The following is a 52,149-nucleotide window of genomic DNA, read 5'->3' as shown; positions in this document are numbered from 1 at the left end:
GGCCGGTACGGAGAACGCGCGGTGCCGGCCCGGCTCGCCGCAGACGGCGCAGGCGGCGAGCGCCGGCGCCCAGCCGGCGAACGCCATGCCGCGCAGCAGGTACGCGTCGAGCACCAGCGTGGTGGCGTGCTCGCCGCGGGCGAGCGACTTCATCGCGCCGAGGGTGAGCTGGAACAGCCGCAGCGACGGTTCACGCTCGACCGGGGTGAGCCGCTCGGCGGTCTCGGCGATCGCGCTGGCCGCGGTGTAGCGGGGGTAGTCGCCGAGGAACCGCTTGCCGTACAGCTCGATCGCCTCGACCTGGCTGACGGTGTGCAGCGAGCTGCCCTGGTTGCCCTTGGGGTCACCGGCGAGCTGGAGGTCGACGTGCCCGAACGGTTCCAGCCGTGCGCCGAACCGGCTCGTGGTGCGCCGCACGCCCCGGGCCACCGCGCGCAACCGGCCGTGCCGGCGGGTGAACAGCGTGATGATGCGGTCGGACTCGCCCAGCTTCTGCACACGCAGCACCACCGCGTCGTCGCGGTAGAGCTGTCGGCGGTACCCGGCCATCAGGCCATTCTCCCTCCGGGTGCGATCTCAGGGTCGGCTCGGGGTGCACCGGCGGGCGATCCCCGATGTGCCGGGTGCCGGGCCGGACCTAGTGTGCTGGCCATGGCTTCGCTCCGCACCGCGGTGGCCGCGACCGCTGCCGCCACGCTCATCGTTCTCTCCGGGTGTGACACCCTCTCGTTCCGCCGGCTCGACTACGACCACACCGAGCGGACCAGGATCACGAAGATCACCGTGGACGACGACGGCGCCGGCGACGTCGTGGTGCGGGCCAACGGCCCCGCCGACCAGGTACGCGTCAAGCGCATGGTCCGCTACCAGGGCGACGAGCCGACCAGCCGGTACGAGATCAAGGGCGACGAACTCGTCCTGCCCACGGACTGCGGGCACCGGTGCAGCATCTCCTGGGAGGTGACCGCACCGCCCGGCGTGGTGATCCGCGGCGGCACCGGCTCGGGCAACGTCGACCTCACCGACGTGGGCACCGTCGAGTTCACGCTCAGCTCCGGCGACCTGACCATCAGGGGCGCCACCGGCGAGGTCCGCGCGTCCACCACGTCGGGCAACATCCGGGTCGTCGAGGCGGCCGCTCCGGTGCGGCTGCGGGCCCGCTCCGGCGACATCGAGGCCCGCCGGCTCGCCTCCGCCGTCGACGTGGAGACCACCTCCGGCAACATCGTCGTCGAGCTGGACCAGCCGGCTCCGGCCCGGGCGCACGCCACGAGCGGCGACGTCGACCTCGCCGTACCGGCCGGCCGCTACCGGGTCCGCGCCACCGCGACGTCCGGCGACACCGACGTACGCGTCACCGACGACCCGACCGCGTCGGTGACGCTCGAAGCGTCCGCCACCAGCGGCAACGTCACTGTCAGCACGCGCTGAGCGGGCCGCGCCCGGTGGTCGCTCAGTCGCCGCCGGGCGCGTCCCGCCGGGACGCCGGAACGCCGTCCCCCCGGCCGGAGTCCTCGGCCGGGCGGCGCGGGCCCGGCACCCGGGCGCCGACGCTCACCAGCGCGTCCTCCGCCCCGGCCGGGGCCGGGCTGGCCGGGGCGGCCGCCGCCCGGTCGGCCACGGTCCGCCGCGGCTTGCCGGGGACCAGTTCGGGGGTACGCCGGGCGGCCACGTCCTCGACCCAGCCGACCATGAGCGTCACCACGCCGACGAGCGCGAAGACCAGCCCCACCCGCAGCCACAGGCCCACCGGGTCGCGCGGCGACCAGCCGACCAGGCCGACGAGCGGGGTGAGGAGCACCACGAACGGCATGTGCCAGAGGTAGATGGTCAGCGCGCGCCGGTTCACCACGGTCACCGCCCGGCCGAGCGCCGGCACGCGGTCGACCCAGGTCACCCCGGCCGGCGCCCGGCCGATCGCCACCAGGATGAACGCGGCCGACCAGAGCGCGTTGCCCAGCGGGATGTCGTTGATGTCGAATCCGCGCGGCCCCGGGTGGGTGACGATCCACGCCAGCCCGGCGGCGCCGACCACGGCGGCCACCGGCAGCAGCACCCGGTTGCGCATCCGGCGCAGCATCCCGTCGTGGTGGGCGAAGCCGAGCAGCCAGGCGCCGAAGTAGAGGCCGAACTCCCGCAGCACCGTCGGCGGGTTCGCCAGGACGCCCACCTCGATCGCGACGAGCAGCAGGTACGGGGCGGCGAGCGTGGGCAGCGGCGCCCGGCGGAACAGCCAGAGCACGAACGGTGAGGCGAGGACGAACCACAGGTAGTCCCGTAGGTACCAGATCGGGCTGAGCGCCAGCCCGCCCCAGTAGTTGGCCGGCGGGTCACTGATCGGGAACAGCCAGAGCAGCACCTTCGGGCTGAACGTCAGCCCGGTGAGCAGCATGGCCGGCACGAAGACCGCGGCGACCACCCACAGCGACGGCAGGAGGCGGCGCAGCCGGCGCCCGACCGCGCGTACCCCGCTGCGGTCCAGTGACGCCGCCATCAGCGACCCGGCCAGGGCGAACATCACCGACATCGCCGGGAACACCAGCGTGAGCGTGGCGTAGCCGGTGACGTGGTAGGTGACGACGCGCAGGATGGCCAGGAAGCGGAGCAGGTCCAGGTAGCGGTTTCGCATCAGCTCGCGGCGGGGTCCGGGGGCAGAGACAATGGTCCCTACCCTGCTCCCGGACACTGTGAAACAGCCGAGAACGCCTATGGAAAGTGAGATGCCCCATAGGTCTGGCTGGTCCTGATCATCCGCTGCCGGGCCTGCCCCGGCCGCCCGTCAGAAGCCGAGCTTGCGCAACTGCTTCGGGTCGCGCTGCCAGTCCTTCGCCACGCGGACGTGCAGGTCGAGATAGACCCGGGTGCCCAGCAGCTCCTCGATCTGCCGCCGGGCGGTGGTGCCCACGTGCTTGAGGCGGCTGCCCCGGTGGCCGATGACGATGGCCTTCTGGCTCGAGCGCTCCACGTACACGTCGGCGTAGATCTTGGTGAGGTTGCCCTCCGGGATCATCTCCTCGACCACCACCGCGATGGAGTGCGGCAGCTCGTCGCGTACGCCCTCCAGCGCCGCCTCGCGGACCAGCTCCGCCACGAGCACCTGCTCCGGGTCGTCGGTGAGCATGTCGTCCGGGTAGAGCTGCGGCGACTCGGGCAGGTAGCCGGTCATCACGTCGACGAGCGTGTCCACCTGGTGGCCGGAGACCGCGCTGACCGGCACCACGTCGGCGAACTCGCCCAGCTCGCTGACCGCGAGCAACTGCTCGGCGAGCCGCTTCTTGTCGACCAGGTCGGTCTTGGTGACCACCGCCAGCACCGTGGCCTTGAGGCTGGCCAGCTCACCGGTGATGAACCGGTCGCCCCGGCCGACCGGCTCGTTCGCCGGCACGCACAGCCCGATCACGTCGACCTCGCTCCAGGTCTCCCGGACCAGGTCGTTGAGGCGCTCGCCGAGCAGCGTCCGGGGCCGGTGCAGACCCGGGGTGTCGACAAGCACGAGTTGCGAGTCCGGCCGGTGCAGCACCGCCCGGATGATGTGCCGGGTGGTCTGCGGCTTGTTCGAGGTGATCGCGATCTTCGTGCCGACGATCGCGTTGGTGAGCGTCGACTTGCCGGCGTTCGGCCGACCGACGAAACAGGCGAAACCGGCGCGGTAGGGACGCGCCTCGGGCGTTGTCACTCGACCACCGTGCCGAGGACGGTGCCGTCCGGCGCGGCCACGTGCACCGGCGCGTCGGCGGACAGGTCACGCACCGCGGCGTGCCCGGCCCCGTCCAGCGTCGACGCCTCGGTCACCACCACCGCGGCCTCCAGCCGGCTCGCGCCCGCCGCCACCGCCGAGGCCACCGCGAGCTGAAGGGCGGTCAGGGTCAGCGACGGCAGCGCCACGCTCGCCGCCGCGTACGTCCGGCCGTCCTGGTCGCGGACCGCGGCGCCCTCCACGGCCGCCACCCGGCTCCGCGCTCCCCGGGCCAGGATCACGAGCTTGGCGTCCTCCGCGCTCAGCTCGGCCGGATCGGCGGGGGTGGGCAGGGCGGCCGGTACGGCGGGTGACTCAGGCATCGGCGGGTTGCCTCTCCTCGGAACGGTTGTTGTCGCCACGCGAATCGGGCGGCTCGCTGCGGTTGGTGCCCTCCGGCGCGTCACCCCGGTCGACCCGGCTCACCAGAACCGTGTCGATCCGGTTGCGCCGGCCGGTAGTGCCCTCGGCCACCAGCCGCAGGCCGGCCACCTCGGCCTCGGCGCCCGGGATGGGCACCCGGCCGAGCGCCTGGGCGAGCAGGCCACCGACCGTCTCCACCTCGTCGGTGGGCAGCTCGGTGTCGAACAGCTCGCCCAGATTCTCCACCGGCAGCCGCGCGGTCACCCGGACGGCCCCGTCGGGCAGGTGCTCGACCGGCGGGCGCTCGACATCGTACTCGTCGGTGATCTCCCCGACGATCTCCTCCAGGATGTCCTCGATGGTGACCAGCCCGCCGGTGCCGCCGTACTCGTCGACCACGATGACCAGGTGGTTGCGGGCCGCCTGCATCTCCGACAGCAGGTCGTCCACGGGCTTGGACTCCGGCACGAACGTGGCCGGGCGCATCAGCTCGGCCACCGGCATCTGCCGGGCGGCCTGGTCGCCCTGCACCCGGCGGATCAGGTCCTTGAGGTAGAGCACACCGAGCACGTCGTCGACGTTCTCGCCGATCACCGGGATGCGGGAGAACCCGGAGCGCAGGAACAACGCCAGCGCCTGCGCGAGCGTCTTGCGTTCCTCGATCCACACCATCTCGGTACGCGGCACCATCACCTCGCGGGCGATGGTGTCGCCGAGCGCGAAGACCGAGTGGATCATCTGACGCTCGCCGTGCTCCACCACACCGCGCTGCTCGGCCAGGTCAACCAGTTCCCGCAGCTCCACCTGGGTCGCGAAGGGCCCCTCGCGGAAGCCCTTGCCGGGAGTGACCGCGTTGCCGATCAGGATCAGCAGCGACGCCAGCGGGTTGAGCGCGCGGCCCAGCCAGCGCACCAGCGGCGCGACCGCGCGGCCGACCGCGTACGCGTGCTGACGGCCGATCGTCCGCGGGCCGACACCGACCACCACGAAGCTCACCACCGTCATCGCGCCCGCGGTCACCAGCGCCGCCCGCCAGCCCGCGCCGAACGTGTCGACGGCCACCAGCGCGACGAGCGTGGTGGCGGTCAGCTCGGCCAGCAGGCGCAGCATGAGCAGCAGGTTCAGATGGCGGACCACGTCACCGGCGACCGCCTGGAGCGCACGCCCGCCGCGGGCACCGTCGCGGGTCAGCTCCGCGGCACGGGCCGGCGAGACCGCTGCGAGCGCCGCCTCGGTCATCGCGATCAGGCCGGCGAGCACCACCAGCCCGGCAGCGAAGACCAGGAGTTGAAGATCAGGCAGACCGGCGGGGGTGCGGACCGCCGCCAAGGTGTCCATCACCGCGACCGGGTCGACCGCCAGCTGGCCAGCAGCCGGGCCTGGAGACCGAACATCTCCCGCTCCTCCTCGGGCTCGGCGTGGTCGTAGCCCAGCAGGTGCAGCACGCCGTGCACGGTGAGCAGGTGCAGCTCGTCGGCGGCCGAGTGCCCGGCCACGGCGGCCTGCTTGGCCGCCACCTCCGGGCAGAGCACGATGTCGCCGAGCAGGGCGGGCTCACCGCCGGCCGGGTTGCTCTCCCCCGGGCCGTGGTCGACGCTGCCCTCGTCCATGGGGAAGGCGAGCACGTCGGTCGGGCCGTCGCCACCCATCCAGCGGTGGTTCAGCTCCGACATGTATTCGATGTCGACGAGCAGCACGGACAGCTCGGCGAGGGGGTTGACCCCCATCTCGTCGAGGGCGTGCCGCGCGACGGCGAGCACGGCGTCGGTGTCGACGTCGACACCCGACTCGTTGGCGATCTCGATGGACAACTGTCTTCCTCTGATGATGTGACGGCTTCCGCCGGTGGGTCAGCGGCGCCGGCCGGCCCGGCCGCCCTGGGCGGTGCGCCCGGGTACGGCGTGCACGCTCTGCGCCTGCTGGTTCTCCCGCTCGGCGTCCCAGCGGGCGTACGCGTCGACGATGTCGCCCACCAGCTTGTGGCGCACCACGTCGGAGCTGGAGAGCTGGGCGAAGTGCACGTCCTCGACGTTGTTCAGGATCTCCCGGACCACCCGCAGGCCGCTGGTCGTCCCGCCGGGAAGGTCCACCTGGGTGACGTCACCGGTGACGACGATCTTGGAGCCGAAGCCGAGCCGGGTGAGGAACATCTTCATCTGCTCGGGCGTGGTGTTCTGCGCCTCGTCCAGGATGATGAACGCGTCGTTCAACGTCCTTCCGCGCATGTATGCCAGCGGCGCGACCTCGATCGTGCCGGCGGCCATCAGCTTCGGGATGGTCTCCGGGTCGAGCATGTCGTGCAGCGCGTCGTAGAGCGGGCGCAGGTAGGGGTCGATCTTCTCGTTCAGGGTGCCGGGCAGGAAGCCCAGCCGCTCCCCCGCCTCGACCGCCGGCCGGGTCAGGATGATCCGGTTGACCTGCTTGGCCTGGAGCGCCTGCACGGCCTTCGCCATCGCCAGGTACGTCTTGCCGGTACCCGCCGGGCCGATGCCGAAGACGATGGTGTGGGCGTCGATCGCGTCGACGTACTTCTTCTGCCCCAGCGTCTTGGGACGGATGGTGCGACCGCGCCGGGAGAGGATGTTGAGCGTCAGGACCTCGGCGGGCCGCTCGGCGCCGCCCTGCTCGAGCATGCCGACGGTACGCCGTACCGCGTCTGTGGTCAGGGTCTCGCCTTTCTCGATCAGTTCGAGCAGCTCACTGAAGAGACGCTCGGCGAGGGCGTTGTCGGCGGGGGCGCCGGTGATGGTGATCTCGTTGCCGCGGACGTGGACGTCGCTGTCGATCGAGCGCTCGACGAGCCGCAGGATCTCGTCGCCCGCGCCGAGCAGGTTCACCATGATCTTCTGGTCGGGGACCGTGATCCTGGTCTGCACACGCGGCGTGCCGGGAGGTGGGGTGCCGGTCATAGGTCGGGCCCGTCGGGCCCTGCGCCACCTGCTCTCCGCTTCTCGGGCGCCGGGCCCTGCTGGCGCGGCGTTCGGTTACCTCCATCGTATCGGGTCGGCACCGTACGCACCGCGCCCATTTCCGGTGCCCGGCGGTCAGGCGCCGGCGCGGAAGTCGTACCCGTCGAAGGTCTCCTGGGTGCGGGTGAAACGGTAGGTCGCCCAGTGCATCCGGACCACCACGCCGCGTTCGTCGCGGGTCAGTCGCAGCAGCTCCCCCACCTCCCGGCCGGAGACCGTGCGGAACACGTCCGGCCGGTCCGGCAGCGGCGCGAACACCGCGGGCGGCTTCCCGGCCGGGTCGTCCGCGCCACGCGCCCGCAGCGTCCCGTCGTGCCAGGAGAAGACGTACTCGAAGCCCTCGCCCCACCAGCGGCCCAGCACGCGGCGCAGGTGGTCCGGGGCGGGCGGGCCGGGACGCCACGGCTCGATCTCCGCCGGATCGTGCTCGGCGGCGGCGGCCAGCAGCCGGTGGGACAGGTCGAACACCTCGACGCCGGTACCGGACGAGCCGAGCACCGCGGCGCCCATCGCCCCGGCGGTGCCCTGCCCGCCGCGCCGCCCGTACACGGCGGCGAGGAATCCGGGCATCGCGCCGTCGTGGCCCACGTGTGTCACCCGCTCCGGCTGCGGGATCAGGATCAGCCCCAGCCCGAAGCCGGCCGACCAGACCGACTCGTCGGTGGGGGTGAGCGGCCAGCGCATCTCCTCGACAGTCGTCGCGGCGAGCACCGCGCCGTCCGGGTCCACCGCCGCCGGGTCGGCCAGGAACGCGGCCCAGCGGGCCATGTCCGACGCGGTGCTCCAGAGCTGCGCGGCGGGGGCCACCGCGCCGAAGTCGGCGGGTGGTTCCGGGTGGGCCTCGTCGGAGTACGCGTCGACCAGGAACCCGGTCGCGGCCCGCTCGGTCGGGTACGGGCCGGTGGCGGTCAGCCCGAGGGGGGTGAGCACCCGGTCGGCCAGCACCTCGGCCCAGGTGCCGCCGCGCAGCCGGGCGACCGCCTCGCCGAGCAGCGCCAGGCCGAGGTTGGAGTAGTGGAAGCGCCGGCCGGTGGGTAGTACCCGCTCCACCCGGGCCAGGTCGGCCAGCATCTCGTCGACGGCCGGGGCGCGCAGGCTGTCCCACACGTCGCCGTGCGGCTCGCGCTGCAGGCCGGCGGTGTGCGACAGCAGCCGGCGTACCGTCGCGTCGCCGTGCGCGGGCAGGTCGAGGTGCCGCCCGATCGGGTCGTCCAGGTCGAGCAGGCCGTCGTCGCGGCACTGCATGACGAGCGCCGCGGTGAAGGTCTTGGTGACCGAGCCGATCCGGAACACCGTCTCCGGCCCCAGCGGGGTGTCGTTGCCGGTGTCGCCCACGGTGCAGGTCCAGAGCGGCCGGTCGGCCCGGTGCAGGGCGGCCGACACCGCCGGGATCCGCCCGGTGGCCTGCGCCTGGCGCACCATCCGGCCGAGCCGGTCGGACACGTCGGTCATCGGCAGAGCATCGGGCCGAGCGGCGCGCCACCGAGCAGGTGGGCGTGCACGTGGAAGACCTCCTGGCCGCCGTACGGGCCGGTGTTGAACATCAGCCGGAACCCGTCCACGGTCAGGCCCTCCTCCTCGGCGACCACGGCGGCGGTCTGGAGCACCTCGCCGGCCAGTTCGGGCGCGCCCTGGGCCAGCGTGGCCACGTCCGCGTAGTGCTCCTTGGGGATCACCAGCACGTGCGTGGGCGCCTTCGGGTCGATGTCCCGGAAGGCCAGGGTGGTGGCGGTCTCGCGGACGATGGTGGCCGGAATCTCCCCGGCGACGATCCGGCAGAAGAGGCAGTCCATCGCAGCAGTGTAAGGACGTCGCCGCGAGCGTGGCGGGGGCACCGCCGGGCGGACCGGCAGGATGCGGCAGGATGGCCGCCATGTCGGGACGGGCGGTGCTGGTGACGGGGGCCTCGCGGGGCATCGGGCGGGCGGTGGCGCGGGCGTTCGCCGCCGGTGGAGACCGGGTGGCGATCCACCACCGGGACTCGGCCGAGCTGGCGGAGCGGCTGCGCGCCGAACTGCCCGGCGACGGGCACGTGGTGGTCCGCGCCGACCTGGCCGACCCCGACGCGGTACGCGCCATGGTGGACGAGGCGGCCCAGCGGCTCGGCGGCCTCGACGTACTCGTGAACAACGCCGGGGTGTTCGGGCCGGCCGATCCCCCGCACCCGGTCTTCGAGAGCAGCTACGAGCAGTGGCGGGCGCGGTGGCGGGAGGTGCTCGACACCAACCTGGTCGGCGCCGCGAACGCCGCCTGGTGCGCCGCGCAGCACATGCGTGAGCGCGGGGGCCGGATCGTCAACGTCTCGTCCCGGGGCGCGTTCCGGGGCGAGCCGGCCAACCCGGCGTACGGGGCCAGCAAGGCCGGGATGAACGCGATGGCCCAGTCGCTGGCGGTGGCCCTGGCGCCGTACGGCATCGCTGTGGCCTGCGTGGCACCCGGCTTCGTCGAGACCGACATGACGAACGAGCACCTGAAGAGCGAGCGGGGCGAGGCGGTACGCGCCCAGTCCCCGTTCCACCGGGTGGCCCGGCCGGAGGAGATCGCCGCGGCGGTGCACTGGCTGGCCAGCCCCGAGGCCGAGTGGGCGGCAGGCACCATCATCGACCTGAACGGCGCCTCCTACCTCCGCTCCTGACCCCCGCCCCTGACCCCGGCGATCTTGCACTCTCGGCCCGGGCAAAACGCCGCAAAAGGGGCGCCGCGCGGGCCGAAACTGCAAGATCAGCGCGCACCAAAGAGGGGGGCGCGCGGGTTTACCAGTGGGTCAGGCGGGTGGCCAGGACTGTCAGGGCTGCCACGCCTGCCGTCGAGGTGCGCAGGACTGACGGGCCCAGGCGGACCGTGCGGGCGCCCGCCTCGGCGAACGCGGCCAGCTCGTGGTCGGCGATGCCGCCCTCCGGGCCGACCACCAGCACGATCTCCCCGGCGGCCGGAAGGTCGACTGTGGTCAGCCGGTCCTGCGCGCCCTCGTGCAGCACGAACGCGCCGGCCGCACCGGCGATCCGGCGGGCCACCGAGGCGGTGGACTCGTCCGGCGCGCCGGCCACCACCGGCAACCACGGGCGGCGGGCCTGCTTGGCCGCCTCGCGGGCGGTCGCGACCCACTTCTGCCGGGCCCGTTCGCCCCGCTCGCCGCGCCACTGCGCCACCGAGCGGGACGCCGCCCAGGGCACGATCTCGTCCACCCCGACCTCGGTCATCGCCTGCACGGCGAGTTCGCCCCGGTCGCCCTTGGCGATGCCCTGCACCACGACGAGCCGGGGCACCGGCGCGTCCGCGTACCCCCGGCTCGTGACCCGCAGGTCGAGCGTGCCGCGGCCGACGGCGGTGACCACAGCGGCGGCGGTGCCGCCCCGGCCGTCGGCGAGCACCAGTTCCTCGCCGACGCGCAGCCGCTGCACGGTGGCCGCGTGGTGGCCCTCCGGGCCGTCCAGCGTCAGCGTGTCACCGGTGGGCAGCGCCTCGACCAGGAACAGCGGCGCGGACACCTCAGGCGTGCCCGTTGAAGGCGTCGCGCATCCGGGAGAAGAAGCCGCCCTGCTTGGTCAGCTCGGCGACCTCCTCGCCGCGGGTCTTGGCGAAGTCGCGCAGCATCCGCTCCTGGTCGGCGTCGAGCTTGGTCGGGGTACGCACGTCCAGGTGCACGTAGAGGTCACCCCGGCCGGTGCCGCGCAGGTGCGGTACGCCCCGGGCGCGCAGCCGCAGCGTGCTGCCGGGCTGGGTGCCGGGCTTGACGTCGACCGTCTCCTCGCTGTCCAGCGTCTTGATGGTCAGCCGGGTGCCGAGCGCGGCGGCGGTCATCGGCACCGTGACCCGGCAGTGCAGGTCGTCGCCCTTGCGGGAGTAGACGTCGTGCGGCCGCTCGTGGATCTCGACGTAGAGGTCACCGGCGGTGCCGCCACCCGGGCCGACCTCGCCCTGCTGGGCCAGGCGGATCCGCATGCCGTCCTCGACCCCGGCGGGGATCTTGACGGTCAGCGAGCGGCGGGTGCGTACCCGGCCGTCACCCGCGCAGGTGGGGCAGGGGTGCGGGATGGTGGTGCCGTAGCCCTGGCAGACGGTGCACGGCCGGGCGGAGACCACCTGACCGAGGAAGGTCCGCTGCACCGACTGCACCTCGCCCCGGCCGCCGCACGCCTCGCAGGTGGCCAGGTGGGTGCCGGCGGCGGTGCCGGCGCCGGAGCAGGTGGTGCAGAGCACCGCGGTGTCGACGGTGATCGGCGCCTCGACGCCGAACGCGGTCTCGTTGAGGTCCAGCTCCAGGCGCAGGATCGCGTCCGCGCCGGGGCGGGTACGCGGACGCGGCCCCCGGCTGCCGCCCGCGGCGCCGCCGAAGAACGCGTCCATGATGTCCTGGAAGCCGACGAACGGACCGGCGCCGCCGGGCCCGCCCGGGCCGCCCATGCCACCGCCGCCCGGGGCGAGCGGGTCGCCGCCCAGGTCGACGATCTGCCGCTTCCGGTCGTCCGAGAGGACCTCGTACGCGGCGTTGATGTCCTTGAACTTCTCCTGGGCCTCCGGGTCCGGATTGACGTCCGGGTGGAACTGCCGCGCCAGCTTGCGGTAGGCGCGCTTGATCTCGTCGTCGGAGGCGTCCCGGCTCACGCCGAGAATGCCGTAGTAGTCCCTGGCCACTGCGTTAGGTGTCCTCATGTTCGTCTCGCGTCGCTCCGGTCGTCGGCCGGAACCGGCCGTCGGCCCTGACTGGTCAGTTCTGGGCCAGCAGTTCGCCCACGTAGCGTGCCACGGCCCTCACCATGGCGATATTGCCGGGGTAGTCCATCCGGGTCGGCCCGAGCACGCCGAGCCCGCCGACGATCGTGCTGCCCGGTCCGTAGCCGGTGCTGACCACCGAGGCGGCCCGCAGGTTGTCGAATTCGTTCTCGTCGCCGATGAGCACCCGGGTGGTGCTCGGCTCGGTCTCGCCGATCAGCTTGAGCAGTACGACTTCTTCTTCGAGCGCCTCCAGGATGGGCCGCAGCGAACCCTGGAAGTCGAGCAGGCCACCCCGGGTGAGGTTGGCCTGCCCGGCCAGCGCGAGGCGCTCCTCGTGCCGTTCCACGAGGGTCTCCAGCAGCACTGTGGAGAGCGTCGTCATGGCCGGGCGCAGATGCGGCGCGGACTCCTCGACGAGCGCCTGCACCAGCGGCGGCGTCTCGGCGAGCTGGCAGCCGACGAGTTTCTCGTTCACCAGCCGGCGCAGGTCGGTCACGTCGTCGGCGGGCACCGGGGCGGGCAGTTCGACCAGCCGCTGCTCGACCCGGCCGGTGTCGGCGATCATGACGACCATCAGCCGGGTGGTGGAGATCGGCACCAGCTCCAGGTGACGCACCTTGGACCGGGCCAGGCTCGGGTACTGCACCACCGCCACCTGACGGGTGAGCTGGGCGAGCAGCCGGACCGTGCGGTGCACCACGTCGTCCAGGTCGACGGCGCCGACCAGGAAGCGCTCGATCGCCCGGCGCTCGGCCGGGCTGAGCGGCTTGACCCGGGACAGCCGGTCGACGAAGAGGCGGTAGCCGCGGTCGGTGGGCACCCGGCCGGCGCTGGTGTGCGGCTGCCGGATGTAGCCCTCCTCCTCCAGCACCGCCATGTCGTTGCGCACGGTGGCGGGCGAGACGCCGAGCTGGTGCCGCTCGACCAGGGCCTTGCTGCCGACCGGTTCCTGCGTGGCGACGTAGTCCTCGACGATCGCGCGCAGCACGGCGAGTTTGCGGTCGTCGAGACCCATTCCCCACCTCCTGACGCACCTCGGCCGGGCCGGCACGCGGCATCCGCCGGGCGGCTGGCACTCGACTGTAGCGAGTGCCAGTCTACGTCGGCACCCCCGCCGACGCGATGATCGCCTGACGGACCTGCGGTGCGGCCCACCACACAGCGCCGCCCACCAGGGCCGAACAGCCGGTCATCGTCGGTCTGTGTCGCTCTGGTGCGAGTTGACCGGTGCCCCTACCGTGGCGACCATGACAGAACCTCCTCGCCCTCCAGGGGCAGGGGACTCCGGCCCCCAGCCCGACCCGTCGGCGCCCTACGGCTCGTCGCCGGGCAGCGAACCGCCCACCGCTCCACTGTCCGGGGCGCCGGGCGCCGGCGGCTATCCCCCGCCCGGTGACTATCCGCCCCCGGGCGGCTACCCGCCCCCGGGCGGCGGCTACCCCCCGCCGGGTGGTTACCCCCCGCCGGGCGGCATGCCCGGCTACCCCGCCGGTGGCGGGTACGGCCCGGCCTCCTACGCCAACAACGACGAGAAGACGTGGGCCCTGGTGGCGCACTTCGGCGGCGCCGCCGGTGTCATCGTCGGTGGCGGTCTGCTCGGCTGGGTCGCCCCGCTCATCGCGATGATGACCCGCGGTCAGCAGTCCCCGACGGTCCGCGCCCACGCGGTCGCGGCGCTGAACTTCCAGATCACCTGGACCATCGCCAGCGTCCTCGCCTGGGTCGTCACGGTCATCACCTGCGGGATCCTGTTCTTCGTCCCGATGCTGGTCTGGCTGGTGCCGCTGATCTTCGGGATCATCGGCGGGATCAAGGCCAACGAGGGTGTGCTCTACCGCTACCCGATGACCTACAACTTCATCAAGTGACACCGCCGGCCGGCCGAGGGGGCGGCCGGCCGGTGCCGGTCACGGCAGCAGGTCGCGTACCACCGCGTCGGCCAGCAGCCGTCCGCGCAGCGTCAGCACCACAAGCCCTCGCGCGTACGCCCCGGCGTCGAGCAGCCCGGCGTCCCTGGCCCGCTCGGCGCCCGCCCGGCCGGGCTCGTCCAGCACGTCCAGCGGCAGACCGGAGGCGAGCCGCACCCGCAGCATCACGTCCTCCATGTGCTGCTCCTCGGGGCTGAGCCGCTCCCGGGCCAGCGCCGGCGAGGCACCCTCGGCCAGCCGCGCCGCGTACGCGCTGGGGTGCTTGACGTTCCACCACCGCACGCCGCCGACGTGGCTGTGCGCCCCCGGGCCCAGGCCCCACCAGTCGGCGCCGGTCCAGTAGAGCAGGTTGTGCCGGCACCGGGCCGCCGCCGAGCGGGCCCAGTTCGACACCTCGTACCAGGAGAACCCGGCCTCGCCGAGCGCGGCCTCCGCGGCCAGGTAGCGGTCCGCCGCCACGTCGTCGGAGGGGTACGGCAGCTCGCCACGCCGCATCCGCGCGGCCAGCCGGGTGCCGTCCTCCACGATCAGGGCGTACGCGCTGACGTGATCCACGCCCGTGTCGACCACCTGGGCCAGCGAGGCGGCGAAGTCGTCGGCCGTCTCGCCCGGGGTGCCGTAGATCAGGTCCAGGTTCACGTGCTCGAACCCGGCGTCGCGCGCCTCCAGCGCGGCGGCGGTGGCCCGGCCCGCGCTGTGCCGCCGGTCCAGCACCGCGAGCACGCCCGGCGCGGCGGACTGCATGCCGAGCGAGATCCGGGTGTAGCCGGCCGCCCGCAGCGTCTTGAGCGACTCCGGGCTCACCGACTCGGGGTTGGCCTCGGTGGTCACCTCGGCGTCGGCGGCCAGCCCCCAGACCCGGTCGATGCCGTCGAGGATCCGGGCCAGGTCGTCGGCGGGCAGCAGGGTGGGCGTGCCGCCGCCGACGAAGACGGTGTCGACCCGGGGCGGCGGCGAGTCGCCCAGCACCCGGGCGGCCAGCGCCAGTTCGGCAAGCACCGAGTCGGCGTACGTCTCCCGGCTCGCCCCGCCGCCCAACTCCGAGGCGGTGTACGTGTTGAAGTCGCAGTAACCGCACCGGCTGGCGCAGAACGGCACGTGGACGTACACGCCGAAGCCGCGGGCGCCGACGGCGCGACGGGCGGTGGCGGGCAGCGATCCGTCGCGCGGGACGGGTTCGCCTTCTGGAAGGACGCCGGGCATGGCCACTAGTGTGCCCGGCATGACCTCTCCGGACGCTCTCGTGCGAGTCGCCACGGCCCGTGGGGTGACCACCCTCACCCTGGACAGCCCGCACAACCGCAACGCGCTCTCCACGCCCCTGATGACCCAGCTGCTGGCCGGGCTGGCCGACGCGGTCGCCGACGACGCGGTACGCGCGATCGTGCTCGACCACACCGGCCCGGTCTTCTGCTCCGGCGCCGACCTGAAGGAGACCGCCGCCGCGTACGCCAGCGGCACGGTGCCCGCCGGGATGCTCGGCGACGTGCTGGTGGCGGTGCGGGAGTGCCCGAAGCCGGTGGTGGCGAAGGTCGCCGGGCCGGCCCGGGCCGGTGGGCTGGGCCTGATCGCCGCCGCCGACCTGGCGGTCTGCGCGCAGGAGGCGACGTTCGCGTTCACCGAGGTGCGGATCGGCGTGATCCCGGCGGTGATCTCGGCGACCGTGCTGCCGCGCCTGGGCCAGCGGGCCGCCGCCGAGCTGTACCTGACCGGCGACACGTTCGACGGCCGCCGCGCCGCCGAGATCGGCCTGGTCACCGCCGCGGTGCCGGCCGACGAGCTGGACGCCGCCGTCGGGCGCTACTGCGAGTCGCTGGTGAAGGGCGCGCCGGGGGCGCTGGCCGGGGCGAAGGAGCTGCTGCGCCGGCCCGCCGGGACCGACCTGCGGGCCGAGATCGCCGAGTTGGCCGCGCTGTCGACCGGGTACTTCCTCTCCGACGAGGGACGCGAGGGCGTCATGGCGTTCCGGGAGAAGCGTCCCGCCGCCTGGGTGCCCGCCGGAGACTGAGGTGCGCGGCGGGCCCCGCTGGAGCCATTGCGGCCGAGGTGGGGCCCGCCGGTCGGCCGAGACGCGCCGGTGCGGGTGGGACGTACGCTTGTCGGACTGTCGGGACAGGGGGTGCGGGTGCGGACGCGAGCGGCGATCGTGGCATCTGGGGTGGCGGTGTGCGTGCTGGCACTGCTCGCGGTCTATGTCGTGACCAAACAGTTCGGCGAGCACCTGCGGCTCCCCCTGTCCAGCCGGACCTGCACCGTGAAGGCGGACGGCGAGGTGGTGCTCGGCGCCGACCAGATGGCGAACGCGGCCACCATCGCGGCCATCGGGATGCAGCGCCGGATGCCCGAGCGGGCGGTGGTGGTGGCGCTGGCGACCGCGTACCAGGAGTCGCACCTGCGCAACATCGCCCACGGCGACCGCGACTCGCTCGGCCTGTTCCAGCAGCGCCCGAGCCAGGGCTGGGGCACCCCGGAGCAGGTCCAGGACCCGCGGTACGCGGCGAACAAGTTCTACGCCGCGCTGAAGAAGGTCAAGGGCTGGGAGCGGATGCGGGTCACCGACGCCGCCCAGCGGGTGCAGCGGTCGGCGTTCCCCGAGGCGTACGAGAAGTGGGCCGACGAGTCGGAGGTCCTCACCCGGGCGCTGCTCGGCCACGCGACCGGCGCGGTGGCCTGCACCGTCTCCTCGCCGCCGACGATGCGCGGCCCGGCCGCCGCCAGCGCCGTGCTGGAGAGCCTGTCGCTGGACTGGGGTCTGCCCCGGCTGCCCACGGCGACCGACCTGACCGCGCTCACCGTGCCGGCCGGCGACGACCGCAACGGCTGGCGGTACGCGCACTGGCTGGTCTCGCACGCCGACGACCACGGCGTGAAGAAGGTCCGTTTCGGCAACCTGGAGTGGACCGCCGAGCAGGGCTCCTGGGCCCGGGTGAAGGGCGACCCGGCCACCGAGGTGCGGGCCGAGGTGTTCGCCGCGGCCTGACGGCCGCCCGCCCTCAGCCCTTCACCGCTCCGGCGACCAGTCCGGAGACCATCCGGCGCTGCACCAGCAGGAAGAAGACGATCACCGGCAGGGTGAACAGCGTGGACGCGGCCATCACCGAGCCCCAGGCGGTGTCGTCCCGGCCGAAGAAGAACGTCATCGCCACCGGCAGCGTGTACTTCTGCTGGTCGTTGATGAAGGTCAACGCGAAGATCAGCTCGTTCCACGCGGTGATGAACGAGAAGATGCTGGTGGCGACCAGGCCGGGCGCGACGAGCGGGAACAGCACCTTGCGGAACGTCTGGGCCCGGCTGGCGCCGTCGATGGCGGCGGCCTCCTCCAGTTCCTTGGGCACCGCGGCGACGAAGCCGCGCAGCATCCAGACCGCGAACGGCAGCGAGAAGCCGAGGTACGTGAGGATCAGGCTGGGCAGCGTGTTGTAGAGGCCGAGCCGCTGGATCATCAGGAACAGCGGGATGACCAGCGCCTCCAGCGGGATCATCTGCACCACCAGCAGCATGATCAGGAACGTGGTGCGCAGCTTGAACCGGAACCGGGCCACGGCCGTCGCGGCGAGCAGCGCGACCAGCCCGCTCAGCAGCACCGTCGCCAGCGCCACGAGCGCGCTGTTGAGGAAGAAGTCGGCGAACGTGACGCCCGGGATCAGGTTGCCGGTGAGGATCTCCCGGTAGTGCTCCAGCGTCGGCTCCGCCGGCACCGGCCGGGGCGTGGACGAGAAGATCTCCCGGTCGGGCTTCAGCGAGGTCGCCACCATCCAGTAGACCGGGAACGCGGCGAAGAGAGCGACCAGCAGGCCCGCGCCGTTGAGGGCGATCTTCTTCATCATTCGTCCTCCTGCCGCAGCACCATGCGGACGTACAGGGCGGTCACCACGAGCAGGATCACGGTGAGGATGACCGCGATTGCGGAGCCGAGGCCGTACTTGGGCGGCGGCGAGAACGCCTCCGCGTACGAGTAGATCGACAGCATGAACGTGGACCGGTCCTGGGTGCCGCCGGCCAGCACGAACTGCTGGGTGAAGACCTTGAAGTCCCAGATCGTGGAGAGCACCACGAGGATGCCGAAGACCGGCCGCAGGACCGGGAACGTCACCGACCAGAAGACCTTCCACGGCCCGGCGCCGTCGACCCGGGCCGCCTCCTGCAACTCCGTCGGCACGCTCTTGAGCCCGGCCAGGACGCTCACCGCGATGAACGGGAACGAGTGCCAGACCACCACGAGCGTCAGGATGGCGAAGAACAGCAGCGGGTCGTTGAACCAGCCGTACCCGGTCCAGTCGCTGCGCCCGAACAGGGCGGTGGACAGCCCGTCCGGCAGCTTGTTGAACAGCCACGTGACCAGGCCGCTCGTATCGTCGAAGATCCACTTCCAGACGATCGTGCCGGTCAGCGCCGGGGTGGCCCAGGCGAGCATCACGCAGCTCGCCACGAACGTGGCCATCTTCTTGCCCAGGCGGTTGAGCAGCAGCCCGACCAGGGTGCCGAGGATCATCGTGAGCGCCACGTTGGCGAGCGCGAACAGCACCGTGTTGCGCAGCACCGTACGGAAGAACGGGTCGCCGAGGATCTGCGCGTAGTTGGCCAGGCCGACCCACGGCCACTCGCGGTCGCCGCGCAGCTGCCGGACGCTGTCCAGCTTGTGGAAGGACATCCACACGACCTGGCCGAGCGGCCAGAGCAGCAGCACGGCGATGATCGCCAGGCAGGGCAGGAGGAGCAGGTACGGAAGGTGGTCCACCCGGCGACGGCGCCGCCGCGCGGGGGTCTCCCGCGCGGCGGCCTCGCCGGGGCTCTTTGTCAGTAGGCTCACTTGCTGTTCAAAATGCCTTCCATCTCGGTGGCCGCGTCGGCGGTGGCCTTCTCGACCGTCTTCTGGCCCTTGATGACCGAGCTGTTCATCGCCTGGGTCACCGTCTTGGTCCGGCTGACCTCGACCCACTTCGGGGTGAGCGGGGTCAGCTTGGTGTTCTGGATGGCGGTGGCGAACGCGGCCATCACCTTGTCGTTGGCGTAGTCGCCGCTGCTGACCAGGTCCTGGTAGACCGGGAAGAAGCCGAGGCTGCTGGCGAACTCCTTGTCCTTCTGCTTGCTCAGCAGCACGGTCATGTAGTCCCAGGCCAGCGCCTGCCGCTCGCTGTCCTTCCAGATGGCGATGTCGGAGCCGCCGGCGAACGCCGGGGCGGGCTTGCCGTCCGGGCCGGGGATCGGGAACGTGCCCCACACCTTCTCGATGTCGGGGTTGTCCTTCTTCATCGCGCCGCCCTGCCAGCTACCGGCGAACGCCATGGCGGCCTTGCCGGTGGCGAACTGGGTACGGGCGTCGACCTCGTTCCACCCGGCGGCGGCCGGCGGGGCGACCTTGTGCACGGTGACCAGGTCGGTCCAGAACTTGACCGCCTTCTGCGCCTCGGGGGTGTTGTAGCCGGACTTCCAGCTGTCGCCCTCCTTGGTCGCGATCTCCCCGCCGGCACCCCAGAGGAAGGAGTAGAACGGCAGCTCGGAGTTGCCGGGCAGGGCGATGCCGTAGGTGCCCGGCTTCTTGGCCTGCACGGCCTTCGCGGCGGCGACCATCTCGTCCCAGTTCGTCGGCGTCTTCACGCCCGCCTCGGCGAACCAGTCGGTGCGGTAGTAGACGGCGCGCACGCCGGCGTACCACGGCACGCCGTACTGCTTGCCGTCGAGCTGGGCGTTGCGGACCAGGTCGGGCAGGATGTCCTTGCCCTCGGACCAGCCGTTGAACTTGTCCGAGACGTCGGCCAGGGCCTCCTGCGCGGCCCAGCCCTGGGTCTCGGTGTTGCCCAGCTCCGTGACGTCCGGGCCCTCCCCACCGGCGAGCGCGGCCTGGAACTTCTTCGGCGCCTCGAGCCAGGGGATGTACTGCACCACGACGTCGGTCTCGGGGTGCTTCTTCTTGAACTCCGCCTCGACGCTGTCGAGGAACTTGGTCTGGGCGTCGCCGCCCTCACCCATCATCCACACAGTGAGCTTGCTGTTGTCGGCGGCCTTGTCGTCGTCGCCGGAGCCACCGCACGCGGTCAGCACCAACGCGGCCGACGCCACGATGGCGGTGACCGGAGCCAGCCGCTTCCACCTGTTCACGCCATATCTCCCTCAGGGCCGTTTGGCACTAACCTTCTCCGCCGCACCTTAGTAGGAAAATTTCCTTTACAACAGGGGGTGTTCGTGACGGAGGGCACAGGCGACCGTATCGCAGCCGGAGGCCCGGCCGACATCGATGCCGTCCGGGCAGTTCAGGACCCGCATACGCCGACGGGCGCCCGGCCGGTGAGGCCGGGCGCCCGTCGAGGCGCGTGGTGCGGGGTCAGTAGCGCGAGACGCCGCGGCGACGGCCGACACCGGCCACCAGGGCCACGCCGATCGCGGCGAAGAGCACCTGCAGCATCAGCTCGCGCCAGTCGATACCGGCGGTCTCGGCGAAGCCGGAGGCCCGGGCCACGATCGTGCCCAGAAGCGCGGCGCCGACGCCGATCAGCATGTGCAGCCACATCGGCATGTTCTGCCGGCCCGGCACGACCAGCCGGCCCAGCGCGCCGACGATCAGACCAACGACCAGCGCCGTGATGATGCCCCAAACGGTGAGCTCCATGGTCGCCCTCCTCCTTAAGATCCGGTCACACGTTTTTGTGTGGTTACTGTCGTGATCGCTAAGTTCCCGACCGCCCGGAAATCCAAACCGACTCCGATGACGAATTGTTCAGACGTACCCTGACCTGCTGCTTCTCCCCGAAACCCGGCGCGGCGGGCGGACCCGGCGCACCGACAGGGTTCAATGCGCCGAATACGCCGACGGGCGCCCGGCCGTGAGGCCGGGCGCCCGTCGAGGCGCGTGATGCGTCGATCAGTAACGCGAGACGCTGCGGCGGCGGCCGACGCCGGCCACCAGGGCCACGGCGATGGCGGCGAGCACGACCTGCACGGCCAGCTCGGCCCAGTCGATGCCGGCGGTCTGCGTGGCGATGCCGAGCGCGCGGGCCAGGACGGTGCCCAGCAGCGCGGCGCCGACACCGATCACCATGTGCAGCCACATCGGCATGTTCTGCCGGCCCGGCACGACCAGCCGGCCCAGCGCGCCGACGATCAGACCCACGACGAGCGCGGTGACGATGCCCCAGACGGTGAACTCCACGGTCGGTCCTCCTAAAGCGATTTCGCACGTTCTGTGCGGTTACTGTCGTGACCGCTAAGTGCCCGACGCATCGAAAACCGAAACCGGCGGCATCGACCGCCGCTCCCCGGCCGGGACGAACCCGCAGGTGGGAGCGCTGCCAGCAGCTGAAAATTTCCTGGGTACGCGAACGGCCGGCGCCCCTGCGAGGGGACGCCGGCCGGTTCGTGGCTCCGGCGGCTTACTTCTTGCCGGCGGGCTTGCCGTCGCCGGAGTCGGACGAGAGCGCCGCGATGAACGCCTCCTGGGGGACCTCCACCCGGCCCACCATCTTCATCCGCTTCTTGCCCTCCTTCTGCTTCTCCAGCAGCTTGCGCTTCCGGCTGATGTCACCGCCGTAGCACTTGGCGAGCACGTCCTTGCGGATCGCGCGGATGGTCTCCCGGGCGATCACCCGGCTGCCGATGGCCGCCTGGATCGGCACCTCGAACTGCTGGCGCGGGATCAGCGTGCGCAGCTTCGCCGCGATCGTCGTGCCGTACGTGTACGCCTTGTCCTTGTGCACGATCGCGCTGAACGCGTCGACCGGCTCACCGTGCAGCAGGATGTCGACCTTCACCAGGTCGGACGCCTGCTCGCCGGAGGGCTCGTAGTCCAGCGAGGCGTAACCCTTGGTGCGGCTCTTGAGCTGGTCGAAGAAGTCGAAGATGATCTCGGCCAGCGGCAGCGTGTAGCGCAGCTCCACCCGGTCGGCGGAGAGGTAGTCCATGCCGAGCAGGCTGCCCCGGCGACCCTGGCACAGCTCCATCACCGCGCCGACGTAGTCGTTCGGGGTCAGCACCGTGGCCCGCACCGTCGGCTCGTACACCTCGGCGATCTTGCCGGTCGGGTACTCGCTCGGGTTGGTGACCACGATCTCCTCGCCGTCCTCCTGGATGGCCCGGTAGACCACGTTCGGGGCGGTGGAGATCAGGTCGAGGTTGAACTCCCGCTCCAGCCGCTCCCGGATGATCTCCAGGTGCAGCAGGCCGAGGAAGCCGCAGCGGAAACCGAAGCCCAGCGCGCCGGAGGTCTCCGGCTCGTAGACCAGCGCGGCGTCGTTGAGCTTGAGCTTGTCCAGCGCCTCGCGCAGGTTCGGGTAGTCCGAGCCGTCGATCGGATAGAGACCCGAGTAGACCATCGGCTTCGGGTCCTTGTAGCCGCCGAGCGCCTCCTTGGCCGGGTTGTTGTTGATGGTGACGGTGTCACCGACCCGGGACTGGCGCACGTCCTTCACGCCGGTGATGAGGTAACCCACCTCGCCGACGCCGAGCGCGTCGGCCTTCACCATCTCCGGCGAGATGACGCCGATCTCCAGCAACTCGTGGACCGCGCCGGTGGACATCATCTTGATCCGGTCCCGGGCCGAGATCCGGCCGTCGATCACCCGGACGTACGTGACCACGCCCCGGTAGACGTCGTACACCGAGTCGAAGATCATCGCGCGGGCCGGCGACTCGGCCTCGCCCACCGGCGGCACGAACTGCCGGACGATCTCGTCCAGCAGGTAGGGCACGCCCTCGCCGGTCTTACCGGAGACCCTGATGCAGTCCGCCGGGTCGCCGCCGATCAGGTGCGCCAGCTCCTCGGCGTACTTCTCCGGCTGCGCGGCCGGGAGGTCGATCTTGTTGAGCACCGGGATGATGTGCAGGTCGTTCTCGAGCGCCAGGTAGAGGTTGGCGAGGGTCTGCGCCTCGATGCCCTGCGCGGCGTCGACGAGCAGGATCGCGCCCTCGCAGGCGGCGAGCGAACGGGACACCTCGTAGGTGAAGTCCACGTGACCCGGGGTGTCGATCATGTTGAGCACGGCGGTCTCGCCGGCCCGGTCGCCCTCGCGGATCGTCCACGGCATCCGCACGGCCTGGCTCTTGATGGTGATGCCGCGCTCGCGCTCGATGTCCATCCGGTCCAGATACTGCGCGCGCATCTGCCGCGGGTCGACCACACCGGTGAGCTGCAACATCCGGTCGGCCAGGGTCGACTTCCCATGGTCGATGTGGGCGATGATGCAGAAGTTCCGGATGCGCGCCGGGTCGGTGGCACCAGGAGCGTTCGCGCCGGGATCGAGCGTCGGTGGCACAGCGGTCCGTTCTGGTCGGCTGACGTGAGCGGGCCGGCGCGCCGCCGGCCCCCTCCATGGTCCCACGTCGCCCGGCGCGCGCCCGGGCTCCCCCTTCACTCCACCGCTATTCCACAGGTGGCTCGGCTATTCCACGGGTGGCTCGACGAAGAGGGCGGCCAGCCTCGGCAGGCGGCGGCGGGCCTCCTCCTCGTCGTCGAAGTCCCAGAAGTCGTTCAGGTCGGGCACCGGAACCGGGTCACGCTCGGCCGGCAGGTCGGACGCGGTGGCCTTCCGGTACGCGTCCCACGGCACCGCCAGCATCTCCTCGCACTCGAACTCCTCGCCGCTGAGCGCCGCGGCCCGCACCTGCGGCAGCTCGGCCAGCGCGTCCGGATCGCCGACCGCCCGCGCGAACACCGCCCGCCCCTGCGTCATCAGCCAGCCCCGGAAGTACTCGAAGCCGTCGTCCGAGGCGCCGCCGTTGATCAGGTACGCCGCGCCCCAGAGGTCGACCTTGTAGGAGGCGGCGAGCACCCGCCGCTGGTGGTGGGCGTAGCCGACGATCTCCTCCGGGTCGCGCTCGGCCAGCAGCGCGACCGCCCGGGCGGCCACTGCGTCGGGCTCTCCCCCGGCACCGGCGCGGGCGTCGTCGATCAGCTGCCAGAACTCGTCGGTCCTCATGGCAGGCAGTCTGGCAGAGCCCACCGACGCGCCGGTTCGCCGCGCGCCGCCGGTGCGGCAGCATGGTGCGGTGCGCCCGATCTCCCTACCGCCCGTCCCGTACGGGTCGACAGCCGTCCGGCCCGGCTGGGCCGACCTGCCGGCCGGGCTGCGCGACGCGCTGGCCGCCCGGATCGGCGGCCCACCCGCGGCGGTACGGGTGACGGGCGGCGGATTCACCAGCGGCTTCGCCGCCGTGCTGACCGGCCCCGCCGGGGAGCGCGTGTTCGTCAAGGCGGCGGCACTGCACGGGCAACGGCACCTGGTCGACTGGTACGCCCACGAGGCGGCGATCCTGGCCCGGCTCCCGGCCGGGCTGCCGGTGCCCCGGCCGCGCTGGGCGCTCACCGAGTCCGGCTGGTACGCGCTCGCGCTCGACGCGATCGACGGGCACACCCCCGCGCTGCCCTGGGCGCCGGCCGAGCTGGACGCCGCACTCGCCACGTACGCCGAGGTGGCCGCCGCGCTCGCCGGCCCGCCCGCAGAGCTGGCCGCGCTCCGGCTCCCCCGCCTCGCGGACCTGGCCCGCGACGACATCCTCTGGTGGGGCGAGGTGGCCGCCGGCCGCGAGCCGCTGCCCGAGCAGGCGGCCGGCGCCCCGCTGGCCGAGCTGGTCGCGCTGGAGTCGCGCCTGCCCGGGTACGCCGACGCGGCCCCCGGAATGGCCCACGGAGACCTGCGGGTGGACAACCTCCTGATCGACCCCGACGGCCGGGCCTGGCTGTGCGACTGGCCCTGGCTCTGCCACGGGCCGGCCTGGTTCGACCTGGCCGGGCTGCTGCTCACCGCGTACGCCAGCGGCCTGGACGCGGACGCCGCGTTCGCCGGTCACCCGGCGACGGCGGGAGCGCCCGCCGACGCGCTGGACGTGACGCTCGCCGCACTGGCCGGGTACTTCCTGACCGGTGCCGCCGCCGGACCGTCGAACGTCTCCCCGCACCTGCGCGCCCACCAGCGGTGGAGCGGGGAGCAGGCGCTCGCCTGGCTGGCCGAGCGGCAGGGCTGGTCCTGACTGACGAGGGACAGCCATGGCAACAAGCAACCTGGTCCGCGAGCCGGCCCCACCCCGCCGGTTCCCCGTGATCCACCCCGGTTCGGCAAGGCGGCCGCATCCCATCGCCTCCTTGATCCACACCAGCACGGGGAAGTGGCCACATCACACTGCCCCCGACCCCGCCACTTCCCCGACCTGGCGAACCAGTCCACCGACCCTCACCCTTGATCCACACCAGCACGGGGAAAAGGCGGCATCACACGGGCTCTGACCCCGCAACCTCCCCGAACTGGCGCGCCGCCCGACCAGCCTGGGAACGCCGGTCGGCCTGGCGGCGTCCATGGGTGCGGCGGCATGCTGGTGACGAGGGTCGGGTGGGCCCCGGCCGGAGGCGTTTTGGCTCGTCCGGGGCCGACCTGGTAGCCTGGCTTTTCGCGCGGCGATGACGCATGCTCGTCGTGCGCGAAAGCAGACCAACCCGAGCTATCAAGACGAGGCTGTCGCGTGGCGAACATCAAGTCCCAGATCAAGCGCAACCGGCAGAACGAGAAGCGCCGGCTGCGTAACAAGTCGGTCAAGTCGTCGCTGAAGACCGCCATCCGGAAGTTCCACGAGGCTGCGGAGGCGGGCGACACCGAGAAGGCCACCGTGCTCATGCGTGAGGCCACCCGCAAGCTGGACAAGGCTGCCAGCAAGGGTGTCATCCACTCGAACCAGGCGGCCAACCGGAAGTCGGCGATCGCCAAGCGCGTCGCCTCGTTCTCTGCCTGACCAGCGCTACAGATTCCACCGGAAGCCCCGGGGCCACGAGCCACGGGGCTTCCGCCTGTCCGCACTCCCCCGCAGTGCCCGCTACGCGCCGCGCGCGTGTCGTGGTGCGTGGCGCGCGTGCGCCGCACGGGGATCTTGGACGATTTCGGCCCCTATGGGGGCCATTTCGTACCAAGATCTGCGGGGTGATCGCGCCGCGGTCGGGCGCAGCGCGAGGCGGCGGAGGGCGGGCGGCGGAGGCCCAGCGCAGGGGCGGGAGAGCGCAGCCCGGTGGCTGCGGCTATCGCTCGTTCGGGCGGTCGAACGTCGCGCGTTGCGGATGGTGGTAGCGGACGCCCCGGGAATCCGCGGTCACGCCGCCGGGCAGCACACGGGCACTCGTGGGCACCCGGGCCCGGCCGACCACCGGCTCCATCTGGCGGCGGAAGCGGTCCCGCTCCTGCTCGGGCACCTGCGCCGCAGTGCGGACGACCATCTCGGCCACCACGTCGTTGAGCTTGACCATCGCGGCCACCGCGATCGGCAGCACCAGCACCGCCCACCAGCTCACCAGTTCGGCGAGCGCGAGCAGGACAGCCAGCGCCACCGCGCCCTCGAAGAAGAGGAAGCAGAGCACCCCACCCGGGTTGACGAAGCGCAGTCCCAGCACCCGGGCGTAGAGCGGGCGGTACCGCTCCTCGTCCGTGGCCACCGTCGACCACGCTCGGGTCACCGGGCGCCGCCCTGCCGGGCCGCGGCCACCGAGAACACGGCCCGCTCCAGCGCGTACGCCCGGTCGTCGGCGCCGCCCTTGACCGCCGCATTGCACTCGGCCGCCACCCGCATCGCCTCGACCAGGCCCTCCGGCGTCCAGCCCCGGGCGCGTACCTGGGCCTTCTCGATCTTCCAGGCCGGCATGCCGAGCGTCTTCGCCAGCTGGAAGGCGCTGCCCCGGCCTGCGGCGGCGACCCGGGCGACGGTCCGTACGCCGTCGGCCAGCGCGTCGGCGATCGGCACCGGGTCGACGCCGACGTGCAGCGCCCACCGCAGCGCCTCCAGCGCGCCTGGTACGTCACCGACCATCGTCGCGTCGGCGACGGTGAAGCCGGTGACCTCGGCCCGCCCCCGGTAGTAGCGGGCGACGGTGTCCGCGCCGATCCGGCCGTCGGTGTCGGCGACCAGCTGCGAGCAGGCGGCGGCCAGCTCACGCATGTCGTTCCCGACGGCGGCGACCAGCGCGTCGGCCGCGTCGGGCGTGCACTTGCCGCCGATGCGGCGGATCTCGTCCCGCACGAAGGCGGCCCGCTCCCGGTCGCCCTTCAGCTTCACCGCCGGCACCACTGTGGCGCCCGCAGCCCGCAGACCGTCGGCAAACGCCTTGCCCTTGGCCCCGCCCAGGTGCAGCACCACGAGCTGCACCTCCGGGTCGGGGTTCTTCGCGTACGCGAGCAGCGCTGTCGACAGGTCCTTGCGGGCGTCCTGCCCGGAGCGCAGCACGAGCACCCGGCGACCGCCGAACAGCGACGGGCTGAGCATCTCGGCGATCTCACCGACGGTGAGCGTGCCGGCCTGGTACTCCCGTACGTCGACGTCGGGGTCGACCTCGCGGGCCCGGGCGACGGCTTCGGTGACCGCTCGCGTGGCGAGCAGCTCCTCGTCGCCGAGGACGAGCACAATAGGAGGCAGGTCGGCGGGGGTCACGTCGCCCATACTCGCACGCCCTCCGACCCGGCCGGGCCTGCTCATCGGGGACTGTGACGGCGCAGCCCGCACACAGCGCAAATCCAGACATTTGACTTGATTCCTCATCTACCGCGACAAGATTCCCCTGATTCAGCGTGGCCGCCCCGACTCGGCGCCGCGTTTCACCACCGCGAGGCCGGCATCCCCCCGGACCGCCGCGACGTCCCCGTCGGTGTCGGTACGCAGCACCCGCGCACCAGCCCGGGTCAGCCGGTCCAGCAGCCCGGCGTTGGGGTGCCCGTAGTCGTTGTCGACGCCCACGCACACCAGCGCCACCGCCGGACGCACCGCGGCCAGGAACTCCGGCGCCTGGTACGGCGACCCGTGGTGGGCGACCTTCAACACGTCGGCCCGGATCGCGGCGGCCGGTGTGGTTTCCAGCATCGCCCGCTGCTCCTCCGTCTCGGCGTCACCGGTGAGCAGGATCCGTACCCCGCCCACGGTGGCGGCCAGCACCAGCGAGTTGTTGTTCGGATCCGACCGGCTGCCCCGCAGCGGGTACGGCGGCCCGACCGCGACCAGGTCCACCGCACCCGCTGACCACCGCCAGCCCGCCTGCACCGGGGTCAGCGGCGCACCTGCCCCGCGGGCCGCCTCGCGTACCTGGGCGGCACCGAAGGGCGGCTCGGACCAGGACGGACCCACCACCGCACCCACCCGCCGGCCCCGGAACACCCCGGCCACGCCGCCGACGTGGTCGACGTGGAAGTGGCTGACCACCAGCAGCGGCACCTCGCGTACGCGAAGGCGGCGCAGGCAGGCGTCCACGCCGGACGGCTCCGGGCCGGCGTCGACCACCACGGCCCGGCCGACGGCGACCGGCAGCACCACCGCGTCCCCCTGCCCCACCGCGCACGCCACCACCACCCAGCCGCGCGGCGGCCAGCCCGAGGCGAGCAGCCGGATCGGCACCGCGCCCAGCACCACCGCCACCGCGACGACAGCGATCAGCCGCCTCGCCCGGCGTCGGCGGAAGGCGAGCAGCAGCGCCACGCTCACCGCCGCCAGCAGCAGGGCGCCTGCCACCCCACCCGCCCACGGCAGGTTCCCGGCCGGCAGGTCCGCCCCGTACGCGGCGACCGCCACCAGCCAGCGCGCCGGCCAACTCGCCAGCCAGGCCAGGAACTCCGCACCGCCCGGCCACACCGGCGACAGCACCGCCGCCAGCACGCCGAGCACGGTGGCCGGCGCGACGGCCGGCACCGCCAACAGGTTCGCCGGCACCGCCACCAGGCTCACCGTCGCGGACAGCCCGGCGATCACCGGGCCGCAGGCCAGTTGCGCGGCAGCCGGCACCGCGAGCGCCTCGGCCAGCCCGGTCGGTACGCCCCGGCGCCGCAACGCGTCCCGCCAGCCCGGCGCGAGCAGCAGCAGTCCCCCGGTGGCGCAGACCGACAACGCGAAACCCGGGTCGCCCGCGAGATCCGGGTCGTACAGGACCAGGCCGGTGACAGCGGCGGCGAGCGCCGGCAGCGCCGACCGGGACCGCCCGGCGGCGAGCGCGGCGAGCCCGATCGCGCCCATCGCGGCGGCACGCACCACGCTCGGCGAGGGCCGCACGAGAATGACGAACCCGACGAGCGCGAGGACGCAGAGCACGGCGGCGGTACGCGGACCGGCGCGCGCCCAGCGTGCCAGCAGCAGCACCGCTCCGACGACGATCGCCACGTTGGACCCGGACACCGCGTTGAGGTGCGTCATCCCGGTGGCCCGGAAGTCCTCCTCCACCTCCGGCAGCAGCCGGCTGGTGTCGCCCACCACCAGGCCCGGCAACAGACCGCCCGGCGCGTCGGGCAGCGGCTCGCAGGCCCGTTGCAGCCCGGCCCGCAGCACCCCCGCGGCCCGTTGCGGCCACGACGCGTCGCCGCGCAGCGTGGGCGGTTCGGCGGTGGAGAGCACGGCTGCGGTCAGGTCACCGCCGCGCGGGGCGGCCAGCCTCCCCCGGCTGGTGACCCGCTGGCCGGGAAGCAGTGGACGCCAGGCCGGGTCGGTGGCGAGCACCAGGGCGCGTACCGGGCCGGTGACGCGGGCGCCGTCGGGTCCGGTGAGCCGGATCAGATCCACGCGGACCAGCAGCATCGGTTGCCGGCCGGGCGCGCCGCGTACCGGGCGGGGATCGTCGCGCAGCACCAGCTCGGCGGTGACCGGGGCACTGTCGGTGACGAGCGCGCGGATCGGGTCGGCGTCGCGGACCGCGACCCGGGCGCCGGTGGCCGCCGCGCCGCAGAGCACGCCGAGCAGCACGGCGACCGCGATCCAGCCGTAACGGCGGACCGCCGCACCCGGCCGGCCGAGCACGCCGCCCAGGTGCAGGCCCGTGAGCAGGGCGAGCGCGGCAGCGACGGCGGCCACCCACACCGTGACCCGGACGGTGAGGTGCAGCCCGGCCAACGCGGCGAGCCAGGCCGCAACCGCCAGCCCGGCCAGCCGCAGGTCGGGCACATCGCGGTCGGCCGCGCCACCGTCGAGGGGCGCGGGGCGTGGCCCGCGTCTGGCGGTCACACCGTCACCAGTTCCTTGAGCTGCTCGTACCGGGCGTCGCCGATGCCGTCGACCTGCCGCAGGTCGGACACGGACCGGAACCCGCCGTTGCGGTCCCGGTGGTCGAGGATCCGCTGCGCGAGCACCGGACCGACGCCCGGCAGCGCGTCGAGCTGGGCCAGCGTCGCGGTGTTCAGGTTGACCGGTCCGGCGGGCGCCGCCGAGCCACCCGGTGCACCACCACCGGCCGCCGGGCCGGGCGCGGCCTGCCCGGGTGGGGCGGTGACGCCGACCAGGATCAGCTCCCCGTCGGTGACCTTGCGGGCCGGGTTGAGCAGCGCCACGTCGACGCCGGGCAGCGCACCGCCGGCCGCCTCGATCGCGTCGGCCACCCGCGCGCCCGCAGGCAGGCGGACCAGGCCGGGGCGCCGGACCTTGCCGGCCAGCGCGACGACCACCTGACCGGGTGAGCCGGCCGGCGCGGGCACCCCGGGAACGGTTTCGGTCGCCGCACTCACCGGCGCCTCGGCGGAAGCCGCGACCGGCTGGACGGGCTCGGCGCTGGGACGCGCGCGCCACGCCCAGACGGCGGCCACCAGGACCACCACTGCGGCCACCGCCGCGAGCGCGCGTACGCCCCGGCGCCCGGGATCGAACGCCCCGGGGCCGGGCAGTCGCGACGCGAGCCCGCGCTCGATTGCCGGAGCGTCGCCTATGCCGTCGGCGTCCGGATCGGCGGAGGCCGGATCAGCCCCGAACGGATGCTCCCGCCCGCCGTAGCGCTCCGGGAATCCGGGGCGCAGCCCGAAACCCGGCTCGATCTCGTCCGGCGCACGCCCGAGCCGCCCTCGGGCACCGGGCCGACGCCGAGCAGGCGGACCGGCGTCCTGCTCGCCCGGCGGCTGTGGGTCGCGGGTGCCGGCCCGGCCAGAGGCATCCCCGAGGCTCGCGCCGGACCCGCCGGTGAAGATCGGCACGGCATCGTCCGGCCCGGGCAGGGAAAGGCCGGGCCGCCAGAAGGACCGCGCCGCTCGGCCGCCCTGCTCGACGAGATCCGGGCCGGGCTGGGCCTCTCCGGCTCGATGGCCGGACTCGCCCAAGCGGCCGGCGCGGATCGGCGGGACGGCGGCGGCATCCGTGAACCCGAACAGCCGGGCGAGCCGCCGCCGTACCGTCGTCTCCTGGTCGTCTGGCACGGCTCGGGACGCTACGGCGACGGCTCGTCAACAGTCGGCCGGTGAACTCTGACCTGTGGACAGCGGGCGCACTGTGGACAGGATCCCGATCAAGCCCTGACTGTGCTAGGGCAGCCGGGAGGCGAAGCTCAACGTGCCTCCGGGTCCAGCCCGAGCGCGGCCCGTCCCCCGTCGACCGGCACCGTCGCGCCGTTGACGAAGGAGGCGCGGTCGGAGAGCAGGAACGCGACCACCTCGGCCACCTCGTCGGTACGCCCGATCCGGCCGAGCGGGTGCAGCCGGGCCATCTCCGCGTCGACGTGTGCCACCTCCACGGGGTCGAGCCCGGCCAGGTAGGCGGCGTGCCGTTCGGTGTGGATGGAGCCGAGTGCGACGGCGTTGGCGCGGATCCCGCGCGGACCGTAGTCGACGGCGAGCGCCCGGGTCAGCCCCTCCAACGCGGCCTTCGCGGTGGCGTACGGCAGAGCACCCGGCACGGCCCGGCGGGCCTGGTGGGACGAGACGTTGACGATCGCGCCGCCGGTGCGTGCGGCCAGGAACCGGCGTACGGCGGTGCCGGCCCCGGCCACGGCGGGGCGCAGGTTGAGCGCGATCAGGTCGACGACCTCGCTCGCGGGCGCGCGGTGCAGGTCGGCGTCGCGGAAGACGGCGGCGTTGTTGACCCAGCCGGCCAGTGGCGCGTGTGCCTCGGCGCGGTCGGCGGCCCGCCCGGTGACCGCCTCGTCGCCGGCGTCGCCTGTGACGGCGTGCAGGCGGTCGGCCAGTGGATGCCGGGCCAGCCAGTCCAGCGCGCTGGTGTCCCGCTCGACCACGACCACAGTGCCACCGTCGGCGGCCAGCCGTTCGACGATCGCCCGTCCGACGCCGCGCCCGCCGCCGGTGACGACGTACGACAGGGGGCTCATCCGGCCACCCTAGGGCGTGCGGCGGTGCACCACCACGCATGCCAGCCCGGGTCCGGCGTGCGCGGCGACGACCGCTCCGGCCTCGGTGACGTACGTGTCGTGCAGGCGGTCGCCCAGCCGCTCGGTCAGCGCCGCCAGCAGCTGCTCGGCCCGTTGCGGCGCGGCGAGGTGGTGCACGGCGAGGTCCACCTGGGCGTCGCCTGCCGCCTCGACGGCGAGGTCGACCAGGCGTGCCACGCCCCGGCTGGCGGTACGGACCTTGTCCTTGACCACGATCGCGCCGTCCGGCATGTGCATGATCGGCTTGACCGAGAGGGCGGTGCCGAGCAGTGCCTCGGCCGCGTTGATCCGGCCGCCCCGGCGCAGGAACTCCAGCGTGTCGACGTAGAAGTAGATGGTGGTCCTGGTGACCGCGTCCAGCGCCGCGTCGCGTACCCCGGTCAGGTCGGCGCCTCCGGCGGCGGCCGCGGCGGCGGCGAGCGCCGGGAAGCCGAGGCCCATGCCGGTGGATCGGCTGTCGACGACTGTGACCCGGTCGTCGCCGACCTCGGCGGCGGCGAGCCGGGCGGCCTCGACGGTGCCGGACAGCTCGGCGGACAGGTGCACCGACACCACACCGTCGGCGCCCTCGGCGAGCAGCGTGCGGTAGACCTGCGCGAACTGTTCGGGCGCGGGCCGGGACGTGCTCACCGAGACCCGCCGGCCGCTGAGCGCGCGGGTGGCGTCGGCCGGGGAGGTCTCGACGCCCTCCAGCCCTTCCGCGCCGTTGAGCACGACGGTCAGCGGGACGACTGTGAGCCCGCGTGCGCGGACCACGTCGGGGGGCAGGTAGGCGGTGGAGTCGGTGACGACCGCGACGGGCATGACCGGCACGCTAGCCGATGGCCCTGTGAGTTGCCGGGGCCGGAGGTGTCAGACGGCGTCGGTGAGCGCCGGCTGGGTGATCAGGCCGACGTTGTGCGCACGCAGGTGCCAGCCCCGCACGTCGTCGTGGCGCAGTTCGGTCCAGTGGCAGTTCGCCAGCGAGCCGAGGCTGCGCAGCACCGTGTGGTCCCAGCCGAGCAGGTGCCCGACGCCCTGCCGGGCGCCGCCCCCGTGGGTGGTCACCACGACGGTGCCGCCGACGGCGAGGTCGGCCGCGTCCTGGAACCCGGCGCCGAGCCGGGCGCCCAGGTCACCAAGGGGCTCGATGCCGGCGCCGGGGTCGGGGTCGCCGGCCCGCCAGCGGGCGTACTCGTCGGGGAACCGCTCGGCCGCCTCGGTCAGGGTGAGGCCCTGCCACTGGCCGAAGTGCCGTTCACGCAGCCGGGCGTCGGAGCGGACCGGCAGCCCGGTCAGCGCCGCGAGCGCGGCGGCGGTGTCGGCGGCCCGGCGCAGGTCGCTGGCGACGATCGCGTCCGGGCGCAGCGCGGCCAGCACCGGCGCGGCGGCGCGCGCCTGTTCCCGGCCGAGGTCGTTGAGCGGCACGTCGGTCTGCCCCTGGACCCGGCTCGCGGCGTTCCAGTCGGTGTTGCCGTGCCGCCAGACGATCAGGCGGGTCATTCGGCGGTGGCGGTGCCGGCGGCCGAGTCGGCCAGGTCGCGATCGGTGAACGGGATCTGCGGGCAGTCCTTCCAGAGCCGGTCGAGGGCGTAGAACTCGCGCTCCTCGGTGTGCTGGACGTGGACCACGATGTCGACGTAGTCGAGCAGCACCCAGCGGCCACCCCGCTCGCCCTCGCGGCGTACCGGCTTGGCCTTCTCCGGCAGCTCCAGCAGGCGCTCCTCGATGGCGTCGACGATGGCGAGCACCTGACGCTCGTTCGGAGCGGCGGCCAGCAGGAACGCGTCGGTGATCGCGAGCTGGTCGCCCACGTCGATGATGACGATGTCCTGTGCCTTCTTGTCGGCCGCGGCCTGGGCGGCGGCCATCGCCAGCTCGTGCGCGCGTTCGGAAACTGTCACCGTTCTCCTTCGATCAACCGTGCGACCCTCCAAGCGTCTCACACCCGGCCGTGCGGCGACTTGTCAGTTCTGGTCGATTTCAGGCATGAACCGGGACACACGGGGGCGAATCACCGCTGGTAAAGACGCCGTTTCGCGATGTACTGCACCACACCGTCGGGCACCAGGTACCACACCGGCTCCCCCCGGGCGACCCGCGCGCGGCAGTCGGTCGAGGAGATCGCCATCGCGGGCACCTGCACCAGGCTCACCGAGTCGGCCGGCAGGTGCTTGTCGGTGAGTTCGAAACCGGGCCGGGTCACGCCGATGAAGTGGGCCAGTTCGAGCGCTTCGTCCAGGTCCTTCCAGGAGAGGATGCGCTCCAGGGCGTCCGCGCCGGTGATGAAGAACAGCTGGGCCTTCGGGCCGTACTCGGCGTGCAGGTCGCGCAGCGTGTCGACGGTGTAGGTGGGACCGCCCCGGTCGATGTCGACGCGGCTCACCTGGAAACGCGGGTTGGAGGCGGTGGCGATCACCGTCATGAGGTAGCGGTCCTCGGCCGGGGTGACCGCTTCCTCCGCCTTCTGCCACGGTTGCCCGGTCGGCACGAAGACGACCTCGTCCAGGCCGAACCGGTCGGCCACCTCGCTCGCCGCCACCAGGTGCCCGTGGTGGATCGGGTCGAACGTGCCGCCCATGATGCCGACCCGCTGGATGTCTTCCTCCACCCCGCGATCGTAGGCCGCGCGGCGGGCGGTCTCGGGCGGGGTCGGCCACGCCGGGCGGGTGGTCCCCGCCCGGCGTGCCCCCGGTCAGGCCGACGCGGCGGCCACCGCCGTCCGGGCCACCAGCGCCCGGCGCATGTCGTCGTCCAGGTCGGTCACCCATCGCCGCAGGCCGGGCGTGAGGTCGTCGCGGGCCAGCAGCGCCGCGGCCATTTCCCGGGTGGGTTGCGACACGGCGTAGCGGGGGTACGCGGCCACTGTGACCGCGTCGGCCACCCACGCGGTACGCAGCCGCGCCGTCGCCGGCATGTCGGTGAAGTAGCGCTCCACGTACCCGGCGGTCAGCTCGGCCTGCTCGGGCTGCCAGAAGCCCTCGGCGGTCGCCTCGACGAGCCGGTTCGACAGCTCGGTGCTGCGCGTGACGATCTCCCACGCGGCCCGCTTCGCGTCGGCGTCGGGCAGCGCGGCCCGGCACGCGGCGGCCTGCTCGGCACCGGTGGCGCTGCGGTCGGCGTCGGCCTCGGCGTCGATCTCCGGCGCACCGGCGGCCCCGAGCACCACGAGCCGGCGCAGCACCGCCCAGCGCAGGTCGGCGTCGACCGCGAGCCCCGGCGGCACGTCCTTGCCGGCGAGCCAGCCGGTCAGCATGACCGTGTCGGTGGTCGCGCCGATCAGGCCCCGCGCCGCCGCCAGTTGCAGGGAGCCGCCCGCGGGCGCCGAGTCGAGCAGCGCCGTGCAGGCGGTCGCCACCCGCAGCAGCGCCGCGTCACGGGCGAGCGGATCGAGGTAGCGGTCGATCAGCCGGCGACTGAGCAGCAGCACGTCCTCGACGATCGTCACCTCGCTCTCGGCGGGAAGCGCCGCCCCGATCAGCTCGGCGAGCGCGCCGGCCGGCCGTTCCCCGTCGGTGACCGCGTCCAGCGTCTCGGCCCAGAGCAGCGCCCGGGCCAGCGAATCGTCGAGGCCGGGAAGCAGCAGCGGCACCGCGTCCGCCGAGGCCGGATCGAGCCGGATCTTCGCGAACGTCAGGTCACCGGCGTTCGGCAGCACGAGCCCGGTGGCGGGCCGCCCGACCAGCTCCGGCAGCGGCGTGCGGCCACCGTCGGCGTCGGGGTCGAGGTCGACCTCGAACCGGTACGCCGGTCCGTCCGCGCAGTGGTGGGCCACCCCGATTCGGTGTGGCCGCAGCACCGGGTGGCTCGCCGGGGCGGTCTGCACGATCGCCACGTCGGTCCACCGCCCGTCGGCGTCCACAGCGGTGTCGACCCGCAGTGTGTTCACCTGCGCGCGGCGCAGCCAGCGTTCCGCCCAGCCGTCCAGGTCGCGACCGCTCGCCGCGCCGAGGGCAGCAAGCAGGTCGGCGAGCGTGGCGTTGCCGAACCGGTGCGCCGCGAAGTGCGCGTTCAGCCCGGCCAGGAACGCCTCGTCACCGAGCCAGGCGACGAGCTGGCGCAGCACGCTGGCGCCCTTGGCGTACGAGATGCCGTCGAAGTTCAGCAGCGCCTGCGCGGCGTCGGCGACCTCCTCCGGGGCCACCGGGTGGGTGGAGGGACGCTGGTCGGCGGTGTAGCCCCACGCCTTGCGGCGGCTGGCGAACGTGGTCCATGCCCGGTCGAACCGGGTCGCCTCGGCGGTGACCCGGGTGCCCAGGTATTCGGCGAAGGACTCGTTGAGCCACAGGTCGTCCCACCAGCTCATGGTGACCAGGTCGCCGAACCACATGTGCGCCATCTCGTGGGCGATGGTGGTGGCGCGCAGCTCCCGCTGGGTGTCCGTGACCGCCGAGCGGAACACGTAGTCGTCGCGGATCGTGACCAGGCCCGGGTTCTCCATCGCGCCGGCGTTGAACTCGGGCACGAACGCCTGGTCGTACTTGCCGAACGGGTAACGCTCGGCGAACAGCTCGTGGAAGCGGTCGAAGCACTGCCGGGTGACGGTGAGGATCTCCTCGGCGTCGGCGTCCAGGTGGGCGGCGAGCGAACGGCGGCAGTAGAGGCCGAGCGGGATGCCGTCGTGCTCGGCGCGCAGCACGTGCCAGGGCCCGGCGATCAGCGAAACGAAGTAGGTCGCCAGCGGCTCGGTGGTGGCGAACTCCCAGCGCCCGGGCGCGGGGCGGTCGGCGAGCGGCCCGTTGGCGGCGACGGTCCACTCCGGCGGCGCGGTGACGGTCAGCGTCACCGGCGCCTTCAGGTCGGGCTGGTCGAACGCGGCGAAGATGCGCGGCCCGTCGTCCAGGAAGGACATCGCGTAGAGGTAGGTCTCGCCGTCGGCCGGGTCGACGAAACGGTGCAGCCCCTCGCCGGTGTTGGAGTAGGCCATCTCGGCCTCGACGGTGAGCGTGTTGTCCTCGGCCAGGCCGGTCAGCGGCAGCCGGTCGCCGGCCAGCAGGGCCGGGTCGAGGTCGTTGCCGTTGAGGCGGGCGGCGAGGAGTCGGCGCGGCTTGACGTCGACGAAGGTCTCGGCGCCGGGGGTGGCCCGGAACCGGATGGTGACGGCGGAGCGGAACCGCTCGGCGTCGCCGGTCAGGTCGAGGTCCACATCGTAGGACTCGACGGTGATCGACGCGCGGCGCGCGGTCGCCTCTGCACGGGTGAGGCTCGGCATCCGCTTATCCTGCCCGATGAGGTCCGCTCGGGCCTTCTCGTTACGCATGGCGATGGAGGAGCAGCGATGGGTCAGCACCCCAAGGGCGATTTCGACCTCTCCCGGGCGGTTTGGCAACGGGCAGAGGGCGACACCTCCGAGGGAGCGGTCGAAGTGGCATTCGTCGACGACCTGATCGGTATGCGCAACTCCGCCGAGCCGGACGGGCCCGTGCTGGTCTTCACGCAGGCCGAGTGGGACGCGTTCGTCGCGGGCGCCCAGGACGGCGAGTTCGACCTGGACTGAGCGCACCTCAGTCACCGTCGCCCCAGCCGAGCCCACCCGGGCCGGGCGCGTGGTGGAAGCCGGGGTGACCGGCCACGTCGGCGCAGCGCTCGCCGTCGGGCCCGGCGGCGTCGCAGAACAGCCGCTCGGCGCGGTGCCAGGCGTCCGCCGGGGACAGCGCCGCCGCCCCGAGCGCCAGCTCCGGGCGGAGCAGGCCGAGTGCTTCGGCGTACGCCACGGCGTGCTCCCGCGCGACGGCCGGATCGTCGGCGGCGAAGCCCAGGTGCACGGTGAAGTAGCGCGGCGGGCGGGACCCGGCGCGCCGGGGCGTGCCGATCAGCGGCCCGTCGCGGCCGTCGCCGCGCAGCCCGGCCACTGCCTCGCGGTGCCGTCGTGCCGCCCTGTCGTCACGCATCAGTGCCCTCCCCCGTCGCCGGTGACGCCCGCCGGACGTCGCGCCGGCGGGCGGCGGGCCGGTCGCCCGCCGGTCCGCGAACCCGAGCCAACCAGCTTTTCCGCGCCCGGGGAGGGGCCAGCGCCCGCCCGCGTGGCCGGCCCCTCCCCCAGGGGGCCGGAGCTGCTGGAATGGAGGGTTCGGCCGCGCCGGCCCGGGTAGGCAGGCAGCGCCGCCGAACCGCGTCAGGAGCAGCCGAGATGAGCACCATGCCGAGCGACCGGAGCCCGGACAGCACGCTGGCGTTCCTCCGGGAGGGCTACCGCTTCGTCGGCTCCCGCTGCGACCGCCTCGGCAGCGACGTCTTCCAGACCCGGCTGCTGCTGGAGCCGACCATCTGCCTGCGCGGCCGGGAGGCCGCCGAGCTGTTCTACGACGAGGAGCGGTTCGTCCGGCGCGGCGCCATGCCCATGCGCGGGCAGCGCACGCTCACCGGCGTCGGCGGCGTGCAGGGCCTCGACGGGCAGGCCCACCTGGTCCGCAAGGCGATGTTCATGTCGATCATGACGCCGGCCGCGATCCGCCGCCTCGGGGAGATCTTCGACGAACAGTGGCGGGCCCGGATCCTCGACTGGGCGGGCAGCGGCCCGGTGGTGCTCTACGACGAGGTGGGCCGGATCCTGACTCGTACGGTCTGGGCCTGGGCCGGGGTTCCGCTGGCCGAGGCAGACGTGCCGCGCCGCACCGCCGAGATGCACGCCATGATCGAGGCGCCGGCCGCGGTGGGCCCCCGGCACTGGCGCGGACGCCTCGGCCGCCGGCACGCGCAACGCTGGGCCGGCGAGCTGATCGAGCGGGTACGCGCGGGCGCGGTGCCCGCCCCGGAGGGCAGCACGCTGGCGGTGGTGGCCGGGCACCGGGACGAACGAGGGCTGCCGCTGCCGCGCCGGATCGCCGCTGTGGAACTGCTGAACGTGCTGCGCCCCACCGTCGCGGTGGACCGGTACGTGGTCTTCGCCGCGCTGGCGCTGCACGACCACCCGCACTGGCGGGACCGGCTACCCGGCGACGACGCCGCGACCGAGCAGTTCGTGCAGGAGGTACGCCGCTACTACCCGTTCTTCCCGGTCGCCGCGGCCCGGGTCCGCCGCTCGTTCCAGTGGCGCGGGTACGCGTTCCCGCAGGGCCGGCGGGTGCTGCTCGACCTGTACGGCACCAACCACCACCCCGACGTGTGGCCGGAGCCGGAACGGTTCCGCCCGGAGCGCTTCGCCGGCCGGCGCGACGACCCGTTCGGCCTGGTCCCGCAGGGCGGCGGCGACCACGACACCGGCCACCGCTGCGCCGGTGAGTGGATCACGATCGAGCTGATGAAGCGGGCGGTGACGAACCTGACCGGCGCGATGAGCTACCGCGTACCGCCGCAGGACCTGGCGCTCGACCTCGGGGCCATGCCGGCGTTGCCGCCCGGCGGGCTGGTGCTCGACGGGGTACGCCCGGCCGACGGCGCACGCCCGGCCGGTGGGGTACGCCCGCTGCGCTGAACCGGGCCGAGCCGGGGTCGATCTCGCCGGCCGCGATATCCGGCTGCGCTAACCGGCACAGCCGGCCAGAACGGTTTCAGCAGCCGCATTCCGGGCAAGTCGCGTCACCCGCCACGAGGGGAGACGACATGACCCGACCGACCGCCGCGCCGCCACGCGACGCGGGCGCCGCGTCCGCGTCGGTCCGGCTGCCGATGGCGTACGTCCTGCCGCTGCGCGCCCACGACGACGGCGGCCTGGACGAGCTGACCGGGTACCTGCGCGAGCTGAGCCGGTGGGTCGACGTGGTGGTGGTCGACGGATCGGCGCCGGAGTCGTTCGCCCGGCACGCCGAAGCCTGGCGCGGACTGGTCCGGCACGTGCCGCCGGACCCGGCGCTGCGCGGGCGCAACGGCAAGGTGCTCGGCGTGCTCACCGGCGTCGCGCTGGCCCGGCACGAGCACGTGGTGATCGCCGACGACGACGTCCGGTACGACCGGGCGGCCCTGTGCGCGGTGCACCAACTGCTGGACGGGGTGGACCTGGTCCGGCCGCAGAACCACTTCGACCCGCTGCCCTGGCACGCCTGGTGGGACACCGGCCGGACGCTGCTGGCCCGCGTGTTCGGCGGGGACTGGCCGGGCACGCTCGGGGTGCGGCGGAGCACGTTCCTGGCGATGGGCGGCTACGACCCCGACGTGCTCTTCGAGAACCTGGAGCTGGTCCGGACCGTGCGCGCGTACGGCGGCAGCACCGCCACCCCGGCGTGGCTGTACGTGCGGCGGCTACCGCCCTCCGTCGCGCACTTCCTCGGGCAGCGCGTCCGGCAGGCGTACGACGAGACGGCCCGGCCGGTGTGGCTGCTGGCCGCGCTGACGGTGCTGCCGGCGACGGCTGTCGCGCTCGCCACCCGCCGGCCCGGGCTGCTGCTGCGCGCCGGACTGGCGACGGTGGCCGTGGCGGAGCTGGGCCGGCGACGGGCCGGCGGCGCCCGGGTCTTCCCGGCGCACACGAGCCTGGCCGCGCCCGCCTGGGTGCTGGAACGTGGCCTGTGCGCGTGGCTGGCTGTGGGCCGGCGGCTGCGCGGCGGGGTGCCCTACGCGGGCGCCCGGCTGCGGACGGCGGCCCACCCCACAGGGGTCCTGCGCCGGCGGATGGCGCGGCGCCGCCCCGACGATCTGGTGCTGTGGGTGGAGACCGGGGCGGTGCCCCCGCCGCCGCTGCGCGCCGAGGTGTAAGGAAGGGCCCCTTTTTGTCGCCCAGGCGATAAAAAGGGGCCCTTCCCAACCGAGAGCGCGGACCTTCAGGAGGACCGCACCTGCTCGGCGCTGTGCCGGACGTCCTGGGCGGCGGCGCGGCCGTCGTCCTTGACCGCGTACGCGGCGTCCTGCGCGGTGGCCTTCACCGACTCGGCGGCGTGCTGCGCCGGCTCGCGCAGCTCGTCCTTCAGCTCGGTGGCGACCTCACCCAGCTTCTCCTTGACGACGCCGCCGTGCTCGGCGGCCTTCTCCTTGACCTGCGCGGCGACCTGCTGCTCGCGGCGGGTGGCCGGGATCAGCGAGGAGACCAGCATGCCGACACCGAAGGCGATCACGCCGGCGGCGATCGGGTTGCCCTCGGACTTGCGCCGCACCACCTGCGGCGCCCGGTGCGCGGCGTCGCTCACCGTGGCGGCGGCGGACTGCGCCTTGTCGCCCACCGTGGACGCCATCGAGGAGGCGTGGTCGCCCACCGAGTGGGCGGCGTGGCCGGTGCCGTGGCCGAGATCCGATGCGGTTCCCATCACCTTGTCCTTCACGTTCGTCAGCGCGCTGCGTACGCGCTGCTTGCGGTCGTCGACGATGCGGCTCGGGCTGACCTTGTACGCCAGGGCGTCCACGTCCGAGCTGAGGTTGTTGCGGGTGGCTTCGATCTCGCGGCGGATCTGCTCGGGATCGGTGCTCATCGGATGACTCCCTCCGGGTGCGGCTTGAGCGCGTCGGGGATGCGCTGCACGCTGTCGTTCGTCTGCTTCAGGCCGCGGATCCGCTCGGCGTTCTTCTTGCCCATCGAGTACAGGACCGCCGCGACAGCGGCCCAGATGACGGCCACGATCAGCGCGGCCAGCCCGGAGTCCATGACGTTGTCGAGGAACTGCCAGATCGCGATCGAGACGAAGAGCGCCACCATGTAGCCGCCGAAGCCGGCGCCGCCGAACAGTCCGGCGGCCTTGCCCGCCTTCTTGCCCTCCTGGCGGATCTCCGCCTTTGCGAGCTCGACCTCCTGGCGCATCAGCGTGGACAGGTCAGTGGTGACCTGACGCATCAGGTCGCCGAGCGAGCTGCCGCGCACCTCGTCGGCATGGGGCGGGGCACCCGCCGCCTGATAGCCGGGGTCCTGCGTGGGTACGGTCACGCCGTCGCCTCCCTTCTGCCGATACGGCCGGTCACGGGCGGGGAGCGCCGGTCGACGGGACACCCGGCAGCGGGTCGGTGCGCTCCGGCGGCGGCAGCGGCTGACCGGTGCCACCCGCCGGGTCGGCCCAGGTGTTCGGGGCGCCGCCGGTCGGGTAGGTCGCGCCCGGCGCGGAGTAGCCCGGGTCCGGCTCGGCGTAGCTGCCCGGCGTCGGGTCGAGGTAGCCGCCCGGCGGCACCTGGTCCGGCACCTCACGCGCGGTCGGGATGACGGCGGTGCGGTCCGGGTCGTACGCCGGCCGCGCGCCGCTGTTGTCGTCGCCGAGCGCGGTGATGTTGCGGGTGAGCCGCCCGGCGACCACGCCGAGCAGCGCCGCGCCGACGAGGAACGTGCCCGGGTTGCGGCGGGCGTAGCTCTTCACCTCGTTGAGCAGGTCACCCGGCTCCCGCTGCTCCAGCCAGCCGGCCACGCCGTGCACGCGCTCGGCCGCCTGGTGGGCCAGCTCGGTGACCGGCCCGGAGCCGCCGCCCTGCTGCGCCATGGTGCGCATCTCGTCGGCGAGCGAGCGCAGTCCGCTGGCGGCGCGCTGCTGCTGCTGACCGGCCTGGGCGGCGACCTGGGTGCGGGTCTCGCCGTAGAGGTCGCGGGCCTGCCGCTTGGCCTCGCCGACCACCTCCCGGCCCTGCTCCTTGGCGGTCTGCGCGACGGCGCCGCCCGCGTTCGCGGCGTCGGAGCCGACCTGGCGGGCCTGGTCACGTACGCCGCCACCACCGTTCGTCGACTGGTACGTGGCCGAACTGGGGGAAAGATCCTGAGTCATGGTGTCCCTTCCGCTCGTGTGTTCCCAGCGGGGTGTCTTCGGGGGGTACGCGGATTTGTTTCCGCGTGACAATCGCCCTACCCCAGGTCGGCGGCTCCATGCCTGATTCGTGAATTCTCTGCGGGAGTGCCCTGCCCCGGTCAGACAATGGGGTGCCCGCCCGCCCGGGCGGCGGCGAGTTCCACGGGGGTGACAGGGATGGCACGTGACCTGCGCGAACACGCGCCCGCCCGGCCTGCGGTGCAGAAGGTCGCCCTCGCGGCGGCCGCCGTCTTCGCGCTCATCGGCGTGCTCGGTTTCATTCCCGGCATCACCACGCACTACGGCGAGCTGACGTTCGCCGGGCACCACTCCGAGGCGAAGCTGCTCGGGGTGTTCCAGGTGTCGGTGCTGCACAACCTGGTGCACCTGCTGTTCGGGCTGGTCGGGCTCGTGATGGCCCGGCGGCTGGCCGGGGCGCGGGTCTTCCTGGCCGGTGGCGGCGCGCTCTACCTGGTGCTGTGGCTGTACGGCTTCGCCATCGACCGCGACACCGCTGCCAACTTCGTGCCGGTGAACGACGCCGACAACTGGCTGCACCTGGTCCTCGGGTTCGGCATGCTCGCCGCCGGTCTGCTGCTCAACAACAACCTCGGCACCGGCACCCCGGTGGAGGCACCCTTCGACCGCCCTTGAGCAGGCGCGACACGCCGGTGCGGCGTTTGCCCCGGCCCGGCGCCGGGCCGGAGGACAACCTCGACCACGCCCGCCCCGAGCGTCAGGCCACCGGTCAGGCCGCCACCGGCAGCCGCTTGGCGAAGCAGACGCTGTACGGGTTGTCCACGTACTCGCCGTACACCGGAATCGGCTCGTAACCGCTTGATCGGTAGAGCGCGATCGCGGCCGGCAGGTAGGTGCCGGTCTCCAGGCACACCGTGCGGTGCCCGTGCCGGAACGCCAGTTCCTCCAGCGCCACCAGCATCTGCCGGGCGATGCCCCGCCCCCGGTACGCCGGACGCACGTACATCCGCTTCAGCTCGCCGGTGTCGGCGTCGAGTGCCTGGAGCCCACCGCAGCCGACGGCCCGGCCGCCCACCACGGCGGCCAGGTAGTGGATGTCGGTGTGCACGACTGTGACCTGCCCGTCCAGCCCGCCGTCCGCGTCGCGCAGTTCACGCTGCTGGGCGACGACGAGCGCGGCGATCTCCGGATCGGTGGCGGGACGGGACTCGATCAACATGCCCGTACGCTAGATCGGCCGGATTTCGCGCAGGTTTCCCGCCACCGACCCGGAAACGGCTACTCGGCGTCCGCTTCCGCCACCGGCGCGGCCTCGACCTCGTCCTCCGGCCGGACCCGGCGGGCCTTGCGGGCCGCCAGCCGGTCCGACGCCGACGGCCGGTTCGTCTTCTCCTCCAGCCGCACGTCGGTGCCCCGGTTACCGGGTACGAAGTCGACGCCGGCGTAGAGCGTCGGCTGCCAGTCGAACTCCCGGTCGCCGATGCGCACCAGGTCACCGGCCTGCGCGCCGGCCTTGGCGAGCTTCTCCTCGACGCCGAGGCGGGCCAGCCGGTCGGCCAGGTAACCCACCGCCTCGTCGTTGTCGAAGTTGGTCTGCTTGACCCAGCGCTCCGGCCGGCTGCCGCGCACCGTGTACGAGCCGTCCGGCTCGGCCTCGATGGTGAAGCCGGCGTCGTCGACCGCCTTCGGGCGGATCACGATCCGGGTCGGCTCGGCCGGCGGGGCGGCGCGGCGACCCTGCTCGACCAGCTCCGCCATCGCGTACGTCAGCTCGCGCAGACCCTCGCGGGTGGCGGTGGAGACGTCGAAGACGCGCAGGCCGCGCGCCTCCAGGTCGGGGCGGACGATGTCGGCGAGGTCCTTGCCGTCCGGCACGTCGACCTTGTTGAGCGCGACCAGCCGGGGCCGGTCGGCCAGGCCGCCGTACTGGGACAGCTCGGACTCGATGGCGTCGATGTCGGCGAGCGGGTCGCGGCCGGGCTCCAGCGTCGCGGTGTCGATCACGTGCACCAGCACGGCGCAGCGCTCGACGTGGCGGAGGAACTCCAGGCCCAGGCCCTTGCCGCTGGCCGCACCAGGGATCAGGCCCGGCACGTCGGCGACGGTGAAGGTGTGGTTGTCGACCCGGACCACGCCCAGGTTCGGCACCAGCGTGGTGAACGGGTAGTCGGCGATCTTCGGCTTGGCCGCGGAGATCACCGAGATCAGCGACGACTTGCCGGCCGAGGGGAAGCCGACCAGGCCCACGTCGGCGACGCTCTTGAGCTCCAGCACGACGTCGAGCCGGTCGCCGGGCTCACCCAGCTCGGCGAAGCCCGGCGCCTTGCGGCGGGCGTTCGCCAGCGAGGCGTTGCCGCGCCCGCCCCGGCCGCCCCGGGCCGCCTCGAACGTGGTGCCGACGCCGACCAGGTCGGCCAGCACCTCGCCGTCGAGGCTCTGCACGACGGTGCCGTTCGGCACCTTGATGAGCAGGTCGCGGCCGTTGGCGCCGTCCCGGTTCGAGCCGGCGCCGCCCTTGCCGTTCTCGGCCTTCAGGTGCGGCCGGAAGTGGAAGTCGAGCAGCGTGGTGACCTGCGCGTCGACCACCAGCGACACGCTGCCGCCGTGGCCGCCGTTGCCGCCGTCCGGCCCGCCGAACGGCTTGAACTTCTCCCGGTGGATCGAGACACAGCCGTGCCCGCCGTCGCCGGCCTGCATGTGCAGGACGACCCGGTCAACGAACGTCGTCACGACGCCAATCCTTCCAGCGGGGTCCGCCCCGCACGTGAAAAAGCGAAGCGGGCCGGGACTCGAGGTCCGCGGCCCGCAACGCTTTCAGAACTACTGCTGCGGCACGATGCTGACGGTCTTGCGACCGCGCTTTGTGCCGAACTGCACCGAACCGGCGGCCAGCGCGAACAGCGTGTCGTCGCCGCCACGGCCGACCAGGTCACCGGGGTGGAACTTGGTGCCACGCTGACGGATGAGGATCTCACCCGCGCTGACGACCTGACCACCGAAGCGCTTCACGCCGAGCCGCTGGGCCGCGGAGTCACGGCCGTTACGCGAGCTGGACGCACCCTTTTTGTGAGCCATTGGAGGACGACCTACTTCCCGCTGGAGATGCCGGTCACCTTGACCTGGGTCAGCGGCTGGCGGTGACCCTGGCGCTTGTGGTAGCCGGTCTTGTTCTTGAACTTGTGGATCCGGATCTTCGGGCCCTTGGTGTGCGCGGCGATCTCGCCGGACACCGCGACCTTCGCGAGCTTCGCCGCGTCGGTCACCAGGTCGTCACCGTCGACGAGGAGCACCGCGGTGAGCTTCACCGCGTCGCCGGGGGCACCGGCGAGCTTCTCGACCTCGATCACGTCGCCCTCGGCGACCTTGTACTGCTTGCCGCCGGTCTTGACGATCGCGTACATCGGAGGCGGACTCCCTGTCGTTGAGGCTACTGGCGTCTATTCCACCGCAGTCGGCTGTCACACCGTTCGCGGTCGTTCCCACGGCGTCTCGCCGGGAGCCGTGACACCGGCAGCGCGGGCACGCGGGAACTCGGCACACCAAAAGTGCGCCGCAGGCAAGGGTACGCCATACCCGGCCCGCCCCCCAAACCGGGCCCGCGGTCCGCGGCCTCCCGGCGGCCAGCGGACACGACAGAACCCCTGAATCCACCCATAGCGTGCGGATTCAGGGGTCCTGTTCGAGCAGGTCAGAGCCTCACGGCCGGGTACGCCGCCGGGCGCCACCACGGCGTGCCCGCCGGCGCGGGGCGCCGCTGTCGTCGTCGTTGTCGCCGTCACCGATCGCGTCCGGGTCGTCGGCGGCGGCCAGCCGGGCCGAGTCGCCCTCCTGGCTGTCCGCGACCGCCGGGGCGGCCGGCGTGTCCGTCTCGAACCGGGACAAGTCGTAGCCCTGGGTGTCGTAGTAGTCGTCGTCGGTCTCGACCACCTCGGCGACGGTCCGCTCCGGGGCGGCCGGTGCGGCAGGCGGCTCGACGGCCGGCGGCTGCACGGCGGCGGGCTCCGGCGCGGCCTCCACGGCGGGCTTCTCCGCGGCGGCCTTGCGGCCCCGGCGCCGGCCGCTCTTCTCCTCGACCGGTGCGGTGACAGCCGAGGCGACCGCCTTGACCTTCTCCCCCGCCCCGCCGCGCGGCTTCTCCGGCACCGGCTCGGTGTGGATGATCACGCCCCGGCCCTTGCAGCACTCGCAGGTCTCGCTGAACGCCTCCAGCAGGCCCGCGCCGATGCGCTTACGGGTCATCTGCACCAGGCCGAGCGAGGTGATCTCGGTGACCTGGTGCTTCGTACGGTCCCGGCCGAGGCACTCGGTGAGCCGGCGCAGCACCAGCTCCCGGTTCGACTCCAGGACCATGTCGATGAAGTCGATCACCACGATGCCGCCGAGGTCACGCAGCCGCAGCTGGCGCACGATCTCCTCGGCCGCCTCCAGGTTGTTGCGGGTGACCGTCTCCTCCAGGTTGCCCCCGGAGCCGGTGTACTTGCCGGTGTTGACGTCGACGACGGTCATCGCCTCGGTGCGGTCGATCACCAGCGAGCCGCCCGAGGGGAGGAAGACCTTCCGGTCCAGCCCCTTGAGGATCTGCTCGTCGATCCGGTACTCGGCGAACACGTCCGCCACCCCGGCGTGCCGGCGCAGCCGCGCCACCAGGTCCGGCGAGACGTGCGACAGGTACGACTCGACCAGGTCGTACGCCGGCTCGCCCTCGATGACCAGCTCGCGGAAGTCCTCGTTGAAGAGGTCCCGGACCACGCGGATGACCAGGTCCGGCTCCTCGTAGAGCAGCACCGGGGCGCCGCCCTCGGTCGCCTTGGCCTGGATGTCCTCCCACTGCGCCTGGAGCCGCTTGACGTCACGCGCCAGCTCGTCCTCGCTGGCGCCCTCGGCCGCGGTCCGGACGATCACCCCGGCGCCGTCCGGCACCAGCTTCTTCAGCACGTCCCGAAGCCGCTTGCGCTCGGTGTCGGGCAGCTTGCGGCTGATCCCGGAGGCGTTGCCGTTCGGCACGTAGACCAGGTGCCGGCCGGAGAGCGCGATGTGGCTGGTCAGCCGCGCGCCCTTGTGCCCGATCGGGTCCTTTGTCACCTGCACCAGCACCGAGTCGCCGGAGCGCAGCGCCTGCTCGATCGAGCGGGCCCGGCCCTCCAGGCCGGTGGCGTCCCAGTTGACCTCACCGGCGTACAGGACCGCGTTGCGCCCGCGCCCGATGTCGACGAAGGCCGCCTCCATGCTCGGGAGGACGTTCTGGACCTTGCCCAGGTAGACGTTGCCGGCCATGGTGCCGGACGAGTTCCGCGTGACGTAGTGCTCCACGAGCACGCCGTCCTCGAGCACGGCGATCTGGGTACGGTCACCGCGCTGGCGGACCACCATCACCCGGTCCACCGCCTCGCGGCGGGCCAGGAACTCCGACTCGCTCAGGATCGGCGGGCGGGTACGTCGCTGCTCGCGGCCGTCCCGCCGCCGCTGCCGCTTGGCCTCCAGCCGGGTCGAGCCGGAGACACCCTGCACCTCGTCGACCGGCTTGCGCGGCTCACGGATCTTGACGACGGTCGGCACACCGTCCTCGGCGGCGGTGTCCGCCTCCCCCGCTCCCCGGCGGCGACGACGGCGACGGCGACGGGTCATCCCCTCGCCCTCGGCCTCCTCGGCCTCCTCGTCCTCCGCGGACTCCTCGGCCTCGCCCTCGGCGGCCTCGGCCGCGACGGGCTCCTCGCCGTCCTCGTCGTCGGCCTCGTCCGCGCCGCCCTTGCCCCGGCCACGACCCCGGCGGCCCCGGCGACGGCGACGCCGGCCCGCGGCCGTCTCGTCGTCCTCGTCCCCCTCGACGGCCTCCTCGGCCTCGGCGGCGGACTCCTCCTCGGCGGCCTCCGGCTCGACCTCGGCCTCGACCGGCTCGACCTCACGGCGGCCGCGACGGCGGCGCCGGCCGGTCTCGACCGCTTCCTCGATCGGCTCCTCCGCCGCCGGGTACGTCACCTGGACGGCCGGCGCCTCGTCGGGCTGCGGCGCCATGAACAGGACGGTCGGCGCGGAGAGCGCGGCACGACGGCGGCGGCTGGTGGGCGGCGGCGTCTCGGCCGGCTCCTCGGCCACGCGCGGCACGGCGGCGCCCGTCGACACGACGCCCGTCGCGTCCGCCGGGCCGCCGCTGCGGGCCAGGTCGACCTCCTGGGTACGCGCGGCAGCGGCGCCCGCGTCCTCGACGGTCCCGCCGGTCTCGCTCTCGGCGTCCTCGTCCTCGACGTCCTCGACGGTGCTCTCGGCGGCGCCGGTGCTCGCCGTACCGGCGGCGGCCCTGCTCCCGCTGGTGGTCTTGTCGCCGGCGGCGGTGGTCTTGGCGGCGGCGCGCCGGCGGGTACGGGTCCGGCCGCCGGTCCCGGCGGTCTCTTCGGTGGCGGCCCCGCCCGGGGCGGCGGCTTCGCCGCCGTCGATGTCGGCGCGTCCCTCGGCGATCAGATCGCCACCGGGCGCGGACACCGGCCCGTCGATCACGCCGTCCGCGGGCGCCTGCCCCGCGGCGGCGGTCTCGTCCGGGGCGACGGTCTCGGCAGCCGGCGTGGCCTTGCGGCGACGGGTCCGGGTCACCTTGACCGGCGGCACGACCTCCTCCGAGGCGGCCTCCACCCCGGCTGCGGCCACCGGCTCCTCGACCGCCTTCGCCGGCGTCGCCTTACGACGCCGCCGGGTGGTCTTGGGCGCGGTGTCCAACTCACCGGCGATCGGTGCGAACACCTCGGCCTGCGGCGACTCGCCGCTGCCGGTCACCGTGCCGGACGCCTCGACCGGCGCGTCGGTCTGCTCCGGCTGGTTCAGCGGAGCGGCCTTGCGGCGGCTGGCCCGCTTACGGGCCGGCGGCTTGGTCTCGGCGACGCCCTCCACGGTGCCTTCCGTGGTGGCTCCCTCGGCGCCGGCCGGGGTCGCGCTCGCGGCGCTGCCGGAGGCGGTGGCGGCACTGTCGGCGGTCGTCCCGGTCGGCGTTGCGCCGGTCCGTTCGCCGCCCTCGGGCTCGTTCTCGAGCATGGACGTTCTCCAGTTCTGGCCGCCCCGGGCGCGGGTGAGCGCTGCCACGCAGGGTTGCCGCAAAGGTGTTTCCGCCGGGCGCGCAAACGCGCGACCGCCGAAGTCTGCCTGCCAGAGCGTTGACCGACGGTCAGCGCTCTCCGATGGTTGCCCCGTCGCGATCCGCTTCCAACGGATCGACGATCTCGCCCTGCGCGGTCAGCGTGCCCTGCGCCAGCCGAATCACCTTCGGGGTGACCGGCGGCTCCAGGGCGGCCACCGCGCGGAGGCCGGACAGGACGTCATCGGGCCGAACGGACGGGGTGACCTGCCGCACGACCAGTTCGAGTATCGCACACGGTACGGCCGCCGCCCCGGAAGGCGTCTCAGCCGGAGCCATCACATCGATTGACACCACTGCCGCTCGGGCGTCGAACGTACGCCGCCCCTGCTTGGTCATCCGCTCGACCTGGATCTCGTCGGCGGCGGTGAAGGCCGCCACCGCCTGCGCGAGCACCTTCGGGTCGACCTCGGGCAACTCGATGCGCCAGTACGACGCCTCGATCCGGTCGGCCAGGCTGCCACCGGTGGCCTCCACCGCGTCGAGCACGTCGAGTCCGGGTGAGAGGGCGCCGTCGAGGGCTTCGCGCAGCTTCGCCGGGTCGACCGGCTCACGGAGCCCGATCTCCAGGTACTCGGCCTCACTCGCCACACCCGTCGGGGCGGCCGAGGCGTAGGAGATCTTCGGGTGCGGGGTGAACCCCTGGGAGAAGGCGATCGGCACGCCGGCCCGGCGCAGCGCGCGCTCGAAGGCCCGGGCGAAGTCCCGGTGCGAGGTGAACCGCAGCGGCCCACGCTTGGCGTACCGGATACGGACCCGCTGGACGACGGGGGCCTGGCCGCCCTCGGGTTGAGGCTTTCTGGCGATCGTGAGCTCCTCGGCTGTGCCTGCGTATCGGTCTCATCCTGACGCAGCGCCCACCACGCCCCACACCCGGGGCCACCCCACCCACCCCAAACCCACCCAAACCCCGCCCTCGCCCACCCTGGCCCCCGCCCCACCCCGCGCTCGCCTCGCTGATCATGAAGTTAGCGGCGAAGTCTCCGAATGTGCCGCCAACTTCATGATCGTCGGGCCGAGGGCGTGCCGGGTGGGCGGGCGCGGGCGGTGCGGGGCGGGGCGGTAGGGGTGTGGGTCAGGAGCGGTTGTCGCCGGGTGGGGCGTAGGGGCTCTGGCCGGGTGGGGCGTGGTGGGCCTGGCCCTGCGGCGGATAGGCGCCCTCGCCCGGCGGGTACGCCCCCGGCTGCGGGTAGCCGCCCTGCTGGGGATAGCCGCCCTGCTGAGGGTGCGCGCCGGGCTGCGGGTAGCCGCCGGGTGCGCCGTAGCCGGGCGGCGAGGCGGCCGCATGACCGGCGGGCACCGGTGGACCCTGACCGTTCAGCCGGTCCAAGTCCTCGTCCGGGATCGCGCCGGCCCGGGCCAGTTCGCGCCGGTGACGGCGGCGGTTCCAGATCAGGAACGCCACGAGCGCCATCACCACCACGAGCGCCACGGCGATGCCGATGCCGATGACCATCACCTGCTGGTCGGTGGGGCCGCCCCGGTCGCCGTACTTCGTCACGTCGAAGTTGTCGTCCTCGGCGGCGGCCGGTGGCGCTGACGCGCTCGGCGCGGCAGCCCCGAGCAGCGGGTTCGCCGACACCCCCGGCACGTCGGCGGTGAGCGCCGCCACCGGGTCGATCCGGCCGAAGCCGAACCGGGGGTCGCGGCCGGGCGGGCCCGCGTCCCGGGCGGTGCGGATGATCCGGTTGATCACGTCGGGCGCGGACAGCTTCGGGTACTTCGACCGGATCAGCGCCGCGACGCCGGAGACGACGGCGGCGGCGTCGGAGGTGCCGTCCCCCCAGCCGTAGCCCCGGTCCGGTCCGATGTTGTAGACCTCGTCACCGGGCGCGGCGATCACCGCCTCCGGCCCCGAGGCCGATCCGGACCAGAAGCCCCCGCCCCGGACCGTGCCGGTCACCGCGATCACACCGGGGATCTTGGCGGGTGAGGTGACGTCCGGGCCGGCCTGCCGGGCGTTGCCTGCGGCGGCCACCACGACCACGTCGCGCTCCAGCGCGTACCGGATCGCGGCCTCCTCGACCTCCTCCACGGCTCCGGCACCGCCGTACGACAGGTTGAGCACCTTCGCCCCGCCGTCGACGGCCATCCGGATGCCCCGCGCGGAGTCGTCCGAGGTGAACGCGTCGCCGGCGGGCTTCCGGATGGGCAGGATCCGGGCGTCGGGCGCGATGCCCACCACCCCGGTCCCGTTGGCCGCGATGATCCCCGCCATGTGGGTGCCGTGACCGTCCGGGTCGCTCCGCCCGTCGCCGGAATCGCGGGTGCTTCCCCCGGCCAGCAACTGGCCCCGCATGTCGGGGTGCCCCGCGTCGACGCCGGTGTCCACCACGCCCACGACGACGCCCCGGCCGGTGGAGATCTGGTGCGCCCGGTCGATCCGCAGCTCGTCCAGATACCACTGCTCGGCGCGACGCGGAGCGGCGACCGCCGGCTGGGCGGCGCCCAGCAGCATCAGTCCGGCAAACAGACCGGCAGCCACCGGCCGGAGCGCGCCGACGTGCACCTTCATCCGTCCGTCCTCATCGCAGGATGCCCGGGGACGCACCGTCACCGGTGCCCCACGTCGCCCGGGCTCGGTGCCGCCCGCCGCACCTCGGCCGGCGCGGTCGCGTCCAGGTCCAGCGCCGGCAGCCATGCCGGTAGGGGCAG

Annotated in this window: 52 protein-coding genes; 11 read left to right on the top strand and 41 right to left on the bottom strand. The window is 73.4% G+C overall.

Going from position 1 to position 52,149, the window contains the following annotated elements; genetic code table 11:
* Positions 1-549: DNA repair protein RecO (recO, locus tag AC2CHG_RS07905; RefSeq protein WP_484524446.1), on the bottom strand; the 549-nt coding region annotated here is incomplete at its 3' end.
* Between the two features lie 102 nt (positions 550-651).
* Between recO and AC2CHG_RS07900 the strand changes: the two genes are divergently transcribed.
* Positions 652-1,431: a DUF4097 family beta strand repeat-containing protein gene (locus AC2CHG_RS07900; RefSeq protein WP_484524445.1), complete on the top strand. Its 780-nt coding sequence runs from the start codon at positions 652-654 to the stop codon at positions 1,429-1,431.
* Between the two features lie 22 nt (positions 1,432-1,453).
* Here the strand turns inward: AC2CHG_RS07900 and AC2CHG_RS07895 are convergent, their stop codons facing one another.
* The 8 genes from AC2CHG_RS07895 to AC2CHG_RS07860 all read right to left on the bottom strand — a co-directional run bounded on the left by AC2CHG_RS07895 (position 1,454) and on the right by AC2CHG_RS07860 (position 8,861).
* Positions 1,454-2,629 carry an acyltransferase family protein gene (locus AC2CHG_RS07895; protein WP_484524444.1) on the bottom strand — a complete coding sequence of 392 codons (1,176 nt, stop codon included), beginning with the start codon at positions 2,627-2,629 and terminating at the stop codon, positions 1,454-1,456.
* 150 nt (positions 2,630-2,779) lie between these two features.
* Positions 2,780-3,676, bottom strand: coding sequence for a GTPase Era (gene era, locus AC2CHG_RS07890; RefSeq protein ID WP_262015153.1), 897 nt, complete (start codon positions 3,674-3,676; stop codon positions 2,780-2,782).
* Positions 3,673-4,059: a cytidine deaminase gene (locus AC2CHG_RS07885; RefSeq protein ID WP_135241577.1), complete on the bottom strand. Its 387-nt coding sequence runs from the start codon at positions 4,057-4,059 to the stop codon at positions 3,673-3,675. Before AC2CHG_RS07885 ends, era begins: the two co-directional genes overlap by 4 nt.
* A complete protein-coding gene (locus AC2CHG_RS07880) occupies positions 4,052-5,461 on the bottom strand; it encodes a hemolysin family protein (RefSeq protein WP_484524447.1) in 1,410 nt (469 codons plus the stop codon). The genes AC2CHG_RS07885 and AC2CHG_RS07880 overlap by 8 nt, the downstream gene beginning before the upstream one ends.
* Entirely contained in the window at positions 5,437-5,910 is a 474-nt protein-coding gene (gene ybeY, locus AC2CHG_RS07875; RefSeq protein ID WP_013287968.1) for an rRNA maturation RNase YbeY, read from the bottom strand. Before ybeY ends, AC2CHG_RS07880 begins: the two co-directional genes overlap by 25 nt.
* 39 nt (positions 5,911-5,949) lie before the next feature.
* A complete protein-coding gene (locus AC2CHG_RS07870) occupies positions 5,950-7,008 on the bottom strand; it encodes a PhoH family protein (protein ID WP_262015152.1) in 1,059 nt (352 codons plus the stop codon).
* A 135-nt stretch (positions 7,009-7,143) separates the two neighbouring features.
* Entirely contained in the window at positions 7,144-8,520 is a 1,377-nt protein-coding gene (locus tag AC2CHG_RS07865) for a serine hydrolase domain-containing protein (RefSeq protein ID WP_484524443.1), read from the bottom strand.
* A complete protein-coding gene (locus tag AC2CHG_RS07860) occupies positions 8,517-8,861 on the bottom strand; it encodes a histidine triad nucleotide-binding protein (protein WP_013475524.1) in 345 nt (114 codons plus the stop codon). Before AC2CHG_RS07860 ends, AC2CHG_RS07865 begins: the two co-directional genes overlap by 4 nt.
* Positions 8,862-8,941: 80 nt before the next feature.
* Between AC2CHG_RS07860 and AC2CHG_RS07855 the strand changes: the two genes are divergently transcribed.
* Positions 8,942-9,703: an SDR family NAD(P)-dependent oxidoreductase gene (locus tag AC2CHG_RS07855; RefSeq protein ID WP_463840972.1), complete on the top strand. Its 762-nt coding sequence runs from the start codon at positions 8,942-8,944 to the stop codon at positions 9,701-9,703.
* A 118-nt stretch (positions 9,704-9,821) separates the two neighbouring features.
* Here AC2CHG_RS07855 and AC2CHG_RS07850 read toward each other — a convergent pair whose 3' ends face one another.
* The 3 genes from AC2CHG_RS07850 to hrcA form a co-directional block, all read right to left on the bottom strand.
* A complete protein-coding gene (locus tag AC2CHG_RS07850) occupies positions 9,822-10,556 on the bottom strand; it encodes a 16S rRNA (uracil(1498)-N(3))-methyltransferase (protein ID WP_194802352.1) in 735 nt (244 codons plus the stop codon).
* Between the two features lies 1 nt (position 10,557).
* Positions 10,558-11,703, bottom strand: coding sequence for a molecular chaperone DnaJ (dnaJ, locus tag AC2CHG_RS07845; protein ID WP_175438744.1), 1,146 nt, complete (start codon positions 11,701-11,703; stop codon positions 10,558-10,560).
* Positions 11,704-11,776: 73 nt separating this feature from the next.
* The gene (hrcA, locus tag AC2CHG_RS07840; RefSeq protein ID WP_262015148.1) at positions 11,777-12,799 is read right to left on the bottom strand and encodes a heat-inducible transcriptional repressor HrcA; all 1,023 of its coding nucleotides are present in this window, start codon (positions 12,797-12,799) and stop codon (positions 11,777-11,779) included.
* Between the two features lie 232 nt (positions 12,800-13,031).
* Here hrcA and AC2CHG_RS07835 point away from each other — a divergent pair, with 232 nt between their 5' ends.
* Positions 13,032-13,652 carry a DUF4870 domain-containing protein gene (locus AC2CHG_RS07835; protein ID WP_355512825.1) on the top strand — a complete coding sequence of 207 codons (621 nt, stop codon included), beginning with the start codon at positions 13,032-13,034 and terminating at the stop codon, positions 13,650-13,652.
* A gap of 39 nt (positions 13,653-13,691) precedes the next feature.
* Here the strand turns inward: AC2CHG_RS07835 and hemW are convergent, their stop codons facing one another.
* Positions 13,692-14,915 (bottom strand): radical SAM family heme chaperone HemW, encoded by a 1,224-nt coding sequence (gene hemW / locus AC2CHG_RS07830; protein ID WP_262015146.1) that lies wholly within the window; start codon positions 14,913-14,915, stop codon positions 13,692-13,694.
* 19 nt (positions 14,916-14,934) lie between these two features.
* On the opposite strand from hemW, the gene AC2CHG_RS07825 reads away from it, so the two are divergent.
* Both AC2CHG_RS07825 and AC2CHG_RS07820 read left to right on the top strand, forming a co-directional pair.
* Positions 14,935-15,720, top strand: coding sequence for an enoyl-CoA hydratase-related protein (locus AC2CHG_RS07825; protein WP_262015145.1), 786 nt, complete (start codon positions 14,935-14,937; stop codon positions 15,718-15,720).
* A gap of 111 nt (positions 15,721-15,831) precedes the next feature.
* A complete protein-coding gene (locus AC2CHG_RS07820; RefSeq protein WP_262015144.1) occupies positions 15,832-16,692 on the top strand; it encodes a hypothetical protein in 861 nt (286 codons plus the stop codon).
* A 13-nt stretch (positions 16,693-16,705) separates the two neighbouring features.
* Here AC2CHG_RS07820 and AC2CHG_RS07815 read toward each other — a convergent pair whose 3' ends face one another.
* The 7 genes from AC2CHG_RS07815 to AC2CHG_RS07785 all read right to left on the bottom strand — a co-directional run bounded on the left by AC2CHG_RS07815 (position 16,706) and on the right by AC2CHG_RS07785 (position 23,620).
* Positions 16,706-17,539 carry a carbohydrate ABC transporter permease gene (locus AC2CHG_RS07815; RefSeq protein ID WP_484524442.1) on the bottom strand — a complete coding sequence of 278 codons (834 nt, stop codon included), beginning with the start codon at positions 17,537-17,539 and terminating at the stop codon, positions 16,706-16,708.
* Complete coding sequence (locus AC2CHG_RS07810) at positions 17,536-18,522, bottom strand: carbohydrate ABC transporter permease (RefSeq protein ID WP_262015143.1); 987 nt, start codon at positions 18,520-18,522, stop codon at positions 17,536-17,538. The genes AC2CHG_RS07815 and AC2CHG_RS07810 overlap by 4 nt, the downstream gene beginning before the upstream one ends.
* Positions 18,519-19,811, bottom strand: a complete 1,293-nt coding sequence (locus AC2CHG_RS07805; protein WP_355512832.1) for a sugar ABC transporter substrate-binding protein — start codon at positions 19,809-19,811, stop codon at positions 18,519-18,521. Before AC2CHG_RS07805 ends, AC2CHG_RS07810 begins: the two co-directional genes overlap by 4 nt.
* A gap of 223 nt (positions 19,812-20,034) precedes the next feature.
* Entirely contained in the window at positions 20,035-20,319 is a 285-nt protein-coding gene (locus AC2CHG_RS07800) for a GlsB/YeaQ/YmgE family stress response membrane protein (RefSeq protein ID WP_030503112.1), read from the bottom strand.
* A gap of 252 nt (positions 20,320-20,571) precedes the next feature.
* Positions 20,572-20,859 (bottom strand): GlsB/YeaQ/YmgE family stress response membrane protein, encoded by a 288-nt coding sequence (locus tag AC2CHG_RS07795; RefSeq protein ID WP_355511891.1) that lies wholly within the window; start codon positions 20,857-20,859, stop codon positions 20,572-20,574.
* A 220-nt stretch (positions 20,860-21,079) separates the two neighbouring features.
* Complete coding sequence (lepA, locus tag AC2CHG_RS07790; protein WP_013287985.1) at positions 21,080-22,957, bottom strand: translation elongation factor 4; 1,878 nt, start codon at positions 22,955-22,957, stop codon at positions 21,080-21,082.
* Between the two features lie 126 nt (positions 22,958-23,083).
* The gene (locus tag AC2CHG_RS07785; RefSeq protein WP_262015140.1) at positions 23,084-23,620 is read right to left on the bottom strand and encodes a DUF4240 domain-containing protein; all 537 of its coding nucleotides are present in this window, start codon (positions 23,618-23,620) and stop codon (positions 23,084-23,086) included.
* On the opposite strand from AC2CHG_RS07785, the gene AC2CHG_RS07780 reads away from it, so the two are divergent.
* Entirely contained in the window at positions 23,619-24,671 is a 1,053-nt protein-coding gene (locus AC2CHG_RS07780) for a phosphotransferase family protein (protein WP_484524441.1), read from the top strand. The two genes, AC2CHG_RS07785 and AC2CHG_RS07780, sit on opposite strands and share 2 nt — an antisense overlap.
* A gap of 486 nt (positions 24,672-25,157) precedes the next feature.
* Entirely contained in the window at positions 25,158-25,424 is a 267-nt protein-coding gene (rpsT, locus tag AC2CHG_RS07775) for a 30S ribosomal protein S20 (RefSeq protein ID WP_013287988.1), read from the top strand.
* 280 nt (positions 25,425-25,704) lie between these two features.
* Here rpsT and AC2CHG_RS07770 read toward each other — a convergent pair whose 3' ends face one another.
* From AC2CHG_RS07770 to pepN, 10 genes are all read right to left on the bottom strand, one after another.
* Complete coding sequence (locus AC2CHG_RS07770) at positions 25,705-26,136, bottom strand: hypothetical protein (RefSeq protein ID WP_484524440.1); 432 nt, start codon at positions 26,134-26,136, stop codon at positions 25,705-25,707.
* Entirely contained in the window at positions 26,133-27,113 is a 981-nt protein-coding gene (holA, locus tag AC2CHG_RS07765) for a DNA polymerase III subunit delta (protein ID WP_262015137.1), read from the bottom strand. The genes AC2CHG_RS07770 and holA overlap by 4 nt, the downstream gene beginning before the upstream one ends.
* 123 nt (positions 27,114-27,236) lie before the next feature.
* Positions 27,237-29,648 carry a ComEC/Rec2 family competence protein gene (locus AC2CHG_RS07760; protein WP_484524439.1) on the bottom strand — a complete coding sequence of 804 codons (2,412 nt, stop codon included), beginning with the start codon at positions 29,646-29,648 and terminating at the stop codon, positions 27,237-27,239.
* On the bottom strand, positions 29,645-30,448 hold the full coding sequence (locus AC2CHG_RS07755) for a ComEA family DNA-binding protein (RefSeq protein ID WP_262015210.1): 804 nt from the start codon (positions 30,446-30,448) through the stop codon (positions 29,645-29,647). The genes AC2CHG_RS07760 and AC2CHG_RS07755 overlap by 4 nt, the downstream gene beginning before the upstream one ends.
* A 503-nt stretch (positions 30,449-30,951) precedes the next feature.
* A complete protein-coding gene (locus AC2CHG_RS07750; RefSeq protein ID WP_484524438.1) occupies positions 30,952-31,728 on the bottom strand; it encodes an SDR family NAD(P)-dependent oxidoreductase in 777 nt (258 codons plus the stop codon).
* Between the two features lie 9 nt (positions 31,729-31,737).
* The gene (locus AC2CHG_RS07745) at positions 31,738-32,592 is read right to left on the bottom strand and encodes a DegV family protein (RefSeq protein WP_484524437.1); all 855 of its coding nucleotides are present in this window, start codon (positions 32,590-32,592) and stop codon (positions 31,738-31,740) included.
* Positions 32,593-32,640: 48 nt separating this feature from the next.
* Positions 32,641-33,270 carry a histidine phosphatase family protein gene (locus AC2CHG_RS07740; RefSeq protein ID WP_262015133.1) on the bottom strand — a complete coding sequence of 210 codons (630 nt, stop codon included), beginning with the start codon at positions 33,268-33,270 and terminating at the stop codon, positions 32,641-32,643.
* Positions 33,267-33,671, bottom strand: coding sequence for a ribosome silencing factor (rsfS, locus tag AC2CHG_RS07735; RefSeq protein ID WP_013287996.1), 405 nt, complete (start codon positions 33,669-33,671; stop codon positions 33,267-33,269). The genes AC2CHG_RS07740 and rsfS overlap by 4 nt, the downstream gene beginning before the upstream one ends.
* A 110-nt stretch (positions 33,672-33,781) precedes the next feature.
* The gene (gene nadD / locus AC2CHG_RS07730; RefSeq protein WP_262015132.1) at positions 33,782-34,378 is read right to left on the bottom strand and encodes a nicotinate-nucleotide adenylyltransferase; all 597 of its coding nucleotides are present in this window, start codon (positions 34,376-34,378) and stop codon (positions 33,782-33,784) included.
* A gap of 84 nt (positions 34,379-34,462) precedes the next feature.
* Positions 34,463-36,979, bottom strand: coding sequence for an aminopeptidase N (gene pepN, locus AC2CHG_RS07725; RefSeq protein ID WP_484524436.1), 2,517 nt, complete (start codon positions 36,977-36,979; stop codon positions 34,463-34,465).
* 66 nt (positions 36,980-37,045) lie between these two features.
* Here pepN and AC2CHG_RS07720 point away from each other — a divergent pair, with 66 nt between their 5' ends.
* Positions 37,046-37,264, top strand: a complete 219-nt coding sequence (locus AC2CHG_RS07720; protein WP_013287999.1) for a DUF397 domain-containing protein — start codon at positions 37,046-37,048, stop codon at positions 37,262-37,264.
* A 7-nt stretch (positions 37,265-37,271) separates the two neighbouring features.
* On the opposite strand, the gene AC2CHG_RS07715 is transcribed toward AC2CHG_RS07720, so the two are convergent.
* Positions 37,272-37,658, bottom strand: coding sequence for a hypothetical protein (locus AC2CHG_RS07715; RefSeq protein ID WP_484524435.1), 387 nt, complete (start codon positions 37,656-37,658; stop codon positions 37,272-37,274).
* 239 nt (positions 37,659-37,897) lie between these two features.
* On the opposite strand from AC2CHG_RS07715, the gene AC2CHG_RS07710 reads away from it, so the two are divergent.
* Together AC2CHG_RS07710 and AC2CHG_RS07705 are read left to right on the top strand one after the other, a co-directional pair.
* Positions 37,898-39,181 carry a cytochrome P450 gene (locus AC2CHG_RS07710; RefSeq protein WP_484524434.1) on the top strand — a complete coding sequence of 428 codons (1,284 nt, stop codon included), beginning with the start codon at positions 37,898-37,900 and terminating at the stop codon, positions 39,179-39,181.
* A gap of 128 nt (positions 39,182-39,309) precedes the next feature.
* Positions 39,310-40,398, top strand: a complete 1,089-nt coding sequence (locus AC2CHG_RS07705) for a glycosyltransferase family 2 protein (RefSeq protein ID WP_357209388.1) — start codon at positions 39,310-39,312, stop codon at positions 40,396-40,398.
* A 65-nt stretch (positions 40,399-40,463) separates the two neighbouring features.
* Here the strand turns inward: AC2CHG_RS07705 and AC2CHG_RS07700 are convergent, their stop codons facing one another.
* Genes AC2CHG_RS07700 through AC2CHG_RS07690 form a run of 3 tightly spaced genes read right to left on the bottom strand, consistent with a single transcriptional unit; the run spans position 40,464 to position 42,374 of the window.
* Complete coding sequence (locus AC2CHG_RS07700; protein WP_262015127.1) at positions 40,464-41,105, bottom strand: DUF3618 domain-containing protein; 642 nt, start codon at positions 41,103-41,105, stop codon at positions 40,464-40,466.
* Positions 41,102-41,554, bottom strand: a complete 453-nt coding sequence (locus tag AC2CHG_RS07695) for a phage holin family protein (RefSeq protein ID WP_013288004.1) — start codon at positions 41,552-41,554, stop codon at positions 41,102-41,104. The genes AC2CHG_RS07700 and AC2CHG_RS07695 overlap by 4 nt, the downstream gene beginning before the upstream one ends.
* Positions 41,555-41,585: 31 nt before the next feature.
* The gene (locus tag AC2CHG_RS07690) at positions 41,586-42,374 is read right to left on the bottom strand and encodes a hypothetical protein (protein WP_355511797.1); all 789 of its coding nucleotides are present in this window, start codon (positions 42,372-42,374) and stop codon (positions 41,586-41,588) included.
* Positions 42,375-42,584: 210 nt separating this feature from the next.
* Here AC2CHG_RS07690 and AC2CHG_RS07685 point away from each other — a divergent pair, with 210 nt between their 5' ends.
* The gene (locus tag AC2CHG_RS07685) at positions 42,585-43,049 is read left to right on the top strand and encodes a DUF4383 domain-containing protein (RefSeq protein ID WP_262015209.1); all 465 of its coding nucleotides are present in this window, start codon (positions 42,585-42,587) and stop codon (positions 43,047-43,049) included.
* A 94-nt stretch (positions 43,050-43,143) separates the two neighbouring features.
* On the opposite strand, the gene AC2CHG_RS07680 is transcribed toward AC2CHG_RS07685, so the two are convergent.
* The 7 genes from AC2CHG_RS07680 to mycP all read right to left on the bottom strand — a co-directional run bounded on the left by AC2CHG_RS07680 (position 43,144) and on the right by mycP (position 52,009).
* A complete protein-coding gene (locus tag AC2CHG_RS07680) occupies positions 43,144-43,593 on the bottom strand; it encodes a GNAT family N-acetyltransferase (protein ID WP_463840982.1) in 450 nt (149 codons plus the stop codon).
* Positions 43,594-43,652: 59 nt separating this feature from the next.
* Positions 43,653-45,104 (bottom strand): GTPase ObgE, encoded by a 1,452-nt coding sequence (gene obgE, locus AC2CHG_RS07675; RefSeq protein WP_484524433.1) that lies wholly within the window; start codon positions 45,102-45,104, stop codon positions 43,653-43,655.
* 90 nt (positions 45,105-45,194) lie between these two features.
* Positions 45,195-45,449 (bottom strand): 50S ribosomal protein L27, encoded by a 255-nt coding sequence (rpmA, locus tag AC2CHG_RS07670; protein WP_013288010.1) that lies wholly within the window; start codon positions 45,447-45,449, stop codon positions 45,195-45,197.
* Positions 45,450-45,460: 11 nt separating this feature from the next.
* Positions 45,461-45,775, bottom strand: coding sequence for a 50S ribosomal protein L21 (gene rplU, locus AC2CHG_RS07665; RefSeq protein ID WP_018787289.1), 315 nt, complete (start codon positions 45,773-45,775; stop codon positions 45,461-45,463).
* Between the two features lie 295 nt (positions 45,776-46,070).
* Positions 46,071-49,394 carry an Rne/Rng family ribonuclease gene (locus AC2CHG_RS07660; RefSeq protein WP_484524432.1) on the bottom strand — a complete coding sequence of 1,108 codons (3,324 nt, stop codon included), beginning with the start codon at positions 49,392-49,394 and terminating at the stop codon, positions 46,071-46,073.
* Between the two features lie 130 nt (positions 49,395-49,524).
* Positions 49,525-50,244, bottom strand: a complete 720-nt coding sequence (locus AC2CHG_RS07655; protein WP_135241611.1) for a TIGR03936 family radical SAM-associated protein — start codon at positions 50,242-50,244, stop codon at positions 49,525-49,527.
* Positions 50,245-50,569: 325 nt separating this feature from the next.
* Positions 50,570-52,009, bottom strand: coding sequence for a type VII secretion-associated serine protease mycosin (gene mycP / locus AC2CHG_RS07650; protein ID WP_484524431.1), 1,440 nt, complete (start codon positions 52,007-52,009; stop codon positions 50,570-50,572).
* Between the last annotated feature and the right edge of the window lie 140 nt (positions 52,010-52,149).

It is taken from the genome of Micromonospora sp. ATLC20, from assembly GCF_057196585.1.
Note: the sequence above shows the minus strand (reverse complement) of the source record. Positions and strands in the feature narration are given on the sequence as shown.

Coding starts and splice junctions, on each gene's coding strand:
- AC2CHG_RS07900 (WP_484524445.1), top strand. CDS start 652: ATGGCTTCGCTCCGCACCGCGGTGGCCGCGACCGCTGCCGCCACGCTC.
- AC2CHG_RS07895 (WP_484524444.1), bottom strand. CDS start 2,629: ATGCGAAACCGCTACCTGGACCTGCTCCGCTTCCTGGCCATCCTGCGC.
- AC2CHG_RS07885 (WP_135241577.1), bottom strand. CDS start 4,059: ATGCCTGAGTCACCCGCCGTACCGGCCGCCCTGCCCACCCCCGCCGAT.
- AC2CHG_RS07870 (WP_262015152.1), bottom strand. CDS start 7,008: ATGACCGGCACCCCACCTCCCGGCACGCCGCGTGTGCAGACCAGGATC.
- AC2CHG_RS07865 (WP_484524443.1), bottom strand. CDS start 8,520: ATGACCGACGTGTCCGACCGGCTCGGCCGGATGGTGCGCCAGGCGCAG.
- AC2CHG_RS07860 (WP_013475524.1), bottom strand. CDS start 8,861: ATGGACTGCCTCTTCTGCCGGATCGTCGCCGGGGAGATTCCGGCCACC.
- AC2CHG_RS07855 (WP_463840972.1), top strand. CDS start 8,942: ATGTCGGGACGGGCGGTGCTGGTGACGGGGGCCTCGCGGGGCATCGGG.
- hrcA (WP_262015148.1), bottom strand. CDS start 12,799: ATGGGTCTCGACGACCGCAAACTCGCCGTGCTGCGCGCGATCGTCGAG.
- AC2CHG_RS07835 (WP_355512825.1), top strand. CDS start 13,032: ATGACAGAACCTCCTCGCCCTCCAGGGGCAGGGGACTCCGGCCCCCAG.
- hemW (WP_262015146.1), bottom strand. CDS start 14,915: ATGCCCGGCGTCCTTCCAGAAGGCGAACCCGTCCCGCGCGACGGATCG.
- AC2CHG_RS07825 (WP_262015145.1), top strand. CDS start 14,935: ATGACCTCTCCGGACGCTCTCGTGCGAGTCGCCACGGCCCGTGGGGTG.
- AC2CHG_RS07815 (WP_484524442.1), bottom strand. CDS start 17,539: ATGATGAAGAAGATCGCCCTCAACGGCGCGGGCCTGCTGGTCGCTCTC.
- AC2CHG_RS07800 (WP_030503112.1), bottom strand. CDS start 20,319: ATGGAGCTCACCGTTTGGGGCATCATCACGGCGCTGGTCGTTGGTCTG.
- AC2CHG_RS07780 (WP_484524441.1), top strand. CDS start 23,619: ATGGCAGGCAGTCTGGCAGAGCCCACCGACGCGCCGGTTCGCCGCGCG.
- AC2CHG_RS07785 (WP_262015140.1), bottom strand. CDS start 23,620: ATGAGGACCGACGAGTTCTGGCAGCTGATCGACGACGCCCGCGCCGGT.
- holA (WP_262015137.1), bottom strand. CDS start 27,113: ATGGGCGACGTGACCCCCGCCGACCTGCCTCCTATTGTGCTCGTCCTC.
- AC2CHG_RS07750 (WP_484524438.1), bottom strand. CDS start 31,728: ATGAGCCCCCTGTCGTACGTCGTCACCGGCGGCGGGCGCGGCGTCGGA.
- AC2CHG_RS07745 (WP_484524437.1), bottom strand. CDS start 32,592: ATGCCCGTCGCGGTCGTCACCGACTCCACCGCCTACCTGCCCCCCGAC.
- AC2CHG_RS07740 (WP_262015133.1), bottom strand. CDS start 33,270: ATGACCCGCCTGATCGTCTGGCGGCACGGCAACACCGACTGGAACGCC.
- pepN (WP_484524436.1), bottom strand. CDS start 36,979: ATGCCGAGCCTCACCCGTGCAGAGGCGACCGCGCGCCGCGCGTCGATC.
- AC2CHG_RS07720 (WP_013287999.1), top strand. CDS start 37,046: ATGGGTCAGCACCCCAAGGGCGATTTCGACCTCTCCCGGGCGGTTTGG.
- AC2CHG_RS07715 (WP_484524435.1), bottom strand. CDS start 37,658: ATGCGTGACGACAGGGCGGCACGACGGCACCGCGAGGCAGTGGCCGGG.
- AC2CHG_RS07710 (WP_484524434.1), top strand. CDS start 37,898: ATGAGCACCATGCCGAGCGACCGGAGCCCGGACAGCACGCTGGCGTTC.
- AC2CHG_RS07705 (WP_357209388.1), top strand. CDS start 39,310: ATGACCCGACCGACCGCCGCGCCGCCACGCGACGCGGGCGCCGCGTCC.
- AC2CHG_RS07700 (WP_262015127.1), bottom strand. CDS start 41,105: ATGAGCACCGATCCCGAGCAGATCCGCCGCGAGATCGAAGCCACCCGC.
- AC2CHG_RS07690 (WP_355511797.1), bottom strand. CDS start 42,374: ATGACTCAGGATCTTTCCCCCAGTTCGGCCACGTACCAGTCGACGAAC.
- AC2CHG_RS07680 (WP_463840982.1), bottom strand. CDS start 43,593: ATGTTGATCGAGTCCCGTCCCGCCACCGATCCGGAGATCGCCGCGCTC.
- rpmA (WP_013288010.1), bottom strand. CDS start 45,449: ATGGCTCACAAAAAGGGTGCGTCCAGCTCGCGTAACGGCCGTGACTCC.
- rplU (WP_018787289.1), bottom strand. CDS start 45,775: ATGTACGCGATCGTCAAGACCGGCGGCAAGCAGTACAAGGTCGCCGAG.
- AC2CHG_RS07660 (WP_484524432.1), bottom strand. CDS start 49,394: ATGCTCGAGAACGAGCCCGAGGGCGGCGAACGGACCGGCGCAACGCCG.
- mycP (WP_484524431.1), bottom strand. CDS start 52,009: ATGAAGGTGCACGTCGGCGCGCTCCGGCCGGTGGCTGCCGGTCTGTTT.